This window comes from Polynucleobacter sp. JS-Fieb-80-E5 (genome assembly GCF_018882015.1).
Classification (GTDB): domain Bacteria; phylum Pseudomonadota; class Gammaproteobacteria; order Burkholderiales; family Burkholderiaceae; genus Polynucleobacter.
The window spans coordinates 1-57,671 of sequence record NZ_JACVPH010000001.1 but is presented as its reverse complement, the minus strand read 5'-3'; the positions used below and the strand labels follow the sequence as shown (position 1 = coordinate 57,671).

Annotated in this window: 50 protein-coding genes and 1 riboswitch (1 of these 51 running past the window's edge); of the genes, 25 read left to right on the top strand and 25 right to left on the bottom strand. The window is 42.9% G+C overall.

Features of this window, described 5'->3' with window-relative positions:
• From ICN44_RS00250 to ICN44_RS00235, 4 genes are all read left to right on the top strand, one after another.
• Window positions 1-177 carry the final stretch of a hypothetical protein gene (locus ICN44_RS00250; RefSeq protein ID WP_216261913.1) on the top strand. It extends 219 nt beyond the left edge of the window, so the window shows 177 of its 396 coding nt (coding positions 220-396); its start codon lies off the left edge, out of view; the stop codon is at window positions 175-177.
• 69 nt (window positions 178-246) lie between these two features.
• A complete protein-coding gene (locus tag ICN44_RS00245; protein ID WP_216261911.1) occupies window positions 247-888 on the top strand; it encodes a hypothetical protein in 642 nt (213 codons plus the stop codon).
• Window positions 885-1,238, top strand: coding sequence for a M15 family metallopeptidase (locus ICN44_RS12375; RefSeq protein ID WP_216261909.1), 354 nt, complete (start codon window positions 885-887; stop codon window positions 1,236-1,238). The genes ICN44_RS00245 and ICN44_RS12375 overlap by 4 nt, the downstream gene beginning before the upstream one ends.
• 152 nt (window positions 1,239-1,390) lie before the next feature.
• Window positions 1,391-4,486, top strand: a complete 3,096-nt coding sequence (locus tag ICN44_RS00235) for a TrlF family AAA-like ATPase (RefSeq protein WP_216261907.1) — start codon at window positions 1,391-1,393, stop codon at window positions 4,484-4,486.
• A 111-nt stretch (window positions 4,487-4,597) separates the two neighbouring features.
• Here ICN44_RS00235 and ICN44_RS00230 read toward each other — a convergent pair whose 3' ends face one another.
• Together ICN44_RS00230 and ICN44_RS00225 are read right to left on the bottom strand one after the other, a co-directional pair.
• The gene (locus ICN44_RS00230; protein ID WP_216261906.1) at window positions 4,598-5,869 is read right to left on the bottom strand and encodes a site-specific integrase; all 1,272 of its coding nucleotides are present in this window, start codon (window positions 5,867-5,869) and stop codon (window positions 4,598-4,600) included.
• A 261-nt stretch (window positions 5,870-6,130) separates the two neighbouring features.
• A complete protein-coding gene (locus ICN44_RS00225; protein WP_216261905.1) occupies window positions 6,131-6,403 on the bottom strand; it encodes a hypothetical protein in 273 nt (90 codons plus the stop codon).
• 257 nt (window positions 6,404-6,660) lie between these two features.
• Window positions 6,661-6,762, top strand: a riboswitch (SAM-I-IV-variant riboswitch).
• On the opposite strand from ICN44_RS00225, the gene ICN44_RS00220 reads away from it, so the two are divergent.
• The 4 genes from ICN44_RS00220 (at window position 6,726) to ICN44_RS00205 (ending at window position 8,481) form a co-directional block, all read left to right on the top strand.
• Window positions 6,726-7,235, top strand: coding sequence for a hypothetical protein (locus tag ICN44_RS00220; protein ID WP_216261904.1), 510 nt, complete (start codon window positions 6,726-6,728; stop codon window positions 7,233-7,235). It overlaps the preceding riboswitch by 37 nt.
• A 92-nt stretch (window positions 7,236-7,327) precedes the next feature.
• Window positions 7,328-7,597, top strand: a complete 270-nt coding sequence (locus ICN44_RS00215; protein WP_216261903.1) for a hypothetical protein — start codon at window positions 7,328-7,330, stop codon at window positions 7,595-7,597.
• Window positions 7,587-8,075 carry a hypothetical protein gene (locus ICN44_RS00210; RefSeq protein WP_216261902.1) on the top strand — a complete coding sequence of 163 codons (489 nt, stop codon included), beginning with the start codon at window positions 7,587-7,589 and terminating at the stop codon, window positions 8,073-8,075. Before ICN44_RS00215 ends, ICN44_RS00210 begins: the two co-directional genes overlap by 11 nt.
• Window positions 8,065-8,481 (top strand): hypothetical protein, encoded by a 417-nt coding sequence (locus ICN44_RS00205; RefSeq protein ID WP_216261901.1) that lies wholly within the window; start codon window positions 8,065-8,067, stop codon window positions 8,479-8,481. The genes ICN44_RS00210 and ICN44_RS00205 overlap by 11 nt, the downstream gene beginning before the upstream one ends.
• Before the next feature lie 8 nt (window positions 8,482-8,489).
• Here the strand turns inward: ICN44_RS00205 and ICN44_RS00200 are convergent, their stop codons facing one another.
• The 4 genes from ICN44_RS00200 to ICN44_RS00185 form a co-directional block, all read right to left on the bottom strand.
• The gene (locus ICN44_RS00200; RefSeq protein WP_216261900.1) at window positions 8,490-9,461 is read right to left on the bottom strand and encodes a YafY family protein; all 972 of its coding nucleotides are present in this window, start codon (window positions 9,459-9,461) and stop codon (window positions 8,490-8,492) included.
• Window positions 9,462-9,607: 146 nt separating this feature from the next.
• On the bottom strand, window positions 9,608-10,030 hold the full coding sequence (locus ICN44_RS00195; protein ID WP_216261898.1) for an HAD domain-containing protein: 423 nt from the start codon (window positions 10,028-10,030) through the stop codon (window positions 9,608-9,610).
• Window positions 10,027-10,581: a hypothetical protein gene (locus tag ICN44_RS00190; RefSeq protein ID WP_216261897.1), complete on the bottom strand. Its 555-nt coding sequence runs from the start codon at window positions 10,579-10,581 to the stop codon at window positions 10,027-10,029. Before ICN44_RS00190 ends, ICN44_RS00195 begins: the two co-directional genes overlap by 4 nt.
• Complete coding sequence (locus ICN44_RS00185; RefSeq protein WP_216261896.1) at window positions 10,578-10,883, bottom strand: hypothetical protein; 306 nt, start codon at window positions 10,881-10,883, stop codon at window positions 10,578-10,580. Before ICN44_RS00185 ends, ICN44_RS00190 begins: the two co-directional genes overlap by 4 nt.
• Window positions 10,884-11,001: 118 nt before the next feature.
• On the opposite strand from ICN44_RS00185, the gene ICN44_RS00180 reads away from it, so the two are divergent.
• From ICN44_RS00180 to ICN44_RS00165, 4 genes are read left to right on the top strand one after another with little or no spacing between them, the layout of a single operon-like run.
• Window positions 11,002-11,292, top strand: coding sequence for a hypothetical protein (locus tag ICN44_RS00180; protein WP_216261895.1), 291 nt, complete (start codon window positions 11,002-11,004; stop codon window positions 11,290-11,292).
• A gap of 18 nt (window positions 11,293-11,310) precedes the next feature.
• Window positions 11,311-11,706, top strand: a complete 396-nt coding sequence (locus ICN44_RS00175; RefSeq protein WP_216261894.1) for a hypothetical protein — start codon at window positions 11,311-11,313, stop codon at window positions 11,704-11,706.
• The gene (locus ICN44_RS00170) at window positions 11,703-13,631 is read left to right on the top strand and encodes a DUF3857 and transglutaminase domain-containing protein (RefSeq protein ID WP_216261893.1); all 1,929 of its coding nucleotides are present in this window, start codon (window positions 11,703-11,705) and stop codon (window positions 13,629-13,631) included. The genes ICN44_RS00175 and ICN44_RS00170 overlap by 4 nt, the downstream gene beginning before the upstream one ends.
• 15 nt (window positions 13,632-13,646) lie before the next feature.
• Complete coding sequence (locus tag ICN44_RS00165) at window positions 13,647-14,147, top strand: hypothetical protein (protein WP_216261892.1); 501 nt, start codon at window positions 13,647-13,649, stop codon at window positions 14,145-14,147.
• A 230-nt stretch (window positions 14,148-14,377) separates the two neighbouring features.
• Here the strand turns inward: ICN44_RS00165 and ICN44_RS00160 are convergent, their stop codons facing one another.
• Window positions 14,378-16,726 carry a VIT domain-containing protein gene (locus tag ICN44_RS00160; protein WP_216261891.1) on the bottom strand — a complete coding sequence of 783 codons (2,349 nt, stop codon included), beginning with the start codon at window positions 16,724-16,726 and terminating at the stop codon, window positions 14,378-14,380.
• Window positions 16,723-17,130: a helix-turn-helix domain-containing protein gene (locus ICN44_RS00155; protein WP_255537281.1), complete on the bottom strand. Its 408-nt coding sequence runs from the start codon at window positions 17,128-17,130 to the stop codon at window positions 16,723-16,725. The genes ICN44_RS00160 and ICN44_RS00155 overlap by 4 nt, the downstream gene beginning before the upstream one ends.
• Window positions 17,131-17,358: 228 nt before the next feature.
• Between ICN44_RS00155 and ICN44_RS00150 the strand changes: the two genes are divergently transcribed.
• From ICN44_RS00150 to ICN44_RS00125, 6 genes are all read left to right on the top strand, one after another.
• Window positions 17,359-20,481: a hypothetical protein gene (locus ICN44_RS00150; protein ID WP_216261888.1), complete on the top strand. Its 3,123-nt coding sequence runs from the start codon at window positions 17,359-17,361 to the stop codon at window positions 20,479-20,481.
• Window positions 20,478-25,877 (top strand): DEAD/DEAH box helicase, encoded by a 5,400-nt coding sequence (locus tag ICN44_RS00145; RefSeq protein ID WP_216261886.1) that lies wholly within the window; start codon window positions 20,478-20,480, stop codon window positions 25,875-25,877. Before ICN44_RS00150 ends, ICN44_RS00145 begins: the two co-directional genes overlap by 4 nt.
• Complete coding sequence (locus ICN44_RS00140) at window positions 25,874-27,859, top strand: DNA/RNA helicase domain-containing protein (protein ID WP_216261885.1); 1,986 nt, start codon at window positions 25,874-25,876, stop codon at window positions 27,857-27,859. The genes ICN44_RS00145 and ICN44_RS00140 overlap by 4 nt, the downstream gene beginning before the upstream one ends.
• Window positions 27,849-29,021, top strand: a complete 1,173-nt coding sequence (locus ICN44_RS00135) for a restriction endonuclease (RefSeq protein WP_216261884.1) — start codon at window positions 27,849-27,851, stop codon at window positions 29,019-29,021. The genes ICN44_RS00140 and ICN44_RS00135 overlap by 11 nt, the downstream gene beginning before the upstream one ends.
• Before the next feature lie 63 nt (window positions 29,022-29,084).
• A complete protein-coding gene (locus ICN44_RS00130) occupies window positions 29,085-30,083 on the top strand; it encodes a DNA cytosine methyltransferase (protein ID WP_216261883.1) in 999 nt (332 codons plus the stop codon).
• A complete protein-coding gene (locus tag ICN44_RS00125; RefSeq protein WP_216261880.1) occupies window positions 30,084-31,010 on the top strand; it encodes a HaeIII family restriction endonuclease in 927 nt (308 codons plus the stop codon).
• A 744-nt stretch (window positions 31,011-31,754) separates the two neighbouring features.
• On the opposite strand, the gene ICN44_RS00120 is transcribed toward ICN44_RS00125, so the two are convergent.
• The 6 genes from ICN44_RS00120 to ICN44_RS00095 form a co-directional block, all read right to left on the bottom strand.
• Entirely contained in the window at window positions 31,755-34,124 is a 2,370-nt protein-coding gene (locus tag ICN44_RS00120; RefSeq protein ID WP_216261879.1) for a primase-helicase family protein, read from the bottom strand.
• Window positions 34,121-34,642 (bottom strand): hypothetical protein, encoded by a 522-nt coding sequence (locus ICN44_RS00115; RefSeq protein WP_216261878.1) that lies wholly within the window; start codon window positions 34,640-34,642, stop codon window positions 34,121-34,123. The genes ICN44_RS00120 and ICN44_RS00115 overlap by 4 nt, the downstream gene beginning before the upstream one ends.
• Complete coding sequence (locus ICN44_RS12370) at window positions 34,639-34,824, bottom strand: AlpA family phage regulatory protein (RefSeq protein ID WP_216261877.1); 186 nt, start codon at window positions 34,822-34,824, stop codon at window positions 34,639-34,641. The genes ICN44_RS00115 and ICN44_RS12370 overlap by 4 nt, the downstream gene beginning before the upstream one ends.
• Window positions 34,825-34,918: 94 nt before the next feature.
• Window positions 34,919-35,434 (bottom strand): hypothetical protein, encoded by a 516-nt coding sequence (locus ICN44_RS00105; RefSeq protein ID WP_216261876.1) that lies wholly within the window; start codon window positions 35,432-35,434, stop codon window positions 34,919-34,921.
• Between the two features lie 2 nt (window positions 35,435-35,436).
• The gene (locus tag ICN44_RS00100; RefSeq protein ID WP_216261875.1) at window positions 35,437-36,678 is read right to left on the bottom strand and encodes a tyrosine-type recombinase/integrase; all 1,242 of its coding nucleotides are present in this window, start codon (window positions 36,676-36,678) and stop codon (window positions 35,437-35,439) included.
• A 364-nt stretch (window positions 36,679-37,042) separates the two neighbouring features.
• Window positions 37,043-37,879 (bottom strand): hypothetical protein, encoded by an 837-nt coding sequence (locus ICN44_RS00095; RefSeq protein WP_216261873.1) that lies wholly within the window; start codon window positions 37,877-37,879, stop codon window positions 37,043-37,045.
• Window positions 37,880-38,043: 164 nt separating this feature from the next.
• Between ICN44_RS00095 and ICN44_RS00090 the strand changes: the two genes are divergently transcribed.
• Window positions 38,044-38,526 (top strand): hypothetical protein, encoded by a 483-nt coding sequence (locus ICN44_RS00090; protein ID WP_216261871.1) that lies wholly within the window; start codon window positions 38,044-38,046, stop codon window positions 38,524-38,526.
• A 91-nt stretch (window positions 38,527-38,617) separates the two neighbouring features.
• Window positions 38,618-39,874 carry a serine hydrolase gene (locus ICN44_RS00085; protein ID WP_216261869.1) on the top strand — a complete coding sequence of 419 codons (1,257 nt, stop codon included), beginning with the start codon at window positions 38,618-38,620 and terminating at the stop codon, window positions 39,872-39,874.
• A 244-nt stretch (window positions 39,875-40,118) separates the two neighbouring features.
• On the opposite strand, the gene ICN44_RS00080 is transcribed toward ICN44_RS00085, so the two are convergent.
• The 9 genes from ICN44_RS00080 to ICN44_RS00040 form a co-directional block, all read right to left on the bottom strand.
• On the bottom strand, window positions 40,119-41,549 hold the full coding sequence (locus ICN44_RS00080) for an IS1182 family transposase (protein ID WP_216262632.1): 1,431 nt from the start codon (window positions 41,547-41,549) through the stop codon (window positions 40,119-40,121).
• A 257-nt stretch (window positions 41,550-41,806) separates the two neighbouring features.
• The gene (locus ICN44_RS00075; RefSeq protein ID WP_076024153.1) at window positions 41,807-42,622 is read right to left on the bottom strand and encodes a hypothetical protein; all 816 of its coding nucleotides are present in this window, start codon (window positions 42,620-42,622) and stop codon (window positions 41,807-41,809) included.
• Between the two features lie 289 nt (window positions 42,623-42,911).
• Entirely contained in the window at window positions 42,912-43,187 is a 276-nt protein-coding gene (locus ICN44_RS00070; RefSeq protein ID WP_216261868.1) for a hypothetical protein, read from the bottom strand.
• Between the two features lie 213 nt (window positions 43,188-43,400).
• Window positions 43,401-43,703 carry a hypothetical protein gene (locus ICN44_RS00065; RefSeq protein ID WP_216261867.1) on the bottom strand — a complete coding sequence of 101 codons (303 nt, stop codon included), beginning with the start codon at window positions 43,701-43,703 and terminating at the stop codon, window positions 43,401-43,403.
• Window positions 43,704-43,859: 156 nt separating this feature from the next.
• On the bottom strand, window positions 43,860-46,157 hold the full coding sequence (locus tag ICN44_RS00060) for a phage/plasmid primase, P4 family (protein WP_216261866.1): 2,298 nt from the start codon (window positions 46,155-46,157) through the stop codon (window positions 43,860-43,862).
• Window positions 46,154-46,360 (bottom strand): AlpA family transcriptional regulator, encoded by a 207-nt coding sequence (locus tag ICN44_RS00055; RefSeq protein WP_216261865.1) that lies wholly within the window; start codon window positions 46,358-46,360, stop codon window positions 46,154-46,156. Before ICN44_RS00055 ends, ICN44_RS00060 begins: the two co-directional genes overlap by 4 nt.
• An 84-nt stretch (window positions 46,361-46,444) precedes the next feature.
• Window positions 46,445-47,263 (bottom strand): hypothetical protein, encoded by an 819-nt coding sequence (locus ICN44_RS00050; protein WP_216261864.1) that lies wholly within the window; start codon window positions 47,261-47,263, stop codon window positions 46,445-46,447.
• Window positions 47,264-47,272: 9 nt separating this feature from the next.
• Window positions 47,273-48,481, bottom strand: coding sequence for an integrase arm-type DNA-binding domain-containing protein (locus tag ICN44_RS00045; protein ID WP_216261863.1), 1,209 nt, complete (start codon window positions 48,479-48,481; stop codon window positions 47,273-47,275).
• A 301-nt stretch (window positions 48,482-48,782) separates the two neighbouring features.
• Entirely contained in the window at window positions 48,783-49,397 is a 615-nt protein-coding gene (locus ICN44_RS00040; RefSeq protein WP_216261862.1) for a 3'-5' exonuclease, read from the bottom strand.
• 171 nt (window positions 49,398-49,568) lie between these two features.
• Between ICN44_RS00040 and ICN44_RS00035 the strand changes: the two genes are divergently transcribed.
• From ICN44_RS00035 to ICN44_RS00025, 3 genes are read left to right on the top strand one after another with little or no spacing between them, the layout of a single operon-like run.
• Window positions 49,569-50,336 (top strand): metallophosphoesterase family protein, encoded by a 768-nt coding sequence (locus tag ICN44_RS00035; RefSeq protein WP_216261860.1) that lies wholly within the window; start codon window positions 49,569-49,571, stop codon window positions 50,334-50,336.
• Window positions 50,337-50,395: 59 nt separating this feature from the next.
• Complete coding sequence (locus ICN44_RS00030; RefSeq protein WP_216241977.1) at window positions 50,396-50,740, top strand: helix-turn-helix domain-containing protein; 345 nt, start codon at window positions 50,396-50,398, stop codon at window positions 50,738-50,740.
• A 2-nt stretch (window positions 50,741-50,742) separates the two neighbouring features.
• Window positions 50,743-52,083 carry a type II toxin-antitoxin system HipA family toxin gene (locus ICN44_RS00025; RefSeq protein WP_216261855.1) on the top strand — a complete coding sequence of 447 codons (1,341 nt, stop codon included), beginning with the start codon at window positions 50,743-50,745 and terminating at the stop codon, window positions 52,081-52,083.
• Window positions 52,084-52,155: 72 nt separating this feature from the next.
• On the opposite strand, the gene ICN44_RS00020 is transcribed toward ICN44_RS00025, so the two are convergent.
• Together ICN44_RS00020 and ICN44_RS00015 are read right to left on the bottom strand one after the other, a co-directional pair.
• Window positions 52,156-52,737 carry a hypothetical protein gene (locus tag ICN44_RS00020; protein ID WP_216261854.1) on the bottom strand — a complete coding sequence of 194 codons (582 nt, stop codon included), beginning with the start codon at window positions 52,735-52,737 and terminating at the stop codon, window positions 52,156-52,158.
• Window positions 52,738-52,843: 106 nt separating this feature from the next.
• A complete protein-coding gene (locus ICN44_RS00015; RefSeq protein ID WP_216860431.1) occupies window positions 52,844-53,797 on the bottom strand; it encodes a hypothetical protein in 954 nt (317 codons plus the stop codon).
• 46 nt (window positions 53,798-53,843) lie between these two features.
• On the opposite strand from ICN44_RS00015, the gene ICN44_RS00010 reads away from it, so the two are divergent.
• Entirely contained in the window at window positions 53,844-55,304 is a 1,461-nt protein-coding gene (locus ICN44_RS00010) for a sensor histidine kinase (protein ID WP_216261852.1), read from the top strand.
• A gap of 84 nt (window positions 55,305-55,388) precedes the next feature.
• Window positions 55,389-57,494, top strand: coding sequence for an alkyl/aryl-sulfatase (locus ICN44_RS00005; RefSeq protein WP_216261851.1), 2,106 nt, complete (start codon window positions 55,389-55,391; stop codon window positions 57,492-57,494).
• Window positions 57,495-57,671: the final 177 nt, after the last annotated feature.

Below are 57,671 nucleotides of genomic sequence, written 5' to 3'. Positions count from 1 at the left end.
TGTGCCAAGTATGGCCATGAAGTCGTAGCCAAAGTCTTTGGTGAGGATGACGGTGATCGCCTGATGGAGATCGTGGAAGGTTTGATGAAAGAAGGTCAGCTCCCAGCCCAAAAGAAAGCATTGGAAGGAACTCTTGAGCAAGAGTTATCAGAAACCAGGGGAGCCAAGAAACGCTAGTAGAAGGGAAAGCCACCGCTAGCGGCAGGTGTTTGGGTGCGGCTGCGGGTGTTGAAGTAACCATGGTGTGTGGGCGCGCGTAACTGCGCCCCACTGCCAACACCAAAGAAAAGCCCAGGCGGAAGTGGGGCGGTGGACTTCCATATTCCAAGCATCAAGAAAAGAACCTATTACATGCTTCCAATCATCACATCTCTAGTACAAACCTTGGCCGTCAATGGCCTTGGCCTGCTTGCGGGCGCGGTACAAGCTAAAGGCAAAGAGTTTATTGAAAGCAAGATTGGGGTGCGCATTCCAGACAATCCCAGTCAGGAAGATCTCATCAAGCTCAAGCAGCTAGAGATTGAGCAAGAACAGTTGCTCCTGCAATACACACTCAAGCAGAAAGAGCTCGAAATAGAAGAATCCAAACTTCTAGCTGAGATGCATCGAGCTTCACAAGAAAATGCTACTAATCGCTGGCAATCTGATATGGGTAGCGATTCCAGGCTATCAAAGAACATCAGACCAGGAACGCTGGTTTATATCCTGACCGCCTACCTACTGTTCGCCCTGCTCTCAGCCATGGGGATAGATATCAATGAAGCCTATGTAAAGCTTCTGGGTGAATGGGGTCAGCTAGTCATGCTGGCTTACTTCGGCGGTAGATCAGTAGAGAAGATCTTTGAGATGCGCATGCATGGTTCAAATAAAAAAGAACAATCTAAGTGAATACAAAAGCAAGTGCTTTAGTAGCAGAACAGGCAGCCTTCCTGCTAGACGTCTGCAAACTCATTCAGTTTGCTACTGCGGAAGGGTGGGTTATTACAGGAGGAGAGCTCTGGCGCTCACCAGAGCAACAAGAGATCTACTTTAAGGGCGGTAGATCAAAGACTATGAATAGCAATCACCTAAGACGCTGCGCTATTGATCTCAATTTCTTCTGGAGGGGAAAGCTAGTTTGGGATAAGGAGTTACTTCGCACTGTCGGCGAATACTGGGAAAGCCTAACCCCCATAAATAAGTGGGGTGGGAATTTCAAGGGATTTGTAGATGTGCCGCATTTTGAGAGGGCTACATAAAATAAAAGAGTGCTAAAGAAACGCTATTGACTAAAATTAGCTGGTTTGATGGCCTTGTAATACTGCCCTGATTTTTTAACGATACTTTATCGTTATAGTGCGAGATACTTATTGTTATTAATGACACTTTAATTGCACAAAAGAGGTAGGTTATGGCATCTTCAAATCAGTTTGAACGCGGCTCAGAATGGCGTCAATGGGATCTTCATGTCCACACGCCGGCCTCCTTTCACTGGAAAGGTGTGAAATTTGATGCAGACCCCAGCGCCGATATCAACCGAACACTCGTTGATCAAATGATTAAGGCAATGAATGATGCGCAGCCTGCCGTATTTGCTTTAATGGATTACTGGACTTTTGATGGATGGTTTGCGCTGAAGCGGCGCCTTCAAGAGCCTGGCGCTCCGAAGTTGGATAAGATGGTGTTTCCTGGTATTGAGCTACGCCTCATGGCGCCAATGAAGACTGCTAATGGGCGTCTTAACGCTCATGTTCTTTTTTCAGACGAGACGCCAGATCAAGTGCTCCACGATTTCAAGGCCGCCCTTCGGCTTGCTATTGGCGGCCGCCCCTTATCGGACCCGGCCTTGGTCACGCTTGCTCAGGAAATGTCCGAAGATATTCTGAAGCTTCATGGATTCAAGCAGGTTGAGATGGCGGATAAGGCCGCAGCCCATCTAGCTGGAGCATCAATTGCAGAGGTTACTGCCGAAAGCTATCGCGATGCCATCAGTCAGGTTCCCGATGGACTTGCAGTTGGATTTATGCCATTCGACACGAGTGATGGGTTGGCAGATGTCCGGTGGGAGGAGCACTACGCTTACTTCATTAGTCTTTTTAAGACTTCTCCAATATTCGAATCTCGCGATTTGGATCTACGCTCCTGCTTTATTGGTGAGGAAACCGATAAGAACAAAGCTTTTCTGTCAAAGTTTCAAGAGAGTCTGGGCAATGTGCCTCGCCTTGTCGTTTCTGGTAGTGATGCTCATTGTTTCGTTGGGGTTAGCGGAGATAATGACAGGCGTGGCTATGGAGACTTCCCCTCGGGTAAAGTCACCTGGATAAAGGCTGACCCAACCTTTCATGGTCTACAGCAAGCCATTAAGGAGCCTTCAAAACGCTCTTTTATTGGTATACGTCCTTTGAAGCAGTTAGAGATTGACTCAAATAAAACTTTCTTCATTGATCGTGTCTTGATTAATAAGCGGGTAATGAGTGCTCCTGACCTATGGTTGGATGGGGTGGACTTGCCGCTGAATCCAGATCTAGTGGCTGTAATAGGAAATAAGGGTAGCGGGAAGAGTGCGCTTGCTGATGTCATTGCGCTTCTTGGAAACTCTCGGCAGAGCCTTCATTTTTCCTTTTTGCAAAAGGATCGCTTTAGGGGGAAATCTGGTGATCCCGCTAAGAACTTTGAGGGAAAGTTAGCCTGGCTGGATTCTACCGAAGAAGAGCGCAATTTAAATGATGACCCTCCAGCAGATAAAGTGGAAATGGTTCGCTACATACCACAGGGTCACTTTGAGGATCTTTGCAATGGCCATGTGAGTGGGACTTCAGATGCTTTTGAAAAGGAACTACGCTCCGTGATCTTTTCCCATGCTGGAGAATCTATTCGGCTTGGCGCTCTTGATTTTGATCAATTGATTGATCAACAGGAGAGTGGTTTTCGTATTCAATTAAATGATCTCCGCAAAGATCTTCATCGAGTAAACCAGGAGATTACATCTTTCGAGGAGCAACTTCAGCCAAATGTTAAGAGCTCATTGCAAGAGCTCCTACAAGTCAAGATGCGCCAAATCGAAGAGCATAATAAACTGAAGCCAGCCCTATTAACCAGGCCCGCATCAGCGTTGACGCTGGAACAGCAGCAGGCCGCATCACAAATTGAAGCAGTTGCCAATAAACTAAAAGCTCTTGAAGAGGTCGCTAATTTAAATAATGCGACTGAACTTGTTCTGGCGGGAAAACTTAAGGCCATACAGAATGTGCGTGATCGACTAAGAATCTTAGAGCGCGCACACAAACAGTTTATTAATGATGCGGCGGCGGATCTGAGTATTCTCGCATTAGACCCAAATGAAATAGTTGCGGTCACCTTAAATAGTCAAGTGCTTGATCAAATTGAGATATCGATCCCTGTCGAGCAATTGAGATTGCAGGCCAATACTCAAGCAGCGGCTATACAAAAATCTGAGCTGCAAGCAGAGCAGGCTTTATTAAATGCCAAGTTGAACGCACCTCAACTAGCCTATCAGCAGAACCTAACGGCACAAGAAGCTTGGAATGCAAGGCTTGGGGAGCTAACTGGAACGGCGGAAATTCCAGATGCATTGAATGGTCTGCAGACTCGCATTAAGCAGATTGAAGAGCTTCCCTCTAGGTTAAGTGCCCATCGCAAATTACGGCTTCAGCTTACTGGAGAAATATTTGGAGTTCTTGAGGCGCAGCGACAATCTCGTGAGGATTTATTTAGGCCAGTTCAGGATCTAATTCAAGGGAATGATTTAATTCGAGATGAGTACAAGCTGCAGTTCCAAGCGGCGCTTGGTGGCTCGGCCGATATTATTGCAGATGCACTTTTTGAGCTCATTAAGCAAAATACAGGTGAGTTTCGCGGCGCAGATGAAGGGTATTCAACTGTGCGTAGCATAGCTGATAAATATAATCTCAACGCATGCAGTGATGTTCAAGATTTTGTTTCTGATTTACACGCAAGAGTTGAGGCTGCGGCAGAAGGAAGAACTGTTGTTGGAATTGTTCCATTATTGAGAAAAGATAAAACTTCAACAGACGTTTATGACTTACTTTTTGGCCTCTCATTTCTTGAACCTCGTTATTCTTTGCTTTTTCAAGACACGCAGATCGAGCAACTCTCCCCAGGGCAACGTGGAGCATTACTACTGATTTTTTACCTCCTAGTAGATAAAGGGCGAAATCCAATTATTCTTGATCAGCCCGAGGAGAATCTCGACAATGAGACCGTAGTTAGCTTGCTTGTTCCCGTGCTCACGGAGGCAAAGAAACGGCGACAGATTATTATGGTCACACATAATCCAAATCTTGCTGTTGTTTGTGATGCGGAGCAGATAGTCTGCTCAGAATTTGATCGTAAGGGTGGGTTAAAGATATCGTATATTGCAGGGTCAATCGAAAATCCTGTGATCAATGGACATGTAGTTAAGGTGCTTGAGGGGACAATGCCAGCCTTCAACAATCGTCGAATTAAATACCATTCCCTCAAGTAAATTTAGTTATTGTGGGTGCAAAAATTTCATTTCCTTTGCTATGCGTTAAAAAATTAATGAGTTTTATGCAATAGCCACCTTAAAAATCTCTATACATAGATCTACGCTGCTTTATAGAGGACAAGATCTATCGGTAATATAAATTCTCCATTCTTCCATCAATTTTGCCCGCCTCTCTAATTGATCCTGCCTTCTATAGGCAGCTTCAGACTTATTTTTAATAGTGTGAGCCAACGCAAGCTCCACAGTCTCATTTGGATAGTCAGTAGTTTCTGCAGCCCAGTCTCTAAAAGTCGATCTAAATCCATGAGGAACATATTGGGCATATGCCGGCATTCTCTTCATGATGGCAATTAAAGACATATTCGATATGTTGTCTTTATTGTGATGCTTACTCGGAAATAAAGAGTTATTTGTCCGATGCTTGGAGAGGTATTCATATATCTCGACTGCTCGAGTACTTAATGGCACACGATGCGCCTTACCAGCCTTCATCCTTTCAGCTGGAATTGTCCAAACCTTATTCTCAATATCAAATTCATCCCATTTCGCATTGAGTACTTCACTTGTGCGGGTAGCCGTAAGAATCAAAAACTCAAGAGCAAGTACAGAAAAGCCACTCTTTATTCTGAGCTCTCTCATGAATTCGCCGATTTGCTGAAATGGCAGGGCGGGGTGATGACTTTTCTTCTGAATCTTATTGGCTTTAGGCAGTAGATGGGCCAGGGCACCTTTAAGGCGGGCCGGATTATCACCCTTGATATATTCATGGGCCTTGCACCAGTCAAAGATCACTTCAATTCGTTGCCGTACTCGGGTAGCAGTTTCAGTGCGGATATTCCAGAAGGGTCCCTCAACTTCACCAGACTTCTTTTTAATCTCTTGCTCAAGTAGCTTGGCAATATGACCGGTATTGATCTGATCAACTCTCATCTTGCCAATCTTTGGGGTGACGAAAGTTGCTATGGTGTTTTCCCATTGATCAGCATGCTTTGCATTTTTCCATTCAGACCTTTTACCTTTAATGCATAGCTCAGCAGCTTTTGCAAAGGTAATGCCATCATTAATTGCATTTGTAGCCTTGCTACGTGCTTTAGATCGCTCTTCAGCAGGATCAATTCCTTCCAAGACCATTTTCCTGAGATCAAGGCTTGCTCTACGTGCCTCAGCTAAGGATCGAGAATCTAGGGAGCCTAGACCCATTTCACGGCGTTTAAGTAGGGTGGGGCTGGTGTAGCGAAAGATCCAGCTACGCTTATAGTCGCTAACACCCTTAAAAACCTGGATATACAGGCCCTTGGATTCGGGGTCGGCATGGTATCCAGGAGTTACTATTGAACCAAGACCTCGCGCTGTAAAGCTGATTTTTCTACTCTCTTGCAACGCCGCTCCCCATGTTTTGTACCCACCACTCTACCCACCAGCAATGCATAGATTTTAATGGGTTAGAGTGGGCTGCTCAGGAGTAGGGGCAACCTTCAAAGGCATATATTTAAAGGGTTTATGGTCAAGAGTAGAGTGTCTTGGAGGGGCAAAATCTAGACACCTCTTCCGCCAATATGCATATAGAAAACCCAGTAAATTCAATGATTTACTGGGTTTTTTGTTGCCAATATTTTCCCTAGTACCCACATTGGTACCCACTTATTCTTCAAATCGTTCCCTGGTTAGGGGTAGATTTTCTAGCTTATCTCTTGGTGGTGGTGTGGCTGTTCTATTGTGACGCTGCTGGTCTTCTGACGCCGCCTCAAACTCTCTGATGCGCTGCAGCTCCTGTTCTTTGGCCTCGGCTAGCTTGGATGCTGGAATGACCTTGCCATCCTTGATAAGGCGCTCCAGTTGATATTCCTTGAAGGTTTGAGTTTTAATCTTGCCAGCGAATTGGGTATCGCTATTGTCTGAGCTATCGAAGTCCATGCATTTACTCTAACAAAATTATTGATGGGTACCCCCTTAGCAATTCCCTAGGAGTAGACCCCCACCCACCCGGTACCCCCATTTTCTAAAAAAGGTCCCCCGATTCACCCTTACACATTGATCCGCTCAAACGATTGAAAATTTTTTTCTTTATGTCCAAGATTTAACAAATATTTACATTTCAATAAATGTCGACTTATTTAAATGCCAATGACACAAAAATAAATAGTTAATTTTTCGAAAGCCTTTGTATAATAAAAAAACATCAAGAGATGGCTTTGTCGCCACAGCAACCTGCTAACGCTAGTAAGGTGCTAAAAAGATGAGACCCAATACAGCGGGTAATCAAAAGCGACAAACCCACCCATTGGTGGGTTTTTTATTGGGCCAAAGCTTCTCTAGCTCAATATTTGAGCTCCCAAGTCTTGATAATTTGTTGGTAGAGATTAATCATTTATTTGGAGGTCTTATGCGCGATTACACATACTTAGGCGGTGCCCGTTTTACAGTCAACAACATATTTCGCAGTTTGCGTTTTGATGTCGATAGGCTGGATCTCAGTTGGGTCGAGGACGAGAAACCTGAATTTACTAGAGGTCTAAGAGTAGTTGATAACGATGATTCAAATACTGTAACTCTTGATGGCGAAGATGCTGACAACCTAATCTTTAGTTTGGCCTACGCGTTTAACAAGCAAGATGGCTTTGAGAATTTCAGAGCGGCGGTAGATGAGTACCTCAAGGTTGCTATTGCAACTAAGCAATATTTGATCACCGGTCAAAAAAAAGATCCAGAAGGAAAGCCTGAGGTGACTGAGGCTGTAATTCACTAGAAGTGAGTAGATCAACATTAAGCATTAAGGGCGGATTTAAACCGACTTGCCAAGCCCTGACATCTGTCGAATTGGCTAAAGAGGAGAAGTGAATGAATATTCAATTAATACACATAGAGCAGTTAACTAAAAGCCCGCACATTTTTAAACCCCCGCATTCTTCTGACTATCAATACATTGGCATTGCTATCGAAGACCAGGGGTTTCATTACTACTGGGCTAGAGGTATTAGCTTACGCATTACCGAGCAGGAGTATCAATACATTAAGTCCAATCCAAAGTTGTATTATTTTTCCACTGCTTTAAAGCTACACCTAAAAATAGACCGACATCTTCATAGTGAGGCCTTTGATGGACTTTGATCGACCTGGTTTGATTGCACTCATCAAAAGCGAGTTCAAGCTTGATTGGCAAGGTATACATGGGGCTAATCACTGGGCGAGGGTGCTCAACCACGGAAAAAATATTGGTCAGATCCGCAAGGCAGACTTGCTGGTGGTTGAGCTCTTTGGTTTCTTGCATGACAGCTGCCGCTTAAATGATGGCCAAGATCCTCAGCATGGTGAACGCGCGGCAGAATTTGCTCACGGTATTCACGGGGATTACTTTGATTTACAACCACTGCAGCTTGATTACCTTTGCTATGCGCTACGCCATCACTCTGGTGGCGAAGTATCGATCAATAGGACGATACAAACTTGCTGGGATGCAGATCGATTAGATCTGGGAAGGGTGGGGGTCTTTCCATCACCACAATTTCTCTCACAAGAGGCCGCGCTCTTTATTGATCTAGCGTATGACTGGAGTACTCAAGCACCAAGGAAGCCGCATGTCAGATAACAATGACTCAGGCGGCATTATTGGCGCCATTATTTCCATTTTCATATTGGTGGCAATCTGGCCATATCTTCTCGCATTGCTCGGCATCTACCTTGCCTACTTAGCTGTATTGGCAATACTGGCTTGGATTGCGGAAAACTGGCTGATAACAGCGGCGTTCGCAATGGGCGTTCTATCGATCTACAGCATCTTTCGATACCAACTTATCGGCAAGGCTTGGCGTTATGTACTTTCCAAGGCCCAAGAAAAACCATCTGAAGTATTACTTGAAAACTTGCCAGAAAGAAAGTTCATCCCTTCAACCAACCTATATTGCTATTGGTGCACCAAGAAGTTGGGGATTCAGGCCTGGGAAAAAGATGGCAAGTACTATTGCAGAAGTTGCAGTGAAAAACTAACTAAGTAGTTAAACTTTTAAGCGTAACCTTTTAGCGCCTTCTCAAGCTCTGCCTTCACTTTGTTCTTCAGGCTAACCGGCCCAATCACCTCAACACCGGAGCCATGTTTGAGAATGTCCATGATCAACTCTGGATCTTGGTTGAAATCAAATTCGAGGTTGTAGTAACCGTCTTTATCAAAGCTACCCACTTGTTGACCATGCCAATGTTCACCAGCAACCCAGCGGGAATGTTCTGGTGTAAAGCGTAGCTTTGCTCTCTGTGTGGCCTTACCAGAGAAGATGCCATAGCTTTCAGCAAAGTGTTCGTGGCAATCTTTTTCAGCCACTTCTTGCGCCTTTTTATTAGTTAATACTGCACTGCGAATGCCGTCAATTGCAAAGCTACGTAAATCGTTGCGTAGATGACAGTAAGCATCCAGATACCAATTCTCCCGGTAATAGATCAGGCGCTGCGGAGAGATCTCTCTGTTGGTGTCCTCACCCTTACCTTTAGAGTAGTAGGCGATCTCGAGGCGATTGCGCTTAAGTAGGGCTGCACCGATTTCAGAGAAGTTCTCAATCGAGTTCTTACGTGACCCTATGCCAATGACTTTAATGCGTTTGCGCAATTCTTTGGCGCTAGTTTCACTTTGACCCAAGATGCCATCGATGATGGCCGTGAGTGGTTCGATATGGGGACCAATTAAACCCGCCTGATCTAAGGATGAGAGAAGGTGCTGCATTAGCACTAGGGCAGTGGCTTCTTTTTCAGAGAACCACAGCCCAGGCATCTCAATCTTATTAATGTCGCTGCCATCCTTGAACTTATAACCTCCTAGAAAGCGGTCATACTCAATATCGGCCTTAGAGCGAGAGCGCAAATACTCTAAATCCCGCTTGAAAGTAGCCTTAGAGATCTCTAGTTCATCCAAGAAGTCCTCGATCGGCACACATTTACGCTGTTGAATCATGTACTTAATGCGATGTAGGCGTTCCATATCACTCATAAGGACTCCAAACAGGTGTTTTTGTGGTTTTAAGAACTACAAGTACTTTATAGCTCATTTCGTGAGCTAGTAGGTCATTAATCTATCAAAAATGAGAAATAAATTAACAAAGCGAGCACGCATTTTTTACTAATACCGCATCACTTTTAACTTGCTAAGCTTAGCCAGCGTTGGAGATTATCTATTTCACGTGGGCCAATCCCCGTATTGGGATTGCAACGAATGAGCTCCTGGCAGTGAGGGGGAAACTCCCAGTAAGAATCATCTAGCGCTTTCCAGTCAGCCAAACCATGTATGCGTAAATAGCACTGGATTTCATGAAAGCGAGGATGTTTACCGACTATTGGTGCCCCAGTAGTGCCAACAATCAAATCCGCAATACCTTGTGGGAGAACTTTTTGAAGTTTCTCCAGACTATGGGTAAAGCGCCAACTAGAAGAAACCACAATACCCAAAGCGGTGTCTGCTAGAACTTCCTCAAGCAGGCCGACTCGACTAAATGGATCTTCCCCTGCAAAGCCAGTGGGATGCAAGACGCCATCGAAGTCTAAAAAAAGTAATTTATTCACGCTAAATCAGCAAACTCAAGCCACTCATGCCTACAAGCATGACATCTTCTGGAGCTGGGATATTTAGGTAAGGGCGAATCACCTAGCTCAGGTTGTTTCACCACTCTTTGTTTGAAGTATTCCCCGCGCTTCTTCCCGCATTTAGGACAATATAAATCGATGGTCATGGGAGAAGCCTTGGGATCGTCATTTAAGTGCGCCTCAAAACTCATCGCAGTAATCCATTCTGGAGATTGCATGGTTTTACATGGCACCCTCAGGTTCTCAATCTGAAAGACATCACCGTTTACGGCAAGTCTCACAGTCTTGCCGGTAGGCCGAGCAGCCAAAAAGGATAAAACAACCCCAGAGTTCACCTCAATATAGCCGGACCAGTTTGCCTTCTCCACTAGGCACCTCGTCTGAATGCCTCTGACACAAAAAATCGCCTCGCCATTAAATAGCGCGATATAGAGACCTTCTGCCAAAGAGGCTTTGGTGGTCTTTCTGGGTTTAAGTCTTTTTAATACCGTTAAAAACTCCTCGGTATCAATGATCATTTCGGCATTCATTGCTTTTGACTAGGTGAGTAGCCAATCCGATTGCCGTTGTTATCAAAGACATTGGTCACGCCAGTAGGGGATTGCGTTTCATAACCAATGCGATTGCCACTGTTGTTATATACCCCGTTAGTAGCATTCCAATTATTGGCAGAGTTATTCCAGTTGTTGGGACTGTTCTGCCAGTTATTGGGTGAGTTGTTCCAATTATTCTGAGAGTTATTCCAGTTATTGGGCGAGTTATCCCAATTGTTTACCTGGGCACTAGCGGTGCCAGCAAGTAGTAATGACAAGATCAATATGGCGCGTTTCATGGATTGCTCCTTTGGGTAAGAAGTATTTAGATTAAAACCAGCAAAGCTCATCTAATGAGCTAGAAGCTCAAGAAAATGAAAAAACTAAGCAATTTCATAGAGAGCCCAATAAAACCAAATGCTGACCAGTGCCCTCATTCTCATGACCCTAATGCCACTTCAGATATCACCTAGAGGGGGATCAGCCACATCCTTTAATAGGCCAATTACAGTAGCAGCGTTTATTGATACCGCAAAAATCTTAGGCCTACCCAAGTTTAGGCTCCGAGATGGAAAAGGTAATCCATACCTGCCAGATAAAGTCCTATTACAAGAGCCTCTGGCCACCATCCATGATCACGCAGGCATTGTGTTTGTGAGTGAAGTAAGTAAACGCAAGGCATACATCCTTTCTTATGTACGTAGATAACAAATACCAGGACTAGATATGGCAATTGCAACCGAGTTTATTGATTTCATTGTGCCTATTGAGACTATTCGCCAGAAATATCCTGGCGGGTGGGAGCAATGCCTAAAAGATCATGAGAATCTCATGAATGGTCGCGTCTGGTTTGACGAGCATTTATTTCGCGATGGTGCAATGGGGCCTTTGGACATTGAATCTATTGTTGAGCGATGGGAGGCGATGGGGTTTGAGGGCATCATTGAAAAAGACGGCAAGAAATATTGGAAAGATATGTGTGTTTGCGAGGGATTATTCGGCGGGGCAACACTTGCTTGTGATTGGCTAGGGTTTGATCCGGAGACTAGATCTGCTTACCTAGTGGGTACTGAGGCTGGAGAGATTATTTATTCCAATCGCAGTTATGAGGATAAGCCATGAAGGCTATTATTCAGTCAGCAGTAGCGGTATTCATAGCCTTTGCCACTTTATTTGGATTGGCATATGTAGGAGTAACGAGTGCCAATAACTCAGATCTAGAGCCCTTATCAGCCATAGAGCGCTCCATTGTGAATGAGACCATCTACCCAGATGGCAAAGTAGTCGAAATCAATGAGCTCACCAAACTCGTGAAGTCACAATTAATTGTGGATTCGGCATCGTCAGCAGATCTACCTTTTAATTCGAGTACGGCCAGTCTTGAAGTTATTGAGGCTTATACGATTACGCCCCAAGGCAAAAAGATATCAGTCCAACAATCGGCCATCAGAACGGTAGAGGACGATAACAGTCAGGGCGCCGCATTCTTCTCCGATCAAAAGCACAAAATTATTGTCTTTCCTAATGTGACCCCAGGGTCTAAGACGTATTACAAAACCAAACTCACTACTTTTAAGTCGCTCTTGCCAGGCTATTTCTATACCAAGTTCAACTTCGCACCTTATGTTGAGAATCAAGGCTTTGAATACACCTTAACCTATCCAGAAGATCTCAAGCTTTATGTTGATACCAAGGGTATCGGCGGTGGAGATGAGGAAGTCATTGGCGATGGCACTAAGCGCATGCGTTTTACCTATAAAAATCTCAAGTTTGCCGCGAAAGAACAATTAGAGGTCGGTCTAGATGACTACGCACCGCACATTTATATATCCACCTTCCCAAGTCAGGCAGCATTTGCAAAAGTCTATGAAGCCAAAATTAAAGATAAGGTAAAAGTAACGCCCCAAGTTCAAAAGCTAGCCGATGAGATTACTAAAGGCATTAAGCCGTCAAAGGATGGGGAGGCCAAGGCTGCAATAGAGGCTGAAAAAGACTTCAAACAGCAGCAAGCCAGAGCGATCTATAACTGGGTCTCACGCAATATTCGATATGTCGGAATCTATTTAGATGACGGCAGCATTACCCCGCATGATGCCAATAGCATTATTGATAATCGCTACGGTGACTGCAAAGACCACAATGCCTTGCTCATTGCACTGCTGGCCGCTAAAGGCATTAAAGCCAGTAGCGCGCTGATTAATGCTGGCAGTAGCTTTACCGTTCCTAAATACCCTGTGGTTGGGCCATTCAATCACGTCATTACCTATATCCCTGCATGGGATCAATATCTAGACTCCACAGCTGAGATGGCGCCGTATGGCTTGCTGCCAGAAGACGAAGTGCATAAACCCACTTTAATTACTGACTTGGGAAAGATTGGCCGCACCCATAAACCGGATATGGATCTCAACCGCACCATCACTGGCATGGTGATGACAATCCAGAAGGATGGACGTATTAAAGGTGAGGCGCACTCGATGTACTTTGGTAGCGCTGAAATTGCAGCACGCTATAAATATGAAGGCTTGAACACTACCTTATCTGAAAAAATCGCCAGTACTCAACTAGCAAAATTTCGGCAAACCGGTGAGGGCAAACTTAAGAGCACCTCAGTCTATAACCTAGATGAACCCCTCACCACCGATTCCAAGTTTACACTCGATGCAGTGAGTAATTTCCCCGGTCCTGGTGCCATGACGGTGCCAGTAGGGCTAGCACCAGGTGAGCTTGCAACTATTGCCAATGATAGGCCCCCAGAAGCTTTTAAACGTCCTTATCGATGTGCCACCAAATTGGTCAATGAAGCCTATCTCATTACATTTCCAAGTAATGTAAAAGTAACTCACATACCAGCAGAAACTCATTATAAAAAGGGCTATATCCAATATGACGCCAGCTACGCATTGGATGGCAGTACGGTAAGCGTTAAGCGTAGACTGATGGTCGAAAGACCCTCAGCAGTCTGCCAGCCCCAAGAGCTACAAAAGTGGAAAGACTTCTACCAAGTATTCATCAAGGATATGAGAGGGCAGATCTTTTATGAATAAGGTCTTGCAATAAGGATGGCAAAGATTGAATTACTTTTTGGGGGTCCAATTGCCCATGATGAGGAAATCTCGGTCGAGAATTATGCGTATAACTGGGATGTGTCGATTGAGACTGCGGTAATACGACAATTTCGTTTCTGGATTAATCATTTATCAAGCAAGAAAAATGATGATGACGATACCTTTTTTGAATTATTGCTTTTTATTGGCATCAATCAAATGCTCAGGCTACCTAAGATTACTGCTGGCACCTATCGACACAGGGGCTTTGTATTGCCCAAAATGATTGTTCATGGCGATTGCGGGTTTGATAAAGAGACTGGCCAATCCGTTTTTCTGAACGATACGTATATCAATATGATTGGCAGCAATTTTGAGGATGAGATTGCGTATGAATACTATGAATATGAGCGTAGCGGGCTCGTGACCGCTCCTAAAGGGCAGACAATCTACCTCTTGGGCGATAAACCTCATATCTTTGATGCTGGGAATTTTTATGAAGCCAAGGTGAGTTGAGAGAAAAGAAATTGCCGGTCTTTCCCGGCTGTCGGCTTGCTCGTACCCGAAAGGAGATCTCAGGGGGATGAGAAAAAAGAGTACGCAAGCAGATATGGTTTTTTCAATGAAAAGACTATGTCTTCAGGCTTCAAGGCACTCATACCTAATCCTCTTGGCCGCTACAAATATCAAGCAATCAACTAAATCAATAACCTAGCACTACCCAATACACATCAAAACTGTTACCCTCAGAATTTAGGCTTAAGCAAATCAAAAACTCGATTAACTACATCTAATCCGGTGTTAAATAGCTTTGGATCTAATTCATTCACCAATAGCTCAATAGTCTCTTTGGTTTTTTCATTCCAGGTAATGGCATCAGACAATTTAAATAAGACCCAAGACATCACAATGGTCCAAGCCTGCTCGCTACTCATGGACTCTTGAAGCTTATCGAGGGCATATTTCAGCTCATCGCTTAATAGGTGGCTTTCTACTAACTTCACAAATGAACAAATTTGATTTCTATTTTGAAGATCATGATTAGCTATAGAAACAATGTCATGAGGTAGAAGCGGATCAATCTTGGCGGGAGGCATGTGATCAGCATTAGCTTGTTTTCTTAAAAAAGCGGGTATTTCAAAATAATCTGCCGCTCTATCAAGTAATGATTTTGGTCTATCAAATGAATCAAGGCTAGATGATGTGTCTGCCTCTCGGCTTGATCTAAATACTCTTGGCAAATCATATTGGCTGTAATCAATATTATTGGAAGGAACTCTGCAAGCGCTAACTGAGGCCATGGAATATTGGATGCTATCTTGCATAGGGGCCATGCAGTGCAGCACTGTTTCTTGAACTGTACCTGCGCCCCCCCAACCAGCAGCTTGCATCTGCGCAATCTTTTGAAGTTCAGGCATATCAGTTGCTTTTTCTTCGACGCTTCTTACATGCACCAAAATACAATTGGTTTGTTCAGTTATGAGTTGATATTCTAGGGCTAAACAAAGTTGTTTTTCTTCGGTTAGTGCGCTTAATCTTTGTGATGCGCCTAAGCGAGCAAGATTCCCGTCATTGGCTTGAGTAATTGAGTTTGCACCAACACCAATTCGTTCTGAGCTAGCCCCAAGTTGATAGCTTAAGTGTGCAGGCTTGTTTGGAATGCTTTTGAATCCCGCAAATACGTGATGAGTATTGCCGCTGAAAATGGCAGTGTTAGTTCCCACAGTCCATTCTGGGGTCTCATTTGTTCCCCAATTGATCTCAATCTCTTTAGCTCTTGGTAGATGAATGCGATTAAACATCCGCACAATCGCTTTTTCAATATCTTCTTTAGGAGAGACTAATTCACAGGCGCCCCCAGTCATCTCGGCCAATTCGCGTAGCAATGTTTCAGCGGGAGAGGTACCCACACCAACGGCAAATATGCGATGACCTGAATTCTTAGCTGCAGCAATGATGTTTGAGGTATCCCAAACTTCACCATCGGTAATGAGTAAGACGTCTGCCTTTTTCTCAGTACCTTTTAATTTGAAGGTAGATAGTAGGGCGTCTTCAATTTCTGTGCCGCCCATATTTGCTTCAGTATTGCTTACCAATAATGAGGCGGTGCCAATATTGAATTGATTGACTGGCTTAAGGCTAGAGAATTCATGTTTGACCTTGCTACCAAATAGGGAGTAGCTAAAACGGTCATCCTCACGTAGATTACTTAAAACATGATGTAAAGCTCTTTTAGCTGATTCAATGCTATCTCCTGCCATAGAGCCTGAACAATCAACCAAAATCTTAATATCAGCACTAAGCTCTTTTTGATTGGCAAGAGCGGGAGGGCAAAAGCTAGCTAATACTGTACAGCCTTCAGGACCCATTTGCTTATCAGGAGTCACAATAAAGAAAGACTCATTTTCGAGTTTGCTTAGATTAAGAATAAAGTCACGATCTAAGAAACCAGAGCGGGCTAGACCTACCTCAAGACCTTTTTCACTCGTTGTCACTTGAACTTGGTGAGAAGGACACTCAACAGTCGCTTTTTCCATGCCACCACTAAGGAGTAGGGAGAGTGAGAATGGATATTCAACTAAGAAGTCTGTTTCTACTCCATGATGCTTTTTAATTCCACCTTGGCTACTATCGCCATAACGAGGGGCAATGGTAGTCGGAAGGGTTAGTCTTACATGACCTTCTTCAAATCTCAGTAATTGAGAATAGGTATATTCAATAACAGCTTCTTCTTTGGGTTTGAGACTGCCTAAGTTGACGGTATAAAGTCCATCAGAATTTTTCTCCAGCATGATTGGCGCATCGCCTTTGCTGATAGCATTTTCATACTGCTCTTCAGCATCTTTCTTTTCAGTTACGACACCGCTTAAGCGCTTACCGCCCATCTCAACACTTAAATCCATGAAGGTAGCACCCCAACCCATAGGGAAGGTATAAACAGTCTCTAAGGTTTTCTTAGTGGTGTTTTTATATTGCTGGCGAATAGTCATCTCTAATAGAAGGCCTTGTACCTTGCCTTTTGCGCTAACGGATTGCAATGCCATTTGCTCGCCATCATCAGTGCTTAAACCAACTACTTCATCCAATTCAATCATTGCGAATCCTTTTTCACTTGTTCATATGCCTGCAATACACCTTTTAAAAATTGGCGTAATTGCTCAGGGCTAAGTTCAGCTGTTTCTGGTGATACCTGCAGCTCAATACCATTCGCTACCCAAAGGTGGCTTCGCACTTCCACATGGCCTGGTCTTTTAGATCTTTCAGGCAGGGCAAGGGGTTCGCCGGATAGCACTTCTCGAATTCGTTCAAGCGATATCCCGGATTCAGATAACTGCTTGATACGAAGGATCTTCTCAAGGTGGGAGCTCACATAATGAGCTGCCCGGGTTTGTCCTATTGGCTTATCTAATAGGCCAATTTGGATGTAATACCGCAAAGTCCTAGAACTAAGGCCCGATAGGGCGCAAAGCCCCTCAAAAGTGTATTTTTTGTCTTCCATGAGCATATATTAACACAAGTACTGTTAATATATGATGTAAATATAACATTTTTACAAAGGGTAAATAAGAGAGTGGGTAGCTCAATATATGAGCTGTAAAAAAATTAATATAGACAGGATCATCCAATGAGCCAAAAGTCTTCCAAATTGATTCTGATTTAGATAAATATCAATGTAAATCAAGTTAATATCAGACGGTAAATCTGAAAAAAAATGACAAAAAAATAAATGTACGAGTACGTTAAATCTCAAGCCCTCGCAAAAAGGGACTCTGATGCATGGCTGAACTACTCAAGGTGGAATGAATTAATTGCATCTCATTTCTTTTCAGATAAATATGAAAATAGGCCAGTTTATCTCGATATAAGCGATCAACTGTTGGTTGTATTTGGTGAAAAGTCTGGATTAAGTGCTGCCGAGGCTATAAAAGATTTTAGAGATTCAATTATTGGTTCTTTAAGCAGTACGACTATTTTTAATCCTCATTTAGTAAATGCATTTAGATGGAAGAGGAGAACTGAAGAAGAAACACCTCCATTCGTTGCCTTGCTTGCTTTTTTCTCATATGTCGCAGAAAAAATGGTTAGAGACAATGATTTTGGTGCAAATAATTATTACGGTAGATTGCAAAGGGAGTTAGGGCTTTCTGATGAGCACCATTCCGATTTACAAAAATCTTACAGGGAAATTGGCGAGCTTATTTGGCCTTGGTTGAATGAATGGATTGCATCATGGGATGGTGAAATCGGACTCCCAACTGCAAAAGCTCTTGATAGTCGTATTTATGTAAGCGTAGCAATTTCTCAGGCTCTTGTCAGGGAGCAGGATAGAAACGCACTCAAAAGAATTTTTATTGAGAATGGTCTTAATCCAGGTCAACGACTTGGAAAGATGGAAATGCTTAGTCTTTTATTGCATTGGAGCTCATCAGCCGGTGGGTCTTCATCTCTAAGCAAGATGATTCAGCGTGGTGGAGACATTCGGGACAAGGTCTCAGAGATTGCTTGTTCCGAACTAGAGGCGTGGGATGGAAAATTATCCGCAAAGGAAATTATTGACCATGCATCTCGAATTTTTTATATAGCAACCCATAAAAAATATCCGCAAAATAAATTATCCCTTTATTTATCCACTAATGATATTCAGAATTCAGATGATAAATATGAAATAGCGACCGGATCAAGTGTTGAAGCAAGTGAAGCTTTTAAAGATTGCGCTAATGAAATCTCATTCGATTATTTAGATGACTTTGGGGTTTCAGTTATAGAGCCATTTGAAAAAATCTCTAATGGTGATGCCTTGCTGGCTAAATTAAGGATAAAAAATAAGGCTAACGAGCGGATTCTGGAGAGAAATGGTCAGCCATTGTGTGTTTTGATTCATAGATTGGAAATTGGAGCCTTTCAGGAGGTCTCTAGAGTAGTAATTGGGACGCCAGCAATACTGCTTGTACATCAGTCGATTTTAGAAAAGGTAACGGGCGCTCTTAACGAAATTGCAAGACCAGGCTTCAAAGTTTTTAATTCTAGCCAGACAAAAGGATTGCCTGAGGGCTGGCTCATGATCGCAGATGTACAGATTTTAAAGTCAATGGAGATTAGAGAGCTCGAGGCCTTATCACCATTGCTAGGGGGTTCTGTTTCGCTTATCGGGGGCTTATATTTGGGTAATGACACGTGGCTTTGTTCTTTGCCGCCGGAAGTTGTTATTTCTTTAGATACTGATAAAACTGTAACGGTAGAAATTATTCAGAGTCTCGATTTTGGGAATAAGTTTGAAACTCATAAATTTGCAACTGCTACTGGCGTTCAATTTATAGATTTAAATTCTTTGCAACTGCCAGATGGAGATTATCAGGTAGTTATCTATGAGGGCGCACCTCCAAAAAGGGTGCAGAGTACGAATTTTAAAATTAGAAGTGGTAGTAGTGTTCGTATGTATAAGCGCAGCAGTTCTGCTAAGCTTTCTTACGTGCTTGCTTCAACCGATTCGCTTGGCTCAATATCTGCAACAAAAGACTTTAAAAAGTATGACAGTTTAAATTCACTCAATGGCTGTTACATATCATCCGTGCGCGATCTTGATGAGACATTTCCAAAAATGGAGATTCAATTAAATCAAGGGGTTGTATCTTCTATTGCAGAACCCGATCTGTATGAGAGAACAGCAAATACAAAGACAGTAACCTTGGAGGCTGGCTCTTGTGTTTTACGCGGCTACCACATCAAGGTTTATGATCCAATTCCGATTGGAGCGCCCGTTGGCTATCTAGTTAGGGCTAAGTGCAGTGATTGTAGTTTGACTGTTTGGGAGCGAACTCGCGGATATTATTCCTCTGGCTCAAGAAGGGGGGGGTATCAAGATAAAAATATTAGATCCTCCGATTTAGTGAATGCTATCAACGTGCGCTCTCTGCCTCCTATAGCTCCTTCTGGGAAAATTTCTGGACCAACTTATCGTCAAATTTTTGATGCCCTTTGCTACCTTAAGGAGGGGTCTTTTGAGCGACTTAGTACGATTGTTAGGTCTAAATATGATGAGCCTTGGGCGCCTTATGAAACACTAAGAAAATTAGTAGGTCTGGGTCATATCGATGTGGAGCTTGATCTGCATACCTTAAGGCCGCAGGCATGGAGGGTTGCAGACCCTTCTCTTGTGCTGACAGGCGAGAAGAAATTTACAGTTGTTGGATGGAGTTCGGAGACATTTATTAGCCAATTGCAGGAAGTCAGCGCTAGTCTTGGTGGAATGCTCCGCGTTATTGAGGACAATTATTCATTCCCAGTGATTGAGATTGATGGAATTGATTCTGAAAATATTGATGACTTTGCCGAAATAGTTTCAGCAGTAAGCGCCTTCCCAATTTCATGTACAAAACGCTTTACTCATAAATTACTTTCTGCATTGCCAACATTGTCTGAGATTGCGGTCCAATTGCCTAAGGTAGAAATGCCTGAGAATAATTTGCAATTTTTTGATCCGGAGGATATGAAATGGAAAGCCGCGGATATTGAGATTAAAGCAGGCGCATATAGGCATGACTTGAATGGAATCAAGTACTTTTACTTACCCCAAGATTTTTTAAGGTCATCTACTGCAGTTTTGTGTGATGCTCGTCTAGCTAAGTATTTTTCTTTATCAAAGAGGTACTGGAAATTTTTTAAATACGATGAAGGCACCAGAATTCTGAAGGTCCCGATTGGTATGGAGCTGCCCTTCATTTTTGATAGGGTTGCTATATCCTGCTCGGGAAAGTCGCCTGAAAATAAGGGCAATTTAATTGAGTACACACAAATAAGTAAAGAGATCGCTGAAGGTTTAGCCTATAAACTTTTTAATCAAACAATATGAATGAAAAAACCCCGCTAGAAGTTTTTGAATATATTAAGGATACTTATTTAAGATATTTAGATTCCGCATTTTGGCTTAATGATCCTGGAATGCTTGCTGAAAGAGAGGCATTGGTATCTGCCCCAGATGTTCTTGCTGCTGATCCAATACTTGAGGTTAATTTGCCTTATAAGACCTCTGAAACTATAGGTGATGTCTGTAAGGGTATAGGGCTAAGTAATGAGATTGCCGTCGATCTAGCAAGCTCTATTTTTTCCAAAACTCCGGAATTTAAGCTAAGGACTCACCAGGCTGAATCCCTTAAGAGATCGTATATGTATGGCGAGAATGGGGGTCACAATCCTATTGTTACATCAGGTACAGGCTCTGGAAAGACTGAAAGTTTTTTATTACCTGTATTTGCTAGGCTTTTCGAGGAGTCAAAACGATGGCCAAAGCCATTGCCAATAAACACATGGTGGGAGTCTGATGTAGGTAATTGGTCTAATGTACGAGTTACCGCATGTAATCGACCTGCAGCAGTTCGATCAATCATCCTTTATCCAACTAATGCACTTGTTGAGGATCAAATTTCTAGGCTTAGAAAAGTAATTTTTTCTGCCAATTCATCGAGCGATAACCCACTTTTTTATTTTGGCAGATATACCGGCGCCACAATGGGAGACCAAAAGGTTCCCATTAAACGCAGTGATGCCTCTGTAAAAAGTGTCGCGAAAGAAATACGTGAAATGGTAAGTGAGTTAAACGATCTAAGCGATGCAAAGGTTAGTGAAGATGTTTACTTGCAGATACAAAACCCACAATTAGGTGAAATGGTGACCAGATGGGATATGGTCGCATCTCCCCCAGATATTTTAGTCTCAAACTTTTCGATGTTAAATGTAATGTTGATGCGTGATGTAGAGGCTAATCTCTTTGAATCAACAAAGCAATGGCTAGGTCTTAGTGAGAAGAATGTATTTACTTTAGTTATTGATGAGCTGCATGGTTATCGAGGTACGCAAGGAGCGGAAGTAGCTTTAACGATTAGAAATCTCTTGGCTAGAATTGGGTTGACCCCAGACTCAAAACAATTAAGATGCATCGGAACTTCAGCATCCCTTAATGGGAATGAAGGCAGAAAATACCTGCAAGATTTTTTTGGACTAGATTCCAAGACTTTTGCAGTGATAGATGGAATACCTGTAGAGCCGAATCCCATGCAGCGCCTTAGCCAGGATTCTATCGCCCAAGGAAAGGTGTGTAGTGACCAGAATAGTCTCGCCGCATGGAGTGAAGTTAATGCGATATCAGAAAAAGTAGCTGCCTCGTTTGCCCCTTCTTATAAAGCGCAGCCGTTAAGAGATATTATTCGATCCGTTCTCCCTGAAACCAGTGACGGTGGGGATAATGATGTAAATCTCATTTTAAGGGCTATGTCAGCCGAGGGGGAGAATCTAAACTCTCCTAGATTCAGAGCTCATAATTTCATACGTTCGTTAAGAGGCTTGTGGGTGTGCACTAATGAGAATTGCACCGAGTTAGATCCTTCATATGACTCTGAGCATAGAACGCTCGGCAAAATATACAGAACTCCAAAAATTTCATGTGGATGCGGAGCACGTGTGCTCGAACTCCTGTACTGCTATCAATGCGGTGAAGCTTCTTTGGGCGGTGTAGTTTCTCCTGTAACAGGGGATGAAGATAATAGCTGGTATATGAGCCCTGCTGTAAATAATGGGTCAATTAATTTAAGTAGCATGGTTAACAGGCGAACATATAACCAATACATGTGGATTCGCCCTGGAAGACTTCAAGCTCCAATTGATGAGTGGACTCATGAAAATAGCGCTGGAAGAAAAATCAAATTTAAATTTTCTGGCGCTTCATTTGACATTAGATCAGGGCTTCTTCAGAAAGATCCTCATGGATCTTTTACGTATATGCATACCAACGCATTAGCAAGCGAATTTTCTACAATACCCTCCCTTCCTGAAGTGTGCCCACATTGTGAGTTTAAGGAATACAACAAACCGCTTGGTTTTTTTTCTGGCGTGGTTCGATCGCCCATTAGGGCTCATACGATGGGTCAATCTATTGCAACTCAAATTTTGGCAGAAAGAGTATCTGATCTTCTTGGGAAAAAAGATGAAGCATCAAAATCCATAATATTTTCGGATAGTCGAGACGATGCAGCAGCGATTGCTGCGGGGTTAGAATTTAATCATTTCAGCGACTTGCTGAGGCAAATTATTTATCAAGTATTTAATACGAAGAGGGTAGATGCAATTGATGTGGCAAGAGCCTCGCTAAGATCGGAAAAGTTAACCGAAGAGGAGTTATCAACTCTTGAGTTGTGGAAGAGAAACAATGTAGATTTATGGGGAGCACTCATCAGCGAATTCAAAGGTCGCGCAGATGAAGAGGAGCTGGAGCTTATTAAGACATATCAAGATGGGGCTTCACGTGGGGAGGATAGCTATCGATGGTCAGATTTGATTATGCAGATAGAGAAAAAATTGCTCTCTATAGGGGCAAACCCTGCAGGACCGCAGCCATCCTACAAATATATTTCTAATAATCCTTGGTATAAATTTTTTAGGTCTGAGGACTGGGATAGCCTTCCAGAATCTGAAACTCAAGATGGTAGGTCGCGATTAGAACGCAGGCTTGCTTCTCATGTAGGAGGAGTGCTTTTTTCAAGGGCAGGTAGGGATTACGAATCAGTCCATCTGTGCACAATTGATGTAGAAATCCCACATTCAATTTTGGGTGGAATTCCATTAGAGACTCAAAAAGAAATGATCTCCAGTTCAATTCGAATTTTAGGAATTTTGCGTCATTACGATGAGAGTGGGCTCTTTATTTCTTCTACAAACCCACCCGGAGGTCTAAAGAAGTATTTACAAGAGATCTCTGCCAAGTATGCCCTAGATCAAAATATTGTTATTGAAGCTGTTGAAAAATTCTTAAAAGACAAAGGAATCATTAATCAAAATTGGGTGCTCCAGCTGCAAAACATATTTGGACTTGAATTACGGTTGACCAGATACTCAAATGGAAAAATCTACAGATGCGTCAAGTGTTCAAACGAACACCTACATAACTCTGCTGGTATATGCTCAAATCATAAATGTCTTTCAAGGAATTTGGTATTAATAGATTCTCCCACGGAAGATTATTACAAATGGCTTTCAACCCACAAGCCAAGACGCTTGAGAGTTGAGGAATTAACAGGGCAAACAAAGCCCTTATCAGAACAGAGAAAAAGGCAGAGACTGTTCAAGGGGATATTCCTTCCCAGTGAGTCAAAGAAAGTTTCAGATATTGATTTGTTGAGTGTTACCACCACCATGGAGGTGGGGGTTGACATTGGTTCTTTGCAGTCCGTCATCTGTGCGAACGTACCTCCGCAAAGATTTAATTATCAACAGCGAGTAGGTAGAGCTGGTCGTATGGGACAAAAATTTTCATATTCGTTTACTTATTGTCGTGGGCGCACACATGATGAGTGGTACTTTAATAATCCATTAAGAATGACTGGAGATAAGCCACCGCAGCCATACCTGGATTTGGGGCAAGATTTAATTTACAGACGCTGTATTACAGCTGAAGTATTAAGACAAGCATTTTTGGGGCTTCCAGCCGATATTCGTCCAAAAAGAAATAAAAATAGTACACATGGAGCATTTGGTGCGGCGAGTGATTTTGTCCCGTTATATAAAAATCTCATCAGCAAATGGATCGTTAGTTCAGGTCGCGTAAATGGGATTATTCAATCGTTTATTACTTATTCGGATTTATCCCAAGAGCAAATTAAAAAAATCACTGATTTTATCAATGACGACCTTGTAAATTGCATAACTGAATTAATTTCAAGCAAGAATCATCTTCAAAAGGAGTTGAGCGAGCGGCTTGCATCCGCAGGGTTTCTACCCATGTATGGATTCCCGACGCGGGTAAGAGCTCTTTATTCATCTGCGCCGAGAAATATTGATATGGAAGAGGAATGCCAGGTGAGTGATAGAGCTCTTGATGTAGCAATTGCAAATTTTGCTCCTGGAGCGGAGATCTTAAAAGATAAGCAAATTCACGTCTGTCATGGCTTTGCTAGTTGGGACTATACGGGGGGGAGAGTTCGACCTACAGAGCCTCCGATGGGCGAGGTTAAATTTATTAATAAATGTACTTCTTGTAAGTTCGTGCGTATAGCAGCTGACGCGAGCGATGAAGGTAATTGCATGGTATGCGGAAATAAATCCACAACATTTAAAATGTATGAACCCCTTGGTTTCAGAACAACCTATCAATCGCGAGATTTTGACAATCAAACTGAAAGAGGGGCAAATATTCAAGAGCCTGTACTTGGGGCGATCAATAATAACTACCGTGGTACCAAGATAAATGGGTTATGGGTAAATTCTTTACCACAGCAAGACATAATAATTATCAATGATAATGACGGGAAACTATTCCCGCTGACTGTTGCAGCTGATAAATCTATAGTCGTTTTGGATCAATCGCTCTATTCTCCGGCGGCGGTTGATAAGACAAGAGGGTTGCGTGATGTTAGCTCTGTCCCAGCGGATGCTGAAATGGCTTCAATTGGGTGTATAAAAGTAACTGATTTATGCCTACTAAACTTTGAGTCAGATGCATTGAATCATAAAACTATGGTTCTTGATATTAATGAAGTACCAGCTGCGCGAGCGGCTACCAGATCATTTGCAGAATTGTTTATGAAAACTGCTGCAACTGAGTTAGATGTGGGTACTAGCGAGCTGCAAGTCGGATATCAATCTAGGAGGACTGAGGATGGTAAATCAGTTGTTGAGCAAATTTTTATATCTGATAGCCTTGAAAATGGCGCAGGATATGCATCCGTAATCTCTACCCCTGTAATGATTGAGAAAATCCTAGAACAAATTCTTAAGACTACCAAAAATCAGTTTGAGAAAAAAATTCATTCACTTCATTGTGATTCGTCATGTCCGGATTGCCTGAGAAGTTATGAAAACCGAAGAAATCACGGTTATCTTGATTGGAGACTTTCATTGGATATGGCCGAAATTGCTGCTGGCATTAATTATGATGAGGACCGATGGCTAAAGCATTCTGAGAAATTGGCTGACGATCTATCTAAATCATATTTAGATATGGGCTTTGATATAAAAAAGGTTCGGGTCGGTAAATTGTTTGGGCTTACATACGAAAATAGAGGGATTATTTTTTCTCATCCCCTATGGAGTAATTCCCAAGTAAATTGGAATGAATCCCAGAGTCAGGCTTTTTTTGATATGCGTTCAGCTATTCCCGCATGGAATGGGAGGCATCCTTTTATTGATATGTGGACTCTAAAAACCCGCTCTCATACAGCTTTTGAGAGGTTAGTTTTGGATGAGGTTAGTCAGTCGTGATCGAGGTATTTGGTTTTACCACCTCCTCAGAAAGTGCTGCGGCAGAGAAAATCTACGATTTCTTTATCTCGGTTTGGCCGGACCTGAGGGATCATAAGGATGATCATGTAAAAATTCTCTCTGGTGCCAAACTATTCGGATATCAAACGCAAGATATTGATATTGTAATTTCGTGCTATTTCTCAAGCCCCAGAAAATTTAGCCCTGTTAGACCGGTTAAATGTCAGCCGGATGATGTATTTCAAAAGCTTGAAGTATATATTGAAAGTTTTCTAATGTGTGTGGAGGTAAAAGCGCATACAGGTTCATCAGTAAAATTTGAGGGCTCTAGTGCACTAGTTAGGTACTCAAGAAAAAATTCTGAGGGCTGGCATTCTGCAAGTGACCAAAGCCTTACCCAAGCCCATTCATTAAAGCAATTCGTAACCGACGAGTTGGGGTATGCCCCATTTGTGACTAATTTAATTTATTTTTCAAATTTAGAGGAATTTGATATTCCAACTAGACCAAATAATTTAATTAGCGCCACTATTTCGCCTAGGGATTTTTTTACTGTTGTTGCTGAGAATGCAAAACCATGGATAAGAAAAACCGGAAGGGCAACAATCTCCCTTGGGCCTTCAGATTTTGCAAAGAAAATTTCAGCGTCACGACTTTTTAAATCCTATATCCCCACAGATCTTGATAGGAAAAAGATTGATTCAATTGCTGCAAAGCATGGATTTAATGCTGGATGGTTTTCGGAATTGGGTAACCGACTTCTTATATTGAAGGGTCGTGCAGGCACGGGAAAGACTGTAGCACTACTTCAGATTGCAAACCATCTTTATGTAAATAATAGCTCTAGATCATTAATTCTTACATATAACCGTGCTCTTGTATCTGATCTAAGGCGGATATTAGCGCTCCTTGGTCTTCCGACAACAGTTGATGATGGCGGCATATCTGTAGAAAGTACCTACAGTTTTTTCTATAAAACTCTTAAAGCTTTTTGTATGCTGAGGGAGGATGAGGATTTTTTAGATATTTATGATGCTTCAGTTACTGAGCTTGCAGAATCGCTACGTACATCAATTTTTACAAAATCCGATATATTAGATGTGATTAATTCCAATCCAGAACAGTTTGCCTATGATTGCGTTCTAATTGATGAGGCGCAGGATTGGAAGCCTGATGAAGTGTCATGCATCAAGTCAATATTTGACGTTAACAGTTTAGTGATATCAGACGGCATGGACCAGTTGGTAAGGGGTAATAATGCTTCCTGGACGCTTGGACTAAAGGCCCCAGAAAAGATTGTATTTAATCTGGAGCAATCACTTCGAATGAAAGGTAATTTAGCCCTCTTTGCCAATTCGCTTTCTAAAACTCTTGACTACATTGATTGGTCGATTAAGATCAACCCTCAAATTAGGGGTGGCAAAATTATTATATTTGCTGGCTCTGTTATTGAGTCCTTAGTGGCTGCAAGAAAAGAATTAGAACGCGCGATAACGTTAAATAATAAAGCTATCGATCTTCTAGCTTTAGTTACGCCTGGTCTAGCAGAGCAATTGCGTGGCGAACCCTATTTCACTGAGTTTGAGAGTTTATTTGGCGTTAAAATTTGGAAGGGTTATGACGATGCTGTCAGGCGAGAGCCTCCGAAATCAACCGATGAGCTAAGAGTAATTCAATATGACTCAGCCAGAGGAATGGAGGGTTGGACCACTTTTTGCTTTGATTTTGATAATTTCATTTCCTATAAAAAATCCCAGTTTATAAAGATTTACGAAATTCAGGAAATTAGTGAGTTAGATAAGGATTCGTGGGTTTCCCGCGAAGTATCTAGGTGGATTCTGATGGCCCTTACTAGAAGTATCGACACAATTTTCATTCAAATCGAGGATACCGACTCAGAAATAGCCTGTTGTTTACGCAGTCTATCTGAGCAAATGCCTGATTTTGTGATTTGGAAAAATATAAATTCAGATGACTTCTAAGATATTTACATTCAACGAGATAGCCTCTGCAGATTTAGTCATTGATGCATTGTATGAAGGCGGTAAATCCGGCAATACATCCGATGACCCAATCACGAAATTAATGTCATGTGGAAACCAGGGTGGATTCAGGTTTACTGGATCATTTTCAGCTGCAAAATTTTGCGTCCTATATACGGAGCTCTCAAATAGAGAGTGGCCGGATTATATTGATTTCGAAAGGGGTCAGTTTGTTTACTATGGCGACAATAGAACTGCTGGTCACGAGCTACATGACACAGTTAAAAAGGGAAATTTAATCCTAAAAAATGCATTTGACAATTTACATATTGGAAAAAGAGGGTTAATACCCCCGTTTTTTATATTTTCAAAAGCTCCTGGAGCGGGGCGCTCTGTTATCTTTAGGGGGCTTGCTGTACCAGGCGCTAGAGATATATCTCAGACTGAAGATTTACACGCAATATGGAAGACGTCAAAAGCGCAGAGATTTCAAAACTATCGCGCCACATTCACTATACTTGACGAGCCAGTTATATTGCGCCAGTGGGTAAATGAATTACTTGGCGGCACATCTTCAAATTCTTTTGCGCCTCCGTCATATATTAAATGGAAAGATTCAGGTAAATATACGCCTCTATTGGCTCCCCCATCAGTTTTACATCGAACTGTGGATCAGCAGCTGCCTCAAAATCAAATCGAAGAAAAATTTATTGAAAAGATTAAAAATTATTTTGAGTCACATACTAATGGGGAGTATGCATTTGAAAAATGCGCCATTCTATTAGCTCAAATAATGGATAAAAATATTATTTCTTGTGATAACACCAGGCCATGGAAGGATGGTGGTCGGGACGCAATAGGAGTTTACAGAATTGGAACTCGCTCTTCATATTCTGATGTTGAGTTTGCATTAGAGGCGAAATGTTATAAGTTAAGCAATGGGTGTGGTGTCAGAGAAACCAGTAGGCTTATTTCCCGACTAAGACATAGGCAATTCGGAATTTTTATTACAACGTCATATGTGGCTCTGCAGGCTTATCAAGAAATTATTGAGGATGGTCATCCAGTGCTGGTGCTTGCGGCAACAGACATTGCAAAGATTTTGATTGATAATGGAATTTCAGACGAAGCAGAGCTATCTCGTTGGCTCCTTCAGTTTTAAATCCTCTGCGTATACTCTTGAGCCCTGCTATACTGTACAAATATACAGCCTATTAATTTACACATGAAATCAAAATCCTCACCAACCCTCGTCTCTCTTTTTTCAGGCGCAGGAGGATTGGACCTTGGGTTTGAAAAAGCTGGATTCAAGACGGTCTGGGCAAATGAATACGATAAAACTATTACCCCAACTTTTAAGGCGAATTTTCCATCTATTCATCTAGACGAGCGTTCAATCGTTGCAATTCCGGATGAGGAAATAGAGGAAATTAAGAGTAAATACGGGCGAATAGATGGCGTAATAGGTGGACCGCCTTGCCAATCTTGGAGTGAAGCTGGCGCTAAACGCGGCATCAAAGACCATCGCGGTCAACTATTTCACGATTACATTCGGTTCATAAAAATATTAAAGCCTAAATTTTTCGTTGCAGAAAATGTGCACGGTTTAATTCATGCTCGGAATAAAGAATCTTTTGAAAATATTAAGAAGATGTTTAAGAAGGCTGGGTATATTGTAAAGGCTGAGGTATTGAAAGCTAGCAACTATGAGGTCCCACAAGATAGGGAGCGCGTGTTTATCGTTGGATATAACGAAGACGATTTCAATACCGGCTACGAGTTCCCCCTGCCTGTTGAGGGACCAAAGCCTACTCTGAATGATGCTATTGGCTATTTGTCAAAAATTAAAATTGGAACAAAATCCAAAAAGTATTTAAATCATGATTTAACCCCAGACCAGACGTTTTCACCCATTTATATGTCAAGGAATAGGGTGAGATCTTGGGATGAACAATCATTTACTATTCTGGCTACCGACAGACACATTCCAATACATCCTAGTGCTCCAAAGATGGTAAAAGTTGCTAAGGATAAGATGGCTTTTGTTTCTGGACATGATTATCGACGTTTGACCGTGAGGGAGTGCGCTGAAGTGCAGACTTTCCCCTCTGATTTTGCTTTTATCTACTCCAACGTTCGTAATGGATACAAGATGATAGGCAACGCCGTTCCTGTAATGCTTGCCTATCACGTGGCCCGCAGAATTAGAGAAGATCTTAAATAGATGAAGGCCGCAACCCAAACTGAAACCGGAAGGGCTTTTGAGTGGTCTGTCGGCAGGTCTGTAACTAGCTTAGTGGGTTGCCGACTAATTGAAAGCAATTTTTCTAAATTAGCAAAGCTTTGTTACGAAGAAAAGATTTCTGATAAAAAAAGAGATGCATTTGATGTAGCCGCCGACCTAGCTGTAAGGCATATTCTGAATAAGGAAAAGATAGAGCGAGATCCTGACGCAACTCTTGAATTTAATTCCGATAAAGCGGGTCAAAAGGGTGATGTTAGGGATGTAATACTTAAGTACTCCGGAAAATCAATCGGAATTTCTTGTAAGTCAAACCACGAGGCGCTAAAGCACTCTAGACTTTCTGCAAAGCTGGATTTTATTTCCAAGTGGGATCTGAGTGATGCGGGATGCAGCACAGAGTATTGGAATCAAATTAAACCTATATTTGCCGAGTTAGCCAGTATTCGTAAGAACTCCGATAGGACTGCGCTATGGGAGGATTTGGAAAGCAAGCCAGAGCGATTTTATTGGCCACTACTCGATGCTTGGGAGCAAGAGATTAATAGGGTGATCAGTGTCAATCCAGATAAAGAGGCTGACTTTTGTAAGCGATTAATGACTTATCTTATAGGTCGCTTTGATTTTTATAAAGTTATGTGCAAGGGCTCAAAACGAGTAGAGATCCAGGCATTTAACTTCTCGGGCAATCTTGCTACACGCAAAACAAACTTTCCCACAGCTATTAATGTAATTAATAAGAAAAATGGGGGTATGTATTCAAAGACAATCGTCTTTAATCATGGATTTAGTATCAATTTCAGAATTCATAACGCAAGCAGCCGCGTTGAGGCATCTTTAAAGTTTGATATAAACGCTATTGGTTTACCCTCTGGCGAAGTCTATCAACACACCCTGGATATTGGTTAGTACTTAGATCTACTTTAGGTCTCTTTTTTAAAGATCTATTGATTTTATGATAGCTATTGCAAGTTGTGATTCATCGGATAGGTCGAGGGATTGATAGGTCTTCGGGCGACGTCCACGAGTTTTGGTGCCATTAAATAGATGTACGTGGTCGCCAATATCCCTTAAGTAAAGTAGGACTGCACTCTTTTTACTTCGCTCTTCACGCTCAGCTCTAGATTCGCCCTTATTTCTATATTGTGGATGATCCGAACCTCGTAAGACTTTACGTTTTCCAACGATCCCGCCGTGCAGGCGGCACTTAGGTCGATTGCGTACCCTCATATTGGAGCAGGGTAATCCTGTCCTTTTACATTTAGCGCCACATAATGGCTGCTTGGAATATTTAAACGATGGAAGTGGCATGTCTAATTCTTAAAAGTTATTTGCACTGTAATAACCCCATCAAGGAGGGCGCATTTTTATTTAAACCCTGAACCTCTTGTAAACGAATTAGTGATTTCGCACAGATGCACGTATTTCGCACGTAAAGGATGTTCAATCTGTGGGTATCCAAACCCCTATAGCTCGGCCCCTGGCTTTCATCACACACATCGCACACTTTATTTATATATAAATAAATAATAAAAAAGAAGGATAGGTGTATTGGTGTCAGAATCACTTTCGTAAGATCTGGATTTTTTGTGTGCGAACCGTGCGAAGTTTTGTAAAGCACTGGTTTCAATAGGAAATTCATCACACACATTCTTAAAAGATTGTTTCTTTGTAGTGCCGTGCAATTTCAGTTTCACTCATAGAGCTATACATATTGAATTTAGCCGCAGTTGAAAAGAGCCCCTTACGTGTACCGTTGTCAAACTTGGCTTTCTTGGCCAATTTTTTGTACCCCATTCTTTTGAGGATCGTAGCAACTGTTTTTCCAGAGCACTTTGTTGGATGCGAGCCAAAGTTATAGTGCGCTGCTAGGTCCTCAGTGCTGATCAGATCATGATTCTTTGCTTGCGCTTTAAGGAGGGCGTTTTCAACCCACTGCTCAAGGTCGGACTTATTGCTATCGAGCATTCCCATCTTAGATTGACTCATTGGCGCTGGTGCGGTGGGATCAAATTGGGATGTATCTTGACTCAAGAGGTAGTCCATTAATGCTGCCTTGCCGCCAGATTTAATCCAATTCACGAAGTTTTTACGTATTTCATCTGGCAGTTTCTTATCTGGTGCCTCGGCTACAAAAAAACGCCTATCTTTGTCATTCAGATACACCGCGTCTGGGTGGTTGCTCAAGAAGACGTACTTAATGAGGTTTGGCTCAGAGTATTTCGCGGTATTTTTGACGTTGATATTATTCTCGGTAGCAGTAATCCAGCCTTTAATTCGATCAGCGGTGCTGCGTTTGTCTGCACTTGAAACCTCATCAGCGATCACAAATATCTTTTGCGACTGCCATTCAGTAAATTGGTCATTAAATACCTCATTGCCAACCACCTTGAAGTGTCGTTGATGAAGTAGGCTGCCAACAGTCTCAAACAGCAATCCCTTGCCAACGCCTTCCTCAATAGACCAAACCACCAATGAGACTAAAAATTTAGCTCCAGGCTCCTGGATCATTTTTGCGAGCCACTTTACACAATATTCCCGCTCAGCTTTATTGGGCAACACAAAGTTGATGAGATTAATAAATGGTGTCACATCTCCAGGCGCTGGTTCTGCGGTAAAGCCGCGCCAGGTATTGAGCGAGCCGTCTTTCAATGTGGCTGGCTTGCCAGGTGCTAGGACTAATTGTTTGACGCTGCGTCGTTTTGGGCTTTTTACCCAACCTCTGCCTAGAGTCGTAGCCTTAGCGTCCTCACTGGGCTTATATGACACATTGTCATAGTGCATATAAAACTTAGGGGCGGGGACGTACAAGCCATTCTTGATGTCATAAATCTCTCTTGTAAGATTGTCCCAGACATACTCTTGGTTTATGAGATCAATTGCATCGGGTGGCTCTACAAACTCTTCGGTAGTGGAATCAGTAAAGACAGTCTTTAGTTTATCGACTGGAGTGCCTTTGACTTGCGCCCAAAACTTATCAATCTTTTCTTGGGTTATCTCTTCGTCTCGCGCATAGGAATTCTGGCGAATATTGGCCCAGTATCGGTCTTGGGTACGGTCATTATTCTTCGAGCCAAATTTCCAGTCTAGTAAAAGGGCTCTGATTTGGTCGATATTAAATCCACTGCGAATCATCGAAGTAGCCATGCCCATATCCATAGCGGATCCCGACTTATCGACCAAACCTTGGGTGCTGCCCAAGTAGCGAGCCTTAGCACTTGGGTTTGACTCCAGAAATTGTTCAAATCGACCCCTCAGTTGCTCGGTAATTTCAATTTTAGTAATTGCTTTAGAAGATTTAGCGCCTTTGGATTTGGTGTGGTACTCAGTTCTAGCTTGCTCGATTATTTCTGGCGATATTGCTAAGGCAGCCTGGATCGATTTCAAGTTGTATTCCTTCGCTGAGCGATAAATGATCTTTGCAATTGAAGGAGTGCTCGGATAGCCTTTATCAATCTTTGACCGGCTAGGGTAGTTAAGCGTCCCAGGAAGCCTAAGAATGCGGCTACAGTCTTGCGTTGAATCAGCATTCCAGCGCTTGGCAACCGCGCGATTCACGACTTCATGCTCCTCCTTAGACTCTTGGTCGCGAATATCAAGTACGGGTACTAGCCGATAAAGAACTTGCAAGCCATTGCCAGAGTCGATGATGATTGATGCGTGCTCAATTAAGCTGGGTATTAGTGAGTTGAGATAGCCTCTTGCTCTTTCGTAAGAACCAAATTGCTTTATATCAGGGTCAATATCCGCCCAAACAAAACGTGCTGCTTTCACATCTGCTTTTGACAGTCGCTTATTAGTGGCGTCGCTAACATTGGTATGAAAGTAGCAGTTTCGGCCTTGAGTATTGGCCTTCAAAACCCAGGCTTCCGCCTGGGCTGCCTGTTGGGGCATCGTAAAAGTCTTGCAAGGTACTGAGCTTTGCTTGTCTAAAGGGTCAATTGTTGCTGCTGTTAGTTGACCGACTGGAATGAGCTCGGCTATCTGCATCGATAAAGTAGGGATGTCGGCAAGCATATTCATGCGCCAGCCTCCAGATCTCCAGTATTAAATTCTGTAATCGCTGGAAATGTCTCCTCAAGGTCTTTCAGCAGCTGGTCTAACTCAACCAAAGTCGGGTGCCGCTCACCAGATGAGTAGGTGGTGTACAGGTTTGGGTTTACAGATAGGGAGCTGTAATTAAGCCACCCATTGCTACTAGGCGGTTCTAATAGGCATACCTGTGTCGACCCTCTTGTCCGCAGCGCGATTACGGATAAACATGCTAGAGAGTTATCGGGTTTAACGGTTTGCATCATGGTGAATTCGTCAAGATCAATTTCACCCTTAGGCGTTATGTATCTAGTTTCTGTGAATAGATCCAACCCGTCCGAGTTTTGATAAGTTTGCTCGTATGTGTTTATCTTTATAGCAATGACTGGAATCGACTGAATCATTTTGCATACGCTAAGGTTGTCGCCTTTATCTTGCCAATAATCGATTACAAGTAGCTCAAGAGGTTCGGTTGGTGTAATAACCGTTGATTGATGTATGGTTCTCATACGCCCCCCTTAATGCGGGAGTTAACCCAACCTTCAATTGCATCGCTTGGCCAACCAGTACTTCTCGATGTCAACTTAATTCCCCGGGGAAAAAGCTGAAGGCGGATTTGCTTATAAATTGATGAGGGTTTTAACCCAGTGATTTCAGAAACTTCTTTGATTCGATATATCTTGATTGGCATTTATAGAGCCCTCCATGGTTAAGAAGACTCCATTTCAAAATATAGGATTACATTAGGTGTGCCATGTATTTCCTATACAACACTCATAAGGGCTCTAATATTTAGGGCGGCCTCTGCCACCCTCCTTGCCAGCCAGCCTCTTTAACTCCTTAGTTTTGGCTTCCTTTTTTTCATACTCGGAAATCTGCTCAGCCTGCTTTGCTAAAAGCTTGTCGAATGCGATTTTTTGCTCTATCAGCTTTTGAGAAAGAAGTCTTGGGTTCTTCATCTCTTCTGCGCTTAAATCCAACGCACCCGCGTCTATCTCAATACGCTCAACCACGCTAACATCGAATTTAATCTTTATGGGACATAAGGTGGATCTGAATTCTTTTAAAGCTCCTTTGCGGTTATATAGCCACTCACCAAGATCTTGGCATCGATATTGCTCGCGCGCTCGATCACCCTCATTCAGAATAACTTTTGATCTTATTCGGTCTGGAACTTCATTTTTATAGGATGAAATATAAGCACGAGCTTTAGTATTCGCATTTGTTGCGCCTGTTGCTACCAGATGACTTTCTATGGCACGCTCAATTTCCGAGCGACTAACATACCCTTTTTTAGCCATGCTTAAGCCGCCTTAAGCTTAGTAACGTTACTAACCGTTTTGTTTTTCGCCTTTGCGTCACACCAATCCGCAAACCACTGCATCATTTTGACGCGTTCTTCTGTAAAGTTTGAGCGCAAGTAAGCCCTACGAATTTTATTTTTTTCAACATGATCTAGCTGCCTTTCTATGGCGTCAGAATTAAAGCCATTTTCATTAAGTACGTCCGTAATTAAGGAGCGAAGCCCATGTGCCGTTACTTTGAAACCTAGTCTGTGTAGCGCAAGTCGCAAAGTATTTTCTGACATGATCGCGTGTTTACCTCTGCCAGGAAAAATAAGACTTTCTTCATCACGATAGGTTAAAGGCTTTATGTTTTCCAAGGCAGCAAGGGCTTGTTTGGGAAGGGGTACTGAATGTTCTCTGCCGCTTTTCATTCTTTTGCTAGGTATCGTCCAAATTGCATTGTCAAAATCAATCTCACTCCACTTAGCACCCCTTATAGAGTTATCTCTGAGTCCGGTGTACAGGGCTAGGCGTAACGCACAAACAGTTTTTACGTCCAGTATCTGCTCAGCCCCAGTTATATTTAGCTTGCTAATGAGATCGCCCACCTTGTTTTGAGGTAGGGCGGAAAAGTGGACCACAGCTGGCTTTTTAAAGTAGGGGTTGTCAGCCATATCTCGCGCTGGGTTTATGGTGCCTCTATGAGTTGCTCTTGCGTAGGAGAATATCTGAGCTGCTATTCCGCGTGCTCTTCGAGCAGACTCTTTAGTACCTTTGTCATAAGCAGTCTTAATAATCGAATAGAGATAAGCCTCCTTGATGGAGTCAATTGGCAGTCGCTCTAGGTCCGGCAGTAAATAGCGTTTTAGTAGTCCTGTATTTCGCTCTAAATAATGAGCGCTCCATTCTGCTTCGTTATGAGCTAACCATTCTTTTGCTATAGCCCCAAAAGTGGCCTCACCTTTGATGATCTGATTTGCCTTGGCTATTCGGATTGCGGTGGAGGGGTTGTCTCCTTTAATGACATGCTGCTTTGCTTCAGCAAGTTTTGTCCGTGCTATTTGGAGGCTTACTTGAGGGTAGGTGCCTAAGCTATTGGTATTTTCTTTGCCATCAAGTCTGAATCTATAAATCCATGAGCGGCTCCCGTTAGGTTTAATACGCAACCTGAGTCCGCCACCATCATTTAGGTAGTACATATCTTGCTTAGGCTTTGCAGCTTTGCACGATGCTTCAGTTAGTAGTTTTTCAGCAGCCATTAGGTCCTCCAGTACCCACACCAGTACCCAATTTTACTTTAGCTTTTGGTGAACTGCTATGAACTGCTATAAATTAAAGTACCCGTATTTATTGGGTTATAGGGTGATTTATAGATTATGGTGAACCTTCATAAAACCCAATTCGGCGCACACCTCTTCCGCCAAAGTCAATGGTTTTATAAGGGTTTGCAGAGATACAACACCCTTGTTACCAAAAGTGTTACCAAAAAGCCATCCCGCAGGATGGCTTTTTACTTGGCGTCAACCGTCTGCTATCTAAACTGGAGCAGCCCTTCAAGACCGTTTATTTTCGGGGTTCTAGGGGGCAGAGAACGGCCAATAACAGTCGATCAAAATATATGACTTAATGAGAAAAGGCATAGGTAATCCCAAGACGCCCACCCCAGCCCTGGGCTCCTCCTATATTGGTATTCACGGTGTAATACCGAACGCCTAAGGTAAATAGCAGTGGCACATCGCCGATGGCAATTAATCTGCTACCCATCAGGTTAACCGGGTATGAGTGAGCGCCAGTATTCATGTTTATTGTGGATTCACTATTTAAGGTGTAATTTCCATATCGCTTGGTAATGTAAGTAATCGATGGCTGGATATAGACATTGTTGGCACTGGAGCCTATGGTTGGGGTAGCACCCAAGCCAAAGGATTGATAACCATACAATGAGTAAACCCAATTTTCAGTGCGATGCACCGCAACTAGGCTATAGCCCGCTCCATTTTGTGCGCTACCAAACATCCACGGCATCGTAGTTCGAATTTGGACCATGGGCCCAATTCCAAAGGAATTAACCCGTTTATTAACATCCGATTGAGTAAAGTAGCTTTGGACAATGATTGGTTTTAATCCAGAGCCTGAGTACCCATCAAAATTATTAAATGACTGATATGTAATTTCAGGGTGCACTACAAAGCTGTACTCTGAATTAATGCAAAATGGTAAAAAAGGCTGTATTTCCGTATATTGAGTTGAGCCTTTGTGCGCTAAGCCCACTTTTTGATCAAAGTTGAAATAGATTGGGACGGAGGCAATGTTATCTTGAGCTTGCAACAGTCGCTCACTTGAGATGAGTCCACTCTTCCCTCGGCTAAGTGGTGTAGAAATTGAATCGGATGACTGGGCGTGTACTAGCGAGCTTAGGGCTAGGATGGTTGGGGCAAATAGGGCTCGAATGAACAGCATTTGTAAAAGAATTGAGATTTTGCTTACGTAAATTAGAGCCAGTTTGGGGAAGGGTGTTTTGAGAATAAAGTAATATGGCTGCAAATACTTTGCCATTTCATTCCAGCAACTCTATTAAACGACATCAGATGATAAAAACTCTATTCCAAAAATGGCTAGGTCTCATGAAAAAGAGGGCAGTCTTAATAGTTTATTTTTCCTTGTGGTTTTGTGCTCTGACGTTTTATAGTGAAGCTGCCCTGCATTTGGAGCCATCCCGGGTTATTGGTTATGGATTTGCCATTCTACAAGCAGCGATGCTTTCTAAGTTCTTACTTATTCCAGAGGGGCTTCTGCCTTACGGACTAATATCCAAGCGAACGGAAAAGCCCGCACTTTATTTGGCAATCATTATTCGCACTACTTTTGTTTCGGTTGCGGCACTCTGCATTCGGTATCTTGTTGTTGGGCTCGAGGGCCTATTCAAGGGAAATGGTTTTATTGAATCCATCACCACATTTAGTCAGGGTGATATCAAACATATCCTAGCAATCCTCTGTTTGTATTGGTTAATAGTCTTGCCATATATGTGCTATCGATTTTTAATCTATCTTACTGGCGATAAAGATTTGGTAACCTTTTTGTCTGAAAGAAGAACGCAAAGTTAGCATTTGTCATACTCATACTCATACTTTAGATATAAGAATGACCAGTACGAGATTACTGTTAAAAATTTATTCAAATTGGAAAATTTAAGCCATGGAAAAAAAGTCAGCTACTAGCAGAGATCCAGTAAGCAAGGTACTCGCGGGATATTCGAATTCTGAATTTCAGGCAATGATAGACAATTTTAGATATGAAACCATGTTGTCTGGCGGTGATGTGTCTTTATTTGCCAATACTAGAATTGCATCTTTTCTACATACTACGATCGTGTCACCACGCAAGGTATCCGCTCCTCTGCCTTATGAGCCAAATTCAGGGGTTGGTAAAATTGAAGCAGAAACGGCCTATGGCAAGCTATCACTCGATGACTTTGTGACTAGTCCCAAGAGCTTTATTCAGGCATTCATCGTTGCACATAAAGGCAAGGTAGTTTACGAACGCTATCCTGGTATGAAGCCTACAGATAGTCATTTATGGGCATCGACAGCAAAGCCAATCGCCGGGCTGCTAATAGAGCAGTTGGTGGACGAAGGCAAGATTGACCTGAACAATACGTATAGTAAGTATGTCCCTGACTTTATTGATACTGCATGGGCAAATATCAAGATCATCGATCTTTTCAATATGGCATCGGGTCTTAACATCGTGGAGAATGATGACACGAGAGGTGACCCCACATCGCTAACGACACGCCTGTTTCGCTCCGAGTTTGGCTTTTCTGATCCAGTAAGCAATAAGCTAGAGTCGACCCGTACTATCATGAAGTTAGCCAGCAAAATAAGTGATCCGGGAAAGTGCTTTGATTACAGCTCAATGATTACCCAATCGCTTGTTATCCTTATCGAAGAGGTACTGAATCAGCGTTTTTCAGATGCCGTCGATGAAAGGGTGTTTTCGCATATGTCCTTGGATGGGGATATGCAGATCCATCAGTCTGGCGGCGATCACCTTGAAGGCATCCATGGATTGGTCTCGAGCCGTCTGCGCAATCTAATGCACTTTGGAATGCTTTTCACACCGAGTTGGAATGTGATATCCGATAAGAAGGTGGTTTCTGATGCCGCCCTACATCGGATTCGCAAGGAGTTGCCAAGCCATGAGGTTTATATGAGCGGCTCTGATGGACCTCGATTTATGGCCGCTTTGAATGACTATGTGATTAGCAATAATCGCCAATGGGATGATGTTTTCCCAGATGGTGATATGTTCAAGCTGGGCTTCATGGGCCAAGGCTTGTATGTGTCCCCCGACCGCGATTTAGTCATTTCTTACTTCTCGACCAATCCTGATACGAATCCTGGTCAAGGTTATGTGAGGCCAATCGCAAAGTCTGGTTTATTTGATTTGTAATGGATATAGCCTGGGACCACCTTCGGGTGGTCTTTTCATGGCCGTCTGCTTTGGGTCGAGGCTGTGTAAAAACCCAAAATACTTCCATTAATTTCGATTTAGAGCGTGCACACGGGTTTTGGTTTCTCAATAAAGCGCCCTGAGGGGCTTAAGCATCCTGTTTCGGTAAATATTGGTTTTTTATTAACACCTCATAGAGGCGTTAATCAGGCCTGCTTATTACAGATTGAGTAAGGCTCTCGCCTTACGTCGCCATCGCCTTCATTAGATTGCTGCTACCCATGATGTTCATCACTCGTTTAAGGTTGTAAGCCAGGATATGTAGACTCATTTCTGTACTGACGTGCTCTTTGGTTTTGGTTAAGAAGTGCGTTGCCCCCATCCAACTCTTGAGTGTTCCAAAAGTATGCTCAATCGTGCAACGCCTAATCTTCATCGCATCAGGCATGGCTTCTAGGTTGCCCTGCATTTGATCTAGCATTACTTCATGTTCCCAGCGCTTGACTCTTCTGTTTGTTCCGGTAGTGCACTGAGGCTTTAAGGCACAGGTTTTGCAGCTCGAGCTCCAGTATGCAATCAGATTCTTACCATGCTCCACGGTTTTAAATCGCTCTATTAATGCTTGCCCTGCAGGGCACTCGTATTCATTTTTATCGGGGTGGTAGATAAACGCATTCTTATCAAACAGACCACTAGATCGATTGCTAGAGGTTTTGCATTTGGGGATGATGGGAGTGACACCCAAGTCCATGCAGTCTTTGATTTGTTCACCACTGTAATAACCCTTGTCTGCCACTACGGTCAGCTGCGTTACTTGCAGCGCTTCTTTGACTTGGTTAGCTATCGCAGCCAGGCTGCTTCGATCATGCCCGACATTAGTTAACTCATGGGCTACGATGAGATGATTCTTGGTATCTACAGCAGCTTGCACGTTATAACCCACGATACCGCCTCCGCGGTGTTGCATCGACCGGGCATCGGGATCACTCATGGAGATCTGTTTATCTGGTGCTGCTTGTACTTTTTCTTCAATAGCTTGTAGCTGTGCCATCTGGGCTTTAAACAACTCGATACGCTGCGCTAACCTCGCTTGATGTGGAGTCGACCCCGTAGGAGAGCGCAGATCAGCTGCCTCTAAGTCTTTTAAGTACTGCGCAATACTAGCTTCAGCTTCTTGGATACGACGTTTGATCTTGGCCTGGGTGAAGTTCTGATCGGAGCTGTTCACTGCTTTGAACTTACTGCCATCAACTGCCACCATCGCGTCGGCAAATAAATTCATCTGGCGGCACAGTTCAATAAACTGGGCGCAGACTTTACGGATGGCTTTGCCGTTCTCCCTGCGGAAGTTCGCGATGGTCTTAAAGTCAGGAGCTAAGCGGGCAATGAGCCACATGAGTTCAACATTACGTAGCGCTTCGGTTTCTAGGCGACGAGTCGATGCAATACGGTTAAGGTATCCATAAACATACAACTTCAACAGCACTGCAGGATGATAGGACGGCCTACCAGTATCAGCAGGAACTACTCCTTCAAAACCTAAGCTGGCTAAATCAAGCTGGTCAACAAAGAGGTCAATGACGCGTACGGGGTTTTCTTCGGTGATGTACTCATCAAGTAACTCTGGTAACAGCGTACTTTGGGTTCGATCTTGGCCAGTAATGAATCGTTTCATCTTCATGAACACCCGTTAATTAGTGATATTGAATTAACGTTTGAGGGTGCTTAGGTGTTTACAAAAACAGGGAGATTATTGGGGGTTTTTACACAGCCTCGGTCGATATTTGCCTGCGGTGACTAAGCTGTATTAACGTCTGCTTTGGGTTCGTTAGCTGCCGTTGATTGCGGAGGTATCCGCCAATGGCTCTTGCTTTACGACTCTATGCGGCGAGTATTTGGGCGGTTATTAATAAAAGTTACCAAAAGGTTAGTTTAAATTGGGCTAATTTCTTGATATTTTCTGATTACTTCAATAGCAGCTTCTAATTCATCATCTGTTAAAGCTCTAAATTCACTTGCCCCATTGAATCCCTTGTACTGCGGATTGGTTCCTAGCTGTAGTAGCTTAGATTCCAATTCACTTGCGTGCACTGTTACTTTAATCAATATAACAATATCGAAATCCATGCCAGCAAACCGCGCTACTTCGCTAATGCGCCTATCTTCTAGTCGTGCAGAAGTTGTTCCAAATTTATATACCTGTAGGCCATTGAATACATGACCAATAGCTTTCCAAATGTAGACTGCATCACTATCGCTTGAAGGGTTGAAATCCATATGGCTACAAATTTCATCTAACCACCCATTCACATCTGCCCCATGATATGCGCTTGAGTTTGCTAACGAAAATGCACGGCGATTCATATATTTCCGTGCCTCAGCAGCGCAATTATCTTTGTTTAGCCAATGACCGTTAGGTAATTTGCCAGCTTCCATATGACTGCATATTTGATCTAACAATCCTCTTCGTGAGGCGGTGAGAAATGCTGGATTAGATCTTTGACGAAAATCAACTTTATTATTGTATTTGAGCGCTTCAGCATGGAGTGTTTCAGGAGTCCAATATCCTTTGGGGTTCTTGAGTTTAATCATATGTCCACATATGGCATCACGCAGTTTTAGTAATCCAGCCGCTTTGTATGCTGCACCGTTCTTTTGCTGAAATTCTTGGCGTGTTTGGTATTTGAGCGCCTCAACTCGCAGCGTCTCAAGATTCCAATATCCGTTGGGGCGTTTAGCTTGTTTCATCGTCAATAATTTAAATTTAACACTTGCTGTGTGACTGTGATTAAATTAATGTGGAGGAGGCACCGTCCGCCAAGGGGCGTTTAATACTATAGCTCGAAGAACATTTCCTCTATTGTTACCAAAGAAGTTACCAGTTGTGCGGCTTGGAGTACATCGGTTTGCGGAACTAATTTCAGATCAATTGAGATAGCGGGGCAGGCCCCCGCCTTCTTTATAAGTCGATACCCCATTTTTACTCGAAGGGCTTACCTCCCCTAGATGGTACCTATGAAAGCAAGCCCGTTTCTTTTTAGTCAAATACACCTAAATGCTCTGCAATTCGTTCAGTTGACTCCTTTGTAATGAACGCGTTTGGTTGCGGCGCATTTAATTGCTCGCCTAATGATTTCGCTTGGTTGAGCATCCATTGCACATGCCTGGCGATTTGTAGTCGATAGGCAGCGGGTAGGTTAATTTGAGAGATTGTTAACCTGAGCCGGTTTGCTGATATGTGAAACACGTAGGCAAGCTCTGCAATTTCGGCATTAGTTGTCAACTTGTTGCGTTTCTTAGTTCTTTTTTGCATCTTTTTCTACCTTTTAATCAAGTTTTTGCCAGTTTTAGTTTGTTTCTGAATCATTTTTCATCTGGCAATTTTTATTTTTTAAAATGCAATCACCAAACCCAATCAACTTTTGAGAACATTGTTGAGTTGGTGATGTGCCTATTTATTAACAATTGGGACAAGGGGCTAAAAATCACGTCTAAACGTGACCTAGACTCTCGCGCCCGCGTAGCGCTATGAGCTCAGATCCGGAAAGATCTCATGGGCCTCATCCATTCCCATATCTAATGCATCCAGTACGAACCGAGTACCCGCAAGCATTCCACTATTGAATCCATGAGTCCAGTCACCAGCAATGGTTGAGCGTAGATCACTCGTCTCATCGGGATACTCTTTTTCTAAACTTTCAGCAGCCACTCTCACTCCTTCGATGGTTGCTATCTGCTCGGCTGACTTTCTGGCATACCAGACAAGCATTTCGTACTTGCGCTCAAATTGTTTGATCTCATTAATAAGTTGCTGTTTTGTTGCTTTCATTTTTCATATCCTAGTTATTTGAATTTGACTATCTTGGTGACAATGGTGACGAAATATGAGTCGTTTCCTAAAAGTTCTTCACAAGAGAAATACTTGAGATACTTTTGGGAATTGGGTATCAAATCGTCACTATCGTCACCACCAGACTTTTCGCCGCTAAAAGCCTATTCGTTTCCATTCCTTTTGCGCTGCTTCATTAAGTTCTAGACCAACGTAAAAGCGTTTAGTATCCCCATGAGTCTTTATTCGCTTTGTATCTACCCCGCGACTACCTAATTGGCGTGTAAATGACTTCTGAGTAGCAGAGTGGGTGCCATTACTTCGAGCCCAGATTTGATAGGTTCCAAATACGGCTTTTTGAGACTCGGTTTTACCTGCTCCCACCTCGCAACAGTCCTCCAAGAATTCGCCTAGCATGTCTGACTCATCTTGATAAACGCGACTAGCATCTTCAATGCGCTTAGGCGCTGATAAGCGTTCCTGTTGCCATCGATGGCAGCCATCAATCATCCAGGCCAAAATGCCTTCCTTTTCAGCTAGGAGCTTGTCTTCAAGCTTATGGTCGGTTCGATCTTCGGGCACTTGATATTCAAATGGGATTAATCTCATCCGGCGCCATGCACCGTTGCTGCTATCAGTAATGATGGGTTTGTAGTTGCCACGCAGCCAAATCTTGAACTGAGGCCAAAACTCAAAAAACTCCGCATACATAAATCGTGCAGTAATCTTTTCGGTTGAGACTAATGCTTTGAGCTTTTGATCATCGAGCCTTTGGTTCTCACGTGTTTCATTGGCCATTACTAAGCGAGCGCCCGCCAAACGAGCGACATCATTAGTAGCACCAGACTCCTTGAGTGCCAGTAGATCAAAGTTGGCGGTCTGCACATAGTCGCCCATGATCTTGACAATGACGTTCGCCATGACCGACTTACCATTTTTGCCATGCCCATAGCAAAAATGAAGTAATTCCTCAGATACATCGCCAGTTAAGGAGTAGCCCAAGGCTTTTTGGATGTAGTTAATAACATCCTGGTCGCCAATAAAGATTTCATCCAAGAACTTAAGCCAAAGAGGGCAGGTCGCGATACGGTTGTAATTTGCATGTACTTGTCTGCTAATAAGCAATTTGGGATCGGCAGGTATTAACTTCATCGCTTTAAGGTCATACACGCCATTACTAACGCCTAGTAGCATTGGCTGGCTATCTAAGTCGCTAATATTGCTAATGCTCATTCCCGGTTCGCTGGTGGCTAACTCCAGCATGGCAATGATGCGCCCGTTATTGCGAATAGTTTTAGCATGTGACTGCCATGCTTTTGAAGTTGCCCCTGTTGGATCAAGCTTAAATAGTTCACCTGCTTTGTCCATGATTTGTTCTGCAACCAACTTCGCAGCACCAATTTGTTCATCTTTTTGACACCATTCCCAGCGCATGCCGGTAAACCGTAACCATTTGCGATTGGAGTGACAAAACAAGAACTCACCTTCAAACATTGACCTGAAAAACCGTGCATTATCAAGGTCGCCCATAATGTGGGTTTGAGTTTGGGTTATCTCTTGGCGTACTAATTGCAGCAACCATCTGAAGGTTTTGTTAAGACGATTGGGGTTGATCTTGGCACTCCTCCAAAGTGTCTCAACTTCAGTGGGGTTGTACATTTCAGGCATACGTTGGCTGTACTCATGAAAAAGCTCTAACCCTTCGACACTGCCACCTGTTTGGTGGTGCAGCGCAAAGCAGACATCACGCCAGTTATCCCTGTCCGCAAAATCTTTAAGTCTTGGTAATAGCTCAGTTCTGATTCGCTCAATATCCCAACTGGCAACTGGTATGTTGTGATCAAATGGAACTTCTTGGTTAATGAAGGTGTTGGTATTCTCAGAACCATTAAGTAATTTGCGCCATTTGTGTAACTCGGAAAAGTCTTGCGATTCTCCTATGGTGTAGCTGGCATCATCAATAACATCCCCGGTAACCATTACAAAGGTACCGCCGCAAAGTACATCTATACCTGAGCCATCGGCAAACTTACCTCGCTTGGTTCCAAGATCCCAGCCATGAATCTTGACGAATATATGTAAGCCAGTTTTACTTACTGACTTTTCAACAAAGCCATGAAGGCTGGCAAGAATATCCTTAGCAAAAGGCTTTAAATCGTTGCCGCTAAATGCTTTGTCTAAATCAACGCACATATACTCCGTGTCGCTTAAAACAAACCCTAGGCCCTGAAAGCGCTGCTCAGATGGCTTTAATAGCAATTCGGCATCTAGCAAAGCTTTTGCCGCCGCAAAGGGTAGGCGATTCGTTGGCTTGCTCCACGTACAATCAATTGCAATACCTTGGTTAATTCTGACGGGAACCTTATCAAAGCCGCCATTTGGCTTTGGCCTTAATGCAACCAGAACCCAGTTGTCGATCGCATTTAATTCATCTGGCATTTGATCTAAGTTCATGCAGCCTCCTTGTGCGAATTGGGGTTGCAAAAGCTTTCGATCCAAGAATCGACGTCAGCCTCTTTCCAGACGCTGATGGCCGGTGAAATCTTTATGGGTTTTGGAAACTCACCTTTGGCAATCTTCAGCCATAAGGTGCTTTTAGCGAGGGTTGTTTTATTTGCTACGTCGCTAATTCGTAAGAGTTTGATACTTGACTTCATTTATGTCCCTTTGGGGTTGGTTATACATAAATGAATTGTCGAATTTAAGGCATGCTTTAGGGATTCATAACTTAAGTTGCGTATTTATTTTTTAGTTGTTGCTTTTTGACCTGATTGCTCCTCATAAAAACTACGAATGGTTGTTGTAGCCCAATCTTCACGGGCCTTTTCCTGCATTACATATTCAAGATCTGCCTTGGATAACAGTTTCTCTTCAGCGCTTAATTTTGGTTTTCTGATGTAGGTTGGTTTGCTTTTGAGTATGTCAATCATCCTTGTGAACTGCCTAAATGTTGGCTTTCCTGCCCCCGTTTTTAGAGCTTCCTGCGATGCTAATTTGTAAATCTTCATTAACGCAGCATCATTGTCTGCAAAGCGTTTTTTTATGGAACTGGATGCACGAGAGCCTTTTTGAAGACGCTTTTCTTGTGACTGTATAAATAGTGACCTGAGGTGTGATACCTCGTTTAGGGTCAGCGAATGGCGTGCACCAGTAATTTCTAGTTCGATGAGGAGGTGTGCGGCCAATTCAGAAAGTTGTACTTTATTACATGCATTAAACATCTCACTCAATTCTTTTCCGTAGCGCTCTCGTTGTGTTGTGTCGGCGTATTTTATTATTGGATTTGTATTGTTCAGAGCATTTGCAAATGAGCTTATCCATTGCTGAGATGCCAATATGTTTTTTTCGGTAGCTTTGGTGGTTGTGGGGGCAATTGTGCCTACAATCTCCGTGTACCCCTCATTGGCAATCTTTGTGATTTCGTCATAGTCTTTGGTCACCCAGGCAGTTCTGAGTCTCAGAAGGTATTGATTCGGTGGAAATGCTTCATCGAATACTCCATCTTTATCGATAACCTTTTGAATTTCAGCGTCAATCATTTGTATAAATTCTTCGCTCATATATTTTCCTTAGGCTGCCTTTAGTTCTATAACATTATGATTAACGACATTGCAATATTGCTCCCAGTCATTTAATAACAATCGACGTTTCTCAAGCAAGTCTTTTCTTCGGTAGGCTGCCTCAACTTTATTTCCGATAACGTGTGCAAGTGCCATTTCTGCAACCTCAGATGGGTGATTAGTTTCTTCACTTACCCAATCCCTAAATGAAGACCTAAATCCGTGCACTGTTGCTTCTAGGTCGAATTTCCTGAGTGCCATTGGCATGGCCATATTGGTAAGTTTATTTCCGTTGCGTGAAAATAAGTATTTGCTGTCCTCATCTTTCACTTTTGCGATAGCTAATATCTCTAGGGATCGCTTGCAAAGTGGCACTCGATGCTCCTTTTTAGCCTTCATGCGATTGCCCGGAATAATCCATATATCTCCTTGGATTTCACTTCTAAGCCCACCAATAACTTCACCAGTTCTGGAGGCGTTGAGAATTGTGAACTCCAGAGCAAGGGCACCCATTGTGTCCATCTCCCGTAGTTGAGCAATTAAGTCCGGGACTTGGCGATATGGAAGGGCTTTGTGGTGCTGGACATTTTTGATCTTATTGGGAGCTGGCAAGATCGTTTGCAAATAACCTCTCCACAAGGCTGGATTGACGCCTGAACGAAGTTTGCGTGTTGTAGCTGATGCAAGAATCCACTCTAGTCTTCCGCGAAGTCTTGAAGCAGTTTCGGTCTTAATATTCCAGATGGGTGTGAGAATCTTGAGAATGTCATCCATCTCAATTTCATCAAGATGCATGTCTCCAATCACGGGGTAGGCAAATTCTTCTAGCGTGTATTGCCATTGATCACCATGCTTTTGATTTGTCCATTCAGCACGCTTGATCTGGATACAGGAGTGGGCAAAGTCTCTAAAGACTAATTTCTTGGTTTTAGAAGCTATTTGTAGGACCTTAGAGGCGTTCTTAGTGGCAACAGGGTTAGTGCCATTACTAAGTTGGTCGCGGGCCTGTTGCGCCTTAATACGAGCTTCAGCTACTGATAGAGCGGGGAAGGATCCTAAGCTAATGTTGTGTTGTTTGCTATCGTGCGTATATCGGAAGATCCAATACTTGTTACCGCTAGGCTTTATCCAGATATGCAGCCCTCTGATTAAGGCATCTGTATACCGACCAGGCGTTTTAAGATTTTTGACCGTTTGATGGTCTAGCTTGATTGTCATATTATTTCTCCAATAGTTACCAAAGTTTGTTACCAAGATCCATCTCTGGAATGAGGTGGATCGATTTAGATTCCATCGTATGACTTCAAGCCTTTTTCAGGCATTCATCACTTAAGTAATGAATATTTCTTTATTTAGAACAGTAAGATGTGGTGTCTAAGGTGGTATAAAGGAGTCGAATAGGGTGCAAAGCCATACACCGTATAGCCTAGCCACCTCTTCCGCCATATACGACAGCAGAGCCTCTAACCATGGGGCTCTTTGTTTTTGGGGCTCTTCTACCCACCCTTTAATCTTGGCTTTATGATCCCCAGTGAATTTTCTTGGCATCTGTTACCAATTGATAGTGTTGGTTTTGTCTTTCCAGGATAGCGAAGAAAAGTCGTAGCGTATTAAAGGCATCATCATCCGCTCGGTGGGTTATGCCGTCAAAATGAAGCCTAAAGCTAGCAAGCGCAGATGACAGTCCGCCACTTGGTTTCTTTCCTATTGCCAGCATATGCAAGGTGTACCAAGTTTTTACATCAATCCATCTACGCCCAAAATAGGGAAAATGAACGCCTCGATTTTTGAACTCAAGCTTCAACTCTGTTGAATCGCCACCACCCCAGCTAATCGGGTTGATGAAGCACTGGTGAACTTCGATCAACTCGCCGATTTCTTTGGCGACCTGTTCATGAGGCACGGCATTTTTGAGGATGTCTTCATTAGATATGCCGGTCAAACTGGTAATGAATTCGAAGATAGGCTCTTGCGGATCTAAATACCATTTGTACTTAGCAATACTGTTATTTTTGTAATTTAAATAACTTCCAATCGCAACTCCCACCTGAATGATCTTGGGATGTACGGTTGTATTATCTTGCGCATTATTCAGTTCAAGATCTAACGAAAAATAACACTGTTTTTGATCCATTTTTTTCTACATTGAGTTGGCGAGTTTGTAATTTAGGTTGTAGCAGTGTAGTAGTCAACTATATCCTCAATGCCTTGTAGGACGGCATGGTTAATTGATTCAATACAATCCTTGCCTTAAGAAGAGATTCATCTTCTTAATTCCAATGTAAAAATTTATCAAATAGTGCATATGAAAATTCATATTTTGAGCGACCTTCACTTAGAGTTTGCCGCTTTCAATCCCGAGCCAACTGATGCGGATGTTGTGGTTCTAGCAGGAGATATTGATGTCCGCTCTAGTGGTGTTGGATGGGCGCGTGATACCTTTCCAGATCAGGAAATTATCTATGTTGCCGGAAATCATGAGTTTTATGGATCTCAGCGACTTGAACTTATTTCGAAGTTACAAGAGCAATGCGTGCTTTATGAAGTTCATTTTTTAGATGATCGAGCAATTCAGTTGCAAAGTGCTAATGATAAAAAACCCGTCCGTTTTTTAGGTGCCACCTTATGGACAGATTTCTTATTGTTTGACGATGAGTTGAGAGAAAAATGCATCATGTATGGCGAAATGTATTTAAATGATTTCAGGAGAATCGGTGATGGACGAATTGGCTTCTCGCCACAAAAGTCGATCCAATTGCATGAGCAGTCACTCTTTTTTCTTAGGGGAGAGTTGGATGTTCCTTTCGATGGTGAGACTGTAGTTATCACCCATCATCTTCCCTCAATGCATTCTGTTGCAGAGCGTTATAAACCTGATTTGTTGTCAGCGTGTTTTGCATCAGAGTTATCGTATTTATTTGGAAAGATGTCGCTTTGGATTCATGGTCATACCCATGACTCTTGTGATTATGAAATGAACGGCACTAGAGTGGTGTGCAATCCTCGCGGCTATGTTCGCTCTAGCCATGCGGAAAATCCAGAGTTCAACCCTTCATTGATCGTTGAGGTCTGAACGACAAAAAGGGTCGGTGTCGGTAAGCTTACACTGTTATTTACAATTTAAAAGTTGTTATGTTAATATACAAAACATATGTTGTTATTGTGCATTACAATTTAAAAGTTGTATTATTAGCGAGGCTGCAGATGATTTATCAAATTCAAACCCTAGAGACCTTGAAATTATTCATTAGGGCTTTCCGAAAGCAAAAGGGGGTGACTCAGGCCGATATGGCGCAAAAGCTCGGAATTAGTCAGCAAGCTTATGCGCGTTTTGAGGGCAATCCGCAATTAGCCACTCTTGAAAGATTGTTCCTGGTCTTGCGGATCCTGGATGTCAAAATATCACTGGAACAGATTATTAAAAACTCAAAAGAAGCAAAAACCAACATGAAATCTGAGTCCAAGGAGATTTGGTAGTCATGGCAGCTCGCACAAAATCAAGAGGCCTAACCATTTGGATGAATGGTGTTCAAGTGGGCACTTGGCAAATCACAAGACAACTTGAAAGCTTCTCCTATTCTAATGAATGGATTATGCGGGCAGAAGCAAGACCCTTATCGCTATCTCTTCCTTTCTTGCCGGGTAATGCGGCGCATCAAGGCGATCCTGTTAATTATTATTTTGATAACTTATTGCCTGATAGTGACGTGATTCGTAGGAGGTTAGCGAGTCGTTATCAGGTAAAAAGTTTGGGCGCCTTTGACTTGTTATCTCAGCTTGGTCGCGATTGTGTTGGGGCTATACAGCTCCTGCCCGATGGTGAGTTGCCAGCAGAAATTTATCAAATTCAAGGTCGAGCATTGAGTAATGAGGAGATTGCAGATCATCTTCGTCGCGTCTCGTCGGATTCAGTTTTCAGGCAAGCAGAGCAAAGCAATGATTTAAGACTATCCATAGCCGGTGCGCAAGAAAAAACTGCGCTACTTAAGTGCGATGGACGTTGGCTCTTGCCTCAAGGTAGCACTCCAACTACACATATTTTGAAATTGCCCTTGGGTTTGGTTGGTCATATGCGTGCTGACATGCGCACATCGGTTGAGAATGAGTGGCTCTGCTCTAAAATTATGGCTGCATATGGTATTCCAACTGCTTTCTGTGAAATTAATTCTTTTGAGGATCAAAAAGTATTGATCATTGAGCGCTTTGACCGGAGATTAGCTGCTGATGGGCAATGGATTATGCGTCTCCCTCAGGAGGATTTTTGTCAGGCAATGGGCATATCGCCAATGAGCAAATATCAAGCGGATGGAGGTCCGAGTATCACATCTGCAATGAAGTTATTGCTGGGGTCGGTGAACGCAGAGCAAGATCGAATACATTTTTTTAAAACACAAATTATTTTTTGGATCTTAGCTGCAACTGATGGACATGGTAAAAACTTTAGCATTGCGCATCTGCCGGGCTCTCAATACCAAGCAACTCCAATTTATGACGTGTTATCAGCGCACCCAGTAATAGGTTTTGGGGCAAATCAAATGGCACCCCAAAAAGCGAAGCTAGCAATGGCTGTTCGGGGATCGTCCAACTACTACCTGCTAGATAAAATTCACTATAGACACTGGCTGGCTCAGGCTCAGCAGGCAGGTCTTGGTGCTGATGTAGCACAGCAATTAATTGGCGAAGTTATTGAGATGACTGGGTTTGTCATCAACCAAGTAAGGTCGAGCATTACAGGGCCATTTCCAATGGATGTGGCGGAGTCAATTTTTATGGGTATGGAAGAGAAGGTCCAAATGTTAGCCTCCCAATTTTCAACCTAGAAAATACAAACCCCAGCAAGTTCACACTTGCTGGGGTTTTGTCTTTCTAGTAACTAGAAAAGCGTTATTGCATTACTTCTTAGCAGCTGGTGCGCTTACTGCTGCAGCAATCGCTTCTGTGTAAACCACTTTTACTTGATCGTTTACGGCGATATCTTTCATCAAGTCAGGGTTCTGAACCTTAACCTTGAAGATGTTTCCTTGTGGACCTTTTAAAGAAACGATATTTTTAGCTGCATCAATCGCTTCAACATTAGCAGTTGCAGTAATGGTTTTAGTAGTAATCATGCCTGGCTTATCGCCTTGTGGGGCAGTTGTAGTGCTAGTGCTAACTTGTTCGCTAGTTGTGCCTGGATTTTTTACCTTAACCAACTCAATAGCTACAGCAAGTTCATAGACAACGTCGAAATGATCGCCCACTTTAATTTCTGCAAAGTTCTTTACTTCAGGACCAGCAACGATAGAGGTTTCACCATCTTTGTTCTTGAGTGTAACTGTGCGAGTTGCAGCATCAATTTTAGTCACTTCGCCATCATAAATAAGCGCGGATTCTTGAGCAGCTACGCCAGCAATCGGAGCTTTTGGTTTTGTGAGGTAAAAGTAGCCGCCAACTGCAATTGCAGCAATGACGATAGCAATGATAATTTTTTTCATAATAATTTGATCCTTAAGGATGTTGAAAGAGCATCACCATTAAGTGGCGATGCGGAAATGAGTAAATACCAGTAAGTTAGCATTTGTAACTATTGTATTACCCATATTAGAAGCTGGCAGCCAAGCCAATGGAGGTTCCGTGCACATTTTGACCAAATTGGTAGCGAAACACCACTCTGATGCGAGTAAAAATAGGATCAGATGCGCTACGATCTAGTTCAATGCCAGTGCCTACAGAAGATAGGGAGTTAAATCCCAGAGCCCCTCGTAAGTCGCCCAGGAATTCGGTATGCGCCACTTCAAATACCGCTCGTAATGGTCTATCTAACAATGTAATTGGGGTTGGGATACGACTGCGAGCCCAAAGCGCCAGACTTTGCGAATCAGCTGAACCTTGAACTGCAGTAGAGGTGTCAAATGTTTGCACCGGAATATTGGTGTAACGCAGCTCTACATCAATTTCTTGATCGAGTTGGTAGTTCTCATAGTCCAGCATGACCGACCCGCCCAGACCATACGAGTTCATACGGCCGCCATTGAGGAACTGTAAGTCAACGCCTTTCTGATTTTGAATGACTCTAGATGCAATCGAAAGGTCGCTTTCTAAATGCCCCAGCATGACATTGGCAATTGGGCGGAAGCGCAATTCATTGGTGATCGGAAAATCCCAACCAATACCGCCGGTACCTGTGATGCTGTTCCAATGAACTGGTACCGTAACGGATGTATTAGCGATTCCATCAGTAAACGTTGGGTTATATCGATTAACTGCTAAGGTCCCCTCTAAATACAGAGGAAAGTTTGCGCTAATTCGATCACCACCTCCTAGAGAAATCATTTGCAAGTCAGAATTATCGCCACCATTGTTACGGATCGACAACGATCCTGTTGTCACATCCGGTGTGAGTGAATAACCCGTAATCGTCATAAAAGCATCAGCGCGCTTTTTGAGGTAGTTGTTAGCGGCGTTATAAAAAGCCGATTGGGCATGAGCAAAGCCAATCCCAGCGACTAATAGGGTGACAAAGAAAAGAAGCTGGGATCTACTAAAAAGCTGCATGACACGCATTTTAGCGAATCAATTCAGTAGATGTACCATAGCAATTATGAAGCTGCTCATTTCTATTTACTTCTTTATTCTGGCCGTTATTCAGATGGGCCTATTTTTTGGAATCTATCACTATTACCGCTCTCAGAACCTCCTAAGACCCAGTTTGTATTGGATGTCCTCCCTGCTAGTGAATGTGGTTGGGTTGTTTATTTTTGGGACGGGAATTATTACCATCCAAAATATTGCTAATCCAGAATTTAATTTCACTGTAGCAAATACCTTCTTCTATATAGCAACGATGCTGCAAGTATTATTTTGTCGGTCACTCAATCATGAGGTTTCTAAACGAGTAAAGATAGCTGCCTCAGTTTCAGTCCTCATTTTTATTGCCGTATTTGATTCCATGCGTCTATATGGATCTTTTGAAAGTCGCACTGCGGTAATGGCGGGGCTTGCTAGTATTTTTTATTGCTGGCAAATATATGAGCTAGGCAAGAAGAGAAAATCTTCTCCATCCAAGCAATTGGTTTATATGCAATATGCCAATTTTGCTGAAATGTTTTTTGCTTTAGGGCGATTCCTCATTATGGTCGCCTCGGCCTTCACGATCCGTCAAGTTGATCAAATTCCTCAGCTTCTGATTCTGTTTACCATTGCTCAGCTGGTGATGAATACCCTATCCTACATTGCAATTGGGGGTTATTGGGCCGAACAAATCACCATTGCCAATATCAACGCAACCAATGAGAGTCAATCTACTAAAGCGCTATTACAGGAGCGAGAAATCTTAATTGCTTCACTGCTAAAGGCTAATAAAACCGCTAGTACTGGTGCTTTGTCGGCCTCTATTGCGCATGAGCTCAATCAGCCATTAGGTGCCTCCGGTCTGAATATTCAGTTTTTACAAAAGAAGCTATCGGAAGGAGAATTGAATCCTAACTTACAGGGAGAAGTTTTGGATTCTTTGTTGGCAGACAATCAGCGTGCAGCAAGTATTATTCGCTCCCTTAGATCGGTATTCGCCGATGAAAAGATGGTATCTACCAAAATTAACCTTGCTGAATTAATTGATTTAGTGCTTACCATTGCTCGCCCAGAAATTGTTAAGCAGAATATTCAGATGGTTCTTAAGCTAGAGGAAAACTTGTTTATCACCGCTAATAAGGGAGAGCTTCAACAAGTGCTATTGAATTTAGTGATCAACGCAATTGATGCATTGAACTTGACAGAGAATTCAAATAAATTAATCACGATTCGAGGTCAGCACAGCGGCGCTGGTGTTCAAATTTCGATCTCAGACACAGGTTCAGGTATTGATGAAAATGTTCAGGCCCACATGTTTGAGCTGCTTTCAACTACTAAGGGTTCCGGTATGGGAATTGGCCTTTGGCTATGTAAGCATATTGTAATGAGGCAAGGGGGATCTATCTGGTTTGAGTCATTCCCTGGCAAAGGAACAACGTTTTTTGTTGGTTTACCTGTTATTGCGTCCTACGCAATCTCATTTCCTGAGTAGACTGACATTAGCTGTAGAGCTAATTGCCATTGATTAGCTCAAACATATCATTGAAGTAATAAAACACTCTTACTTTAGGCTCTTATGAAAATCAAACTCACACAGTTTTCGGTAGCGGCAATATTAATGACCTCTGGGTTGGCAATGGCGGCAGGGGGTGGTGGTGTAGTGGCGGATCCAGGCGCTATGCAGGGGACGCATTTCGATTCAAAAGGTAAGGCGCCATCAAGCTATACCGTTGAACTGCAAAATGGATTACGTAAGACGCTGCCTTTCGAAGATCAGCGTGATTTTGAGGAATCCAAAAAAGGTTTCATAGCAGCGCCTGCTTATAAAACCATCATGGCTGATGCCGGCAATGTGGCATGGGACATGGGTAGCTATGAATTCCTTCTGCAAGGCAAAGACTTTGATAGCGTGCATCCTTCGTTACAACGTCAAGCCATTCTCAATATGGGATACGGCTTGTACGAAGTGGTTCCAGGAAAGATTTATCAAGTACGGGGCTTTGACTTAGCCAACATTAGCTTTATTAAGACGAATACGGGCTGGATTGTGTTTGATCCATTGACCGCCAAAGAAACAGCTCGTGCTGCACTAGAGCTCGTAAATGAAAAGCTTGGTAAGCGCCCAGTCGTAGCAGTGGTCTATTCGCATTCGCATGGCGACCACTTTGGCGGTGTACGTGGCGTTGTCGATGAGGCAGATGTGAAGAGTGGCAAAGTAAAGGTCATTGCGCCAGCTGGCTTTATGGATCATGCTATTGCTGAAAACGTCTACGCAGGCAATGCCATGACCCGCAGAATGTACTTTCAGTACGGCGTATTATTGCCCCGCAGCCCATTTGGGCACGTCGATCAATCCATTGGCAAAAACACTGCTGCTGGTAATTTGGGGTTGATTGAGCCTAACGTCTATATCAATCAGCCTTATGAAAAAATGACGGTCGATGGCATGGAAATGGAATTCCAAAACACTCCGGGCACTGAAGCTCCTGCGGAGATGAATACCTACTTTCCGCAATTTAAAGCATTCTGGGCGGCAGAAAATATCACGGGAACGATTCACAATATCTATACCTTGCGCGGCGCCTTGGTGCGCGACTCATTGGCATGGTCTAAGAATATTAACAATGCGTTATATCGCTATGGCAATGAGAGTGAAGTGATGTTTGCATCGCATACCTGGCCACGCTGGGGTAATGAACGCATTCAGGAAGTAATGCGCACGCAACGCGATAGTTATGCTCACCTGCATAACGAAGTGCTCCACCTAGCAAACAATGGCGTCACTATTAATGAAATTCAGAACGTTTACAAGCAGCCTGAGAGCTTGAAGAAGCAGTGGGCTGCCCATAGCTATCATGGCTCTGAGGAGCACAATAGCCGCGCTGTGATTAATCGCTACCTTGGTTACTGGGATGCCAACCCAGCAACATTAGCGCCGTTGTCACCAAAAGATTCCGCGCCTTTATATGTGGAGATGATGGGTGGCTCGGCCAAGATCATGGCTAAGGGCAAAGAGCTCTATAAGCAGGGCAAATACCGTGAAGCTATGGAAATTGTTAACAAGTTGGTTTATGCGCAACCGAACAATACGGCCGCCAAAGACTTGCTGGCAGATATTTTTGAGCAGATTGGCTACCAAAAAGAAAGTCCAAGTATGCGCAATAGCTTCTTGGGAGCTGCTTATGAATTGCGTCATGGTATGCCTTCAGGGACGTCACCGAAATCCAATGGTCCAGACATGATTAAAGGCATGACAACCGAACTCTGGCTCAATGCTTTGGCTATCAGTATGGACAGCAAGAAAGCGGCGGACATGAACTTTGTAATCAATCTCTCTACACCAGACAATGGCGAAAAATTTGTGATTGAGATGAGCAATTCTGCTTTAACCAACATTAAAGGTCAGCAGGCCAAGAATCCAAATCTGACTATCACATTAAATCGCAGTGATCTCGAACGGGTGATGGGTGGACAGACAACGTTTGAAAAGTTGCTAGCTGAAGGTAGGGTGAAGTTCGATGGTGATCGCAAATCATTCGATCAACTCAGAAGCACCTTGACGGTCTTTGTGCCTGATTTTGAACTCATGCCAGGCACTAAAGGTAAGGCGGCTCCTAAGCCAGCTGCTCCAGCCAAAGATCCATTCTCGGCACAGGAGATGGCTATTACTGCTGGCGAGTAACCAAGGCAGCTAAGGTAATTAGACTTCTCTATAACTAAAAAGGGCTCTGCTGAACTGACCCACAAAAGTTGGACACCCAATCCAACTCAACAGGGTCAGTCTCATGTCCAAATACAGCAAAGAGTTCAAGCTAGTAGTCATTGAGCATTACCTCTCCGGTAGGGGTGGTTTTAAAAC

Bases quoted from the DNA above. Each gene is read 5' to 3' on its own strand.
- ICN44_RS00125 (WP_216261880.1), top strand. From the start codon at position 30,084: ATGAAGGCCGCAACCCAAACTGAAACCGGAAGGGCTTTTGAGTGGTCT.
- ICN44_RS00225 (WP_216261905.1), bottom strand. From the start codon at position 6,403: ATGGACTTCGATAGCTCAGACAATAGCGATACCCAATTCGCTGGCAAG.
- ICN44_RS00105 (WP_216261876.1), bottom strand. From the start codon at position 35,434: ATGGCTAAAAAAGGGTATGTTAGTCGCTCGGAAATTGAGCGTGCCATA.
- ICN44_RS00075 (WP_076024153.1), bottom strand. From the start codon at position 42,622: ATGAAACAAGCTAAACGCCCCAACGGATATTGGAATCTTGAGACGCTG.
- ICN44_RS00095 (WP_216261873.1), bottom strand. From the start codon at position 37,879: ATGCTGTTCATTCGAGCCCTATTTGCCCCAACCATCCTAGCCCTAAGC.
- ICN44_RS00090 (WP_216261871.1), top strand. From the start codon at position 38,044: ATGAAAAAGAGGGCAGTCTTAATAGTTTATTTTTCCTTGTGGTTTTGT.
- ICN44_RS00220 (WP_216261904.1), top strand. From the start codon at position 6,726: ATGAGACCCAATACAGCGGGTAATCAAAAGCGACAAACCCACCCATTG.
- ICN44_RS12370 (WP_216261877.1), bottom strand. From the start codon at position 34,824: ATGCCAATCAAGATATATCGAATCAAAGAAGTTTCTGAAATCACTGGG.
- ICN44_RS00235 (WP_216261907.1), top strand. From the start codon at position 1,391: ATGGCATCTTCAAATCAGTTTGAACGCGGCTCAGAATGGCGTCAATGG.
- ICN44_RS00085 (WP_216261869.1), top strand. From the start codon at position 38,618: ATGGAAAAAAAGTCAGCTACTAGCAGAGATCCAGTAAGCAAGGTACTC.
- ICN44_RS00155 (WP_255537281.1), bottom strand. From the start codon at position 17,130: ATGGAAGACAAAAAATACACTTTTGAGGGGCTTTGCGCCCTATCGGGC.
- ICN44_RS00215 (WP_216261903.1), top strand. From the start codon at position 7,328: ATGAATATTCAATTAATACACATAGAGCAGTTAACTAAAAGCCCGCAC.
- ICN44_RS00025 (WP_216261855.1), top strand. From the start codon at position 50,743: ATGGCAGCTCGCACAAAATCAAGAGGCCTAACCATTTGGATGAATGGT.
- ICN44_RS00035 (WP_216261860.1), top strand. From the start codon at position 49,569: ATGAAAATTCATATTTTGAGCGACCTTCACTTAGAGTTTGCCGCTTTC.
- ICN44_RS00065 (WP_216261867.1), bottom strand. From the start codon at position 43,703: ATGAAAGCAACAAAACAGCAACTTATTAATGAGATCAAACAATTTGAG.
- ICN44_RS00100 (WP_216261875.1), bottom strand. From the start codon at position 36,678: ATGGCTGCTGAAAAACTACTAACTGAAGCATCGTGCAAAGCTGCAAAG.
- ICN44_RS00150 (WP_216261888.1), top strand. From the start codon at position 17,359: ATGTACGAGTACGTTAAATCTCAAGCCCTCGCAAAAAGGGACTCTGAT.
- ICN44_RS00200 (WP_216261900.1), bottom strand. From the start codon at position 9,461: ATGAGTGATATGGAACGCCTACATCGCATTAAGTACATGATTCAACAG.
- ICN44_RS00175 (WP_216261894.1), top strand. From the start codon at position 11,311: ATGGCAATTGCAACCGAGTTTATTGATTTCATTGTGCCTATTGAGACT.
- ICN44_RS00050 (WP_216261864.1), bottom strand. From the start codon at position 47,263: ATGAGCGAAGAATTTATACAAATGATTGACGCTGAAATTCAAAAGGTT.
- ICN44_RS00010 (WP_216261852.1), top strand. From the start codon at position 53,844: ATGAAGCTGCTCATTTCTATTTACTTCTTTATTCTGGCCGTTATTCAG.
- ICN44_RS00205 (WP_216261901.1), top strand. From the start codon at position 8,065: ATGTCAGATAACAATGACTCAGGCGGCATTATTGGCGCCATTATTTCC.
- ICN44_RS00145 (WP_216261886.1), top strand. From the start codon at position 20,478: ATGAATGAAAAAACCCCGCTAGAAGTTTTTGAATATATTAAGGATACT.
- ICN44_RS00160 (WP_216261891.1), bottom strand. From the start codon at position 16,726: ATGATTGAATTGGATGAAGTAGTTGGTTTAAGCACTGATGATGGCGAG.
- ICN44_RS00120 (WP_216261879.1), bottom strand. From the start codon at position 34,124: ATGAATATGCTTGCCGACATCCCTACTTTATCGATGCAGATAGCCGAG.
- ICN44_RS00115 (WP_216261878.1), bottom strand. From the start codon at position 34,642: ATGAGAACCATACATCAATCAACGGTTATTACACCAACCGAACCTCTT.
- ICN44_RS00005 (WP_216261851.1), top strand. From the start codon at position 55,389: ATGAAAATCAAACTCACACAGTTTTCGGTAGCGGCAATATTAATGACC.
- ICN44_RS00185 (WP_216261896.1), bottom strand. From the start codon at position 10,883: ATGAAACGCGCCATATTGATCTTGTCATTACTACTTGCTGGCACCGCT.
- ICN44_RS00060 (WP_216261866.1), bottom strand. From the start codon at position 46,157: ATGAACTTAGATCAAATGCCAGATGAATTAAATGCGATCGACAACTGG.
- ICN44_RS00130 (WP_216261883.1), top strand. From the start codon at position 29,085: ATGAAATCAAAATCCTCACCAACCCTCGTCTCTCTTTTTTCAGGCGCA.
- ICN44_RS00020 (WP_216261854.1), bottom strand. From the start codon at position 52,737: ATGAAAAAAATTATCATTGCTATCGTCATTGCTGCAATTGCAGTTGGC.
- ICN44_RS00045 (WP_216261863.1), bottom strand. From the start codon at position 48,481: ATGACAATCAAGCTAGACCATCAAACGGTCAAAAATCTTAAAACGCCT.
- ICN44_RS00030 (WP_216241977.1), top strand. From the start codon at position 50,396: ATGTTAATATACAAAACATATGTTGTTATTGTGCATTACAATTTAAAA.
- ICN44_RS00040 (WP_216261862.1), bottom strand. From the start codon at position 49,397: ATGGATCAAAAACAGTGTTATTTTTCGTTAGATCTTGAACTGAATAAT.
- ICN44_RS00165 (WP_216261892.1), top strand. From the start codon at position 13,647: ATGGCAAAGATTGAATTACTTTTTGGGGGTCCAATTGCCCATGATGAG.
- ICN44_RS00190 (WP_216261897.1), bottom strand. From the start codon at position 10,581: ATGAATGCCGAAATGATCATTGATACCGAGGAGTTTTTAACGGTATTA.
- ICN44_RS00135 (WP_216261884.1), top strand. From the start codon at position 27,849: ATGACTTCTAAGATATTTACATTCAACGAGATAGCCTCTGCAGATTTA.
- ICN44_RS00080 (WP_216262632.1), bottom strand. From the start codon at position 41,549: ATGAAACGATTCATTACTGGCCAAGATCGAACCCAAAGTACGCTGTTA.
- ICN44_RS00055 (WP_216261865.1), bottom strand. From the start codon at position 46,360: ATGAAGTCAAGTATCAAACTCTTACGAATTAGCGACGTAGCAAATAAA.
- ICN44_RS00070 (WP_216261868.1), bottom strand. From the start codon at position 43,187: ATGCAAAAAAGAACTAAGAAACGCAACAAGTTGACAACTAATGCCGAA.
- ICN44_RS00180 (WP_216261895.1), top strand. From the start codon at position 11,002: ATGCTGACCAGTGCCCTCATTCTCATGACCCTAATGCCACTTCAGATA.
- ICN44_RS00015 (WP_216860431.1), bottom strand. From the start codon at position 53,797: ATGCAGCTTTTTAGTAGATCCCAGCTTCTTTTCTTTGTCACCCTATTA.
- ICN44_RS00210 (WP_216261902.1), top strand. From the start codon at position 7,587: ATGGACTTTGATCGACCTGGTTTGATTGCACTCATCAAAAGCGAGTTC.
- ICN44_RS00170 (WP_216261893.1), top strand. From the start codon at position 11,703: ATGAAGGCTATTATTCAGTCAGCAGTAGCGGTATTCATAGCCTTTGCC.